Source organism: Geobacillus sp. CAMR5420 (genome assembly GCF_000691465.1).
Taxonomy (GTDB): Bacteria; Bacillota; Bacilli; order Bacillales; family Anoxybacillaceae; genus Geobacillus; species Geobacillus thermoleovorans.
This window is the reverse complement of record NZ_JHUS01000012.1, coordinates 1-57,671: the sequence shown is the minus strand read 5'-3', so window position 1 is coordinate 57,671 and position 57,671 is coordinate 1. Positions and strand designations below refer to the sequence as shown.

The window sequence follows — 57,671 nt, the reverse complement described above, 5'->3', positions numbered from 1 at the left end:
GAATATGCTGAACGAACGAACGGTCGATCTTCAGCCGATCGATCGGCAAATCCGTCAAGTAGCTGAGCGAACTGTAGCCGGTGCCGAAATCATCCATGCTGATCGTCACACCAAGCCCCTTCAGTTTCGAGAGAATATCAAGCGCACGTTCTGTATCCATGGTCATCCGCTCCGTAATTTCCAGATCTAAATGGTGCGGCGGCAGCCCGGCGTCGGCGAGCAGGCGGGCGAGTTTATCCACAAATCGGCGGCTTTCAAATTCATATGGCGATAAGTTGATGGAAACGGACAAGTCAGGAAAACGATCAAGCAGTTGCTTCGTCTGTTCACAAGCCGTGCGGATGACCCATTCGTTGATCGGGATGATCATGCCGGTCTGTTCGGCAACAGGGATAAACAATGACGGCGAAACCATCCCTTTTTCCGGATGGCGCCAGCGAATCAACGCCTCCATGCCGATCACTTGCTGGTCGTGAAGCCGAATTTGCGGCTGATAGTATAATTCAAATTCCTCATTTTCAAGCGCACGCCGCAAGTCGCGTTCCATCGCCATCTTTTCATGGAGACGAATCGCCATCGGCTCAGTGAAAAAGAGAAAATCGCTCGCCGCTTTTTTTCGCACCTCGTAGCGAGCAATATCCGCCTTGCGAATCAACGTTTTTGCATCCTCCCCATCTTTTGGGTAGACGCTGATGCCGATGTTCACGGTCACATACAATTCCATCCCATTGACGACAATCGGTTCGTCGGCCACCTCAATGAGCTGTTTCGCCATTTCTTCAGCCTTTTGATGTGTGCTGTTTGACACTACTGCGATGAACTCATTCCCGCTCCAGCGCCCGATGGCCATTCCTTGCTTTTCTTTCCATTCTTGCGCCAAATGGAGGAGCACTTCGTCCCCGACAGCGTAGCCATAAAAATCGTTGATCGTTTTAATCCCACTCACTTCTAAAAATATGACTGCCATTTCATGACGATGCTGTTTCGCCTCAGCAAGGCAACGCTCCACCGCTTTATACATCGCCTCCTTGTTCGGCAGCCCGGTCAGTTCGTCATGGTTGGCGATATAACGAATCCGCTCTTCGTTTTGTTTTTGTTCTGTCAAATCGCGGACAGCGGCCACCGTCACTTTTTCCCCTTCATAATCGTAGCGGCGCCGGACGATTTCCGCCGGAAATGCGGTGCCGTCTTTTCGGCGCAGCTCGATTTCAAAGCGCTCCGGTTCCTCATGCGGACGATTCAGTTTCATTGACCCGTCAACGACTAAATCCCCGATCGGCAAATGAATCAGCTCGCTTTCCGAATAGCCGAGCAGGCGGCACGCCGCTTCATTGACCTCAACGACTTTCCCGTGCGCATAGACGATCAGCCCTTCCATCGTCATTTCCGCCAGCCGCCGCAGCCGATGCTCGTTGGATGCGAGCGTTTTTTTATAGACAGCCAACGCCTTCCGTTCCATTTGTTGATGCAAAGCGAGCAAATAGGCAACCGCTGACGCCAAAAACATGGCCATCATCGTCCACATCGCCTGTTGCCGCCCTCGCTGCAAATGTTGCTCATACGTTTTGGCATCAAAATCGATGCCAACAACCGCATCCACCGTCCCGTCCGGTTGACGGATCGGCATAAACGCGCTGATGCTTCTTCCCCATTCGTCTGTTGTCGGGTGCTGTTCCATCGCAAACCGGCCGCGGAACGCCTCTTCGATCTCTGGAAAATGGCGGCGGTAAACCGTCCCAGGCGGAACAGCTTGTTCCTTTTGGCCGTCGATGCGGCCGTTCCGATTGTAGTCAGTCGCTGGCGCTGCAACGAAATATAGCTCACCGCGCTCATTCTTTTTTAACGTATACACGCTCAACACGCGGCCGTAATGTTGCCAACGCTCCAGCACCGCCATCACCACGTGATACGCAGGCAGATGTTCCGCCCTTTCATCGAGCCGTTCGTGCCCCATGGCGACCAAATCGCCGGCGATCATGCCGGCGATTTGCTTTGCGGCTTCCTCATATTCACGATGTTCTTGTTTTTCAGCATAATTGATATAGATCATCCCTGCCCCCAAAAAAAGCAGGGAAACGGTGGCAAACACAACAGTCAGTCTCGGCGCCGCCAGCCATGGGATGCCTCCCCAATGCCGTTTTGCCATCCAATGGCCGTATACATAGACACCGCCGACCGTCAAAAAAAGGCCCAAGATATACAAGATATATTCAAGTTGATTCGACATCATCCATCACCGTCATCGATTCTTCGACGCTTTGCTTTCATTATAAGACGGCCATTCTTCGCGCTGCCTCCCTCCACCGTTCCTATTTGTTCGACAGCTTACGACATTCATCTGTCGGTCATAGGACTTGGGTATGAGACACCGTTTCCACGCTTGCGGCCATAAATCCAGGTCGGCCGAAACGAAAATATCTATCTATTGGTATAAGCCTTTAGGACGAGGTGCTATATTTGTAACGGCGCTGTAACATTATTTAATCCAACTGTAAAAAACAAGTCTAGTTTCCTCTGCTATACTCTAGTTAAAAGACGTCGAATCGGAAAAGATTTTGTCGGGGGTTAGGGAAAATGAAAAAATGGTGTTCTCTCCTGTTCGTATCCATGATCGTTCTATTTTCCTCCTTCTTTGTAAGCACTTCCAATTCAGATGCAGCCGCCAACAAAGCACGGCTCATTACCGAAGCGAAAAAGCTGATCGGCACTCCTTACCGATATGGCGGCACGACGCCAAAAGGATTTGACTGCTCCGGATTTGTCTACTATGCCCATAAAAAAGTTGGCGTCACCTTGCCTCGCACCTCTCGAGAAATGTACAAAAAAGGTACATACGTACATAAGTCCCAATTACAGCCGGGGGATTTAGTGTTTTTCGACACTTCTAAACAGACGAAAGGCGTCTCCCACGTAGCTATTTACATCGGCAACAATCAAGTCATCCATGCCGTTTCCCGCGGTGTGAAAATCGACAGCTTAAACAGCAGCTACTGGAAAACGAAATATGTCGGAGCCAAACGGCTGTAACAGCTCCGTCGGAAAAGCTCTCTGTCATATTAAGTCCGCTTAATAGACAGGGGGTTTTTATTATGCAAAAAAAAGCGGCCCTCCCAAACCGGAGAGCCCAATGCTATATTTCATAGGGGATCGGGGGAATACTTGGAAAACGTTACGCTATTATTCATTTCCTCCCTTTTCGTTTTTTATACATGAGATCAAAAAATTTTTATGCACAGCGAATGATTCTAGCAGACTTGACACTCCACACGCCTAAAAGTGGACGATTTGACGGCTGATTTTATGGTTCATATCCTTCATCCAGCGGGACTCTTTATGGCCGATTTTGCGAATCATATGGAGCTTCTTGGCTTTGCCCAATGTTCGCCGCAGAGCCGCATATCGCCTGCGAATGAAGGCGCATTGATTTCCTTTGAAAAACAGCGATTTCGTCCCGACACTAGCCACCGCGATATATCGCAGCCCTAGGTCAACCCCCATCACGTTTGTTTCTTCCCGTTGTTTGGTTTCAAACGTGATGGCGACAGCGAAGTACCATTTCTTTTTCTTTTTGTAGAGCTTGGCTGCCCCTTGTTTGGCGGTTCCATCCAGCAGTCGATTCAGCCATGCTTCTTGATAGGGGCGCGTGACCACAGGCACGCCGATTCGCTTCTCTAATGTTGGGAATGAAACAGTGTAGAACTCTCCCTTTCGTTTGACTTTCCAATTTTGATTGTTGAAGCAACACCACTGTTTGCGAAATTTCTTTGACTTCTGATGTTTCTTTTGAGACTTTACGTCTCGAATGGTCTGGCAGGCAATGGCGGAAGGAAACCGTTGTGACGAAAACTCTTTAAAAATTTTACTCGTCGCTTTATTCAGCTCGGGATGATCCAACAGCCAATTCGCAAATTGGGTGTTGATATCGGACATCCGCTCATACATCTCTTGCTTGGCTTTGGTTGGCTTGTGGAGTTCCAATTTCAAGGTGATGGTGGGCATCATTTCACCTCCTCCCTTTTATAATACTCCAATGCTCGCTTTCATCCCAACTTGAAAGAGCTGGGTTTTCCCGCTCGCATTTTATAATGGAAAAGGTGTCCCACTGCTTTCGGGACACCTTCTTTTTTGCTTCAAACAACCGACATTCGGCGAAAACGCCAGACTGCCGCGTTATGACGTTTTCCGAATTCGCTCTTCCTCCTTCGCCGCCTGTGCTCCTTCGACCGCTTCGAGCAACAAATCGACAATATGGACCGCACGGACTTTTCCTGTCCATCCCACCCTCTCGATGCCAAGCTTCATTTGCAGCAAACATCCCGGATTGGCAGTGACGATCGTCGTTGCATTCGTTTGTTTCGCCATTTCCATCTTATAGTCCAAAATTTGCATCGACATCTCCGGCTCGACGAGATTGTAAATGCCGGCTGAGCCGCAACAGCGGTCGGCGTCTTTCATTTCGCGGAACTCGATCCCTTCAATCGCCCGCAACAGCCGGCGCGGAGCGGACACCGTTTTCATCACGTTGCGCAAATGACACGAATCTTGATACGTAACCGTTTGCGGAGCGACGCGAAGCGGCCGTTGATCGAAGCCAAGTTCCACGAGCACTTCCGAGATGTCTTTGATCTTCGCCGCAAACGCCGCGGCCCGTTCACACCATTGCGGATCATTCTTGAGCAGGTGGCCGTATTCAAGCAAAAATGCCCCGCAACCGCCGGCGTTCGTCACAATGTAATCGACGTCCAACTGTTCAAACGCGGCGATATTCCGTTTCGCCAGCTCTTTCGCCATCGCTTTTTCCCCGCCATGCCCGTGCAGCGCCCCGCAGCACCCTTGCGACGGCGGGATGATGACTTCACAGCCCGCCAGCTGCAACAGGCGAAGCGTCGCATCGTTTGTCGCCATAAACATCGTATCCATCAAGCAACCGGCAAAAAAGGCAACCCGTTTTTTCACCGTGCCGTCCGGGCCGAGACGGTGCGGGCGCTCTTTCATTTCTTTCGCCGTCGGCACGTCCGGCAAAACGCGCTCCATTTGTCGGAACGATGCCGGCAACAGACGGAGTAAACCAATTTTGCGGACAAACGTCCGCAGCCCGGAGCGCTGGTACCATCCAAGCAGCGCCGTAGCTTTGCGCATCCGCTCTTGATGCGGAAACAATCCGGCAAAGACAAGCTTGCGGATCAGGCGGACCGGAAGCGGCATTTTTTTATGCTGGGCAATAATATCGCGCGCCTCTTCCAAAAGATGGCCGTAGCGGACGCCGGACGGACAGACTGGTTCGCACGCCCGGCAGCCTAAACATAAGTTGAGCGCCCGTTCCACTTCCTCGTCCGGTTCAATCAAGCCGTCCACGACCGCTTTCATCAACGCAATCCGCCCGCGCGGCGATTGGGCTTCCTGCCGCCCAGATTCGATATACGTCGGGCAGGATGGCAAGCAAAAGCCACAGCGCATGCAGTTCATCAGCTCATCTTCATCCATCCGCTCTTGAAACGCTTTTTGAATGAGCGCTTGTTCGGTCTTCGATGTCATCGTGTCACCACCACCCGTTTTCTCGTGCTTTTGGCGAACACTTTGCCCGGATTCATAATGTTGTTTGGGTCGAGCGCCTGTTTGATCGCTTTCATAGCGGCAATGCCGGCCGGGCCGAGCTTCCATTCCAAATACGGCGCTTTCATCGCCCCGACGCCGTGCTCGCCGGTAATCGTGCCGCCGAGTTCAATCGCTTTGGAAAAAATTTCTTCAAACGCTTTTTCCACGCGCTCCATCTCATCACGATCGCGAGCATCTGTCGGACACGTCGGATGCAAGTTGCCGTCGCCGGCATGGCCGAACGTGCAAATTTTCACTTGATACTTCGCGGCAATCTCATTGATGGCTTTTACCATCTTGGCAATTTCCGAACGCGGCACGGTTGCATCTTCCAAAATCGTTGTCGGCTTCAAGCGCGCCAACGCCGACAGCGCGGATCGTCTGGCCGTCCGCAGCGCTTCCGCCTCTTCTTCTGAGCGAGCGAGCTGGACAGACACAGCCTGTTCTGAACGGCAAATATCGGCCATCTTTTTCATGTCGCGCTCGACAACTTCCTTCGGTCCGTCCTGCTCAATCAGCAAAACCGCTTTCACATCGGTCGGCAAGCCGATGCGGGCGTAGTCTTCAACCACCTCCAACGTTGGTTGATCCAAAAACTCCAGCGTCGCCGGAATGATTTTGTTCGCGATGATTTTCGACACCGAACGGGCGGCAGCCTCCAAATCTTGATAAAGAGCAAGCATCGTCTGCTTTGTCTCCGGCATTGGGATGAGCTTTAGCGTCGCTTCGGTGATGATGCCGAGCGTCCCTTCCGATCCGACAAACAGGCGGGTCAAATCGTAGCCGGCGACGTCTTTCGCCAGCTTGCCGCCAGTGCGGATCACATCACCGTTCGCTAGGACGACCTCAAGCCCAAGCACATAATCGCGCGTCACACCATATTTCAATCCGCGCAAGCCACCAGAATTTTCATTAATGTTGCCGCCAATCGTCGAAATTTTCATCGAGCTCGGATCCGGCGGATAAAACAGCCCTTTTTCCTCAACAGCTTTCATCAAGTCAAGCGTCACAACCCCCGGCTGAACGGTCGCAGTCAAGTTTTCCTCATCAATTTCTAAAATGCGGTTCATATGTTTAAACAGAAGGACAACGCCGCCCTCAACCGGACAGGTGCCGGCGCAAAGATTCGTCCCTGAGCCGCGCGGCACGATCGGGATCCGGTATTCATTGCAAATTTTCGCGATCTCCGCCACCTCTTGCGTATTTCGCGGCGCGATGACCGCGTCAGGCAGCGATTGAAACTGCGGCGTCGCGTCATACGAATAAACGAGACGCCCGGCCTTCGTGTCATCGTAGTTCTCCGCTCCGACCACTTCGATCAGCCGTTTCTTTGCCTCATTTGGAATCAATCGTCTCACCCTTTCTGAAATTGTTTGCCTCCGCGCAGAGCGGAAAAGGGGCCGGGCTTGGCGCCTTGTTTCCACCCGCACCAAGCCTCGTCCCCCTTTGTGGCCGTTATGGAATCATCCACGACAATACCGTCGATTGCAAGTAAACGAGAATGCCAATCAAGATGATTAAGAACACGCTATGTTTGACCGTGAAGCGGAACAAGTCGGATTCTTTGCCGGTCAAACCGACGGCCGCACAGGCGACGGCGATCGATTGCGGCGAAATCATTTTCCCGACAACGCCGCCTGATGAGTTGGCTGCCAACGCCAGCACCGGATCCATGCCAATCGATGTCGCCGTCACTTTTTGCAAGTTGCCAAACAACAAGTTCGACGACGTGTCGGAACCGGTGATAAACACGCCAAGCCAGCCTAAAATCGGCGAGAAGAACGGGAACAACGGGCCTGTTTTGGCCAACGCCATCCCAAGCGTCGTGCTCATGCCCGACGAGTTGGCGATATAGGCAAAGCCGACAACCGAAGCGATCGTGATGATCGGGAATTTCAATTCGTTAAGCGTTTCTACAAACGTACGCGCCCAATCTTTCCACGAGATGCCGATGATGAACTTTGTGACGACCGCCGCCAGCAAAATCGCCGTCCCAGCCGCGCCGAGCAGCTCAAGCTTATACACCGCAGCGATTGGCTGGCCGCTTGGGTTCAAAATTTGGTTGTTGAGCCCCGGCACAGGCGGCATAAACGTCAAGTGGACGCCGATAGCGTTGACCAACTTCAACAAGCCGTTTGTCCCTTCATAATGGCCGGTGAGCGCCGCCTTCACTTGCGGGATGCCCCACAGCGAGATCAACGCCGTCAGCACGAGAAACGGCGACCAAGCGCGGAATACTTCCCCGCCGCGTTGTGTCGCGCGAGCAACTTGCACAGCGGCCGCCACTTCCGACTCTGTTGCAAAGCGGAATGTGCTTTTCGGCTTCCAATATTTCAAAAAGACAGCCAACGCGACGATCGAAACGAGCGAGGACAAAATGTCCGGCAGCTCCGGCCCTAAAAAGTTCGAGGTCAAATATTGCGTCAGCGCGAACGAAACACCGGAAACGATAATGGCCGGCAACACTTCCACCGTCTTTTTCCACCCGGCCATAATGAGCACGAGATAGAACGGGATGAACACTGATAAAAACGGCAGTTGCCGCCCGACCATTTTTGAGATTTCCATCGCCGGCACGCCAGTCGGCCCTTCCATCGAGATGATCGGAATCCCGACCGCCCCGAACGCCACCGGCGCTGTGTTGGCGATCAAGCAAATGCCCGCGGCATACAGCGGGTTAAACCCCAACCCGGCAAGAAGCGCCGCTGAAATCGCCACCGGCGCGCCAAACCCAGCTGCCCCTTCCAAAAAGGCGCCAAACGAAAAGGCAATCAGCAACGCTTGCAGCCGGCGGTCTTCGGTGAGCGAGACGACCGAATTGCGGATAATGTCAAAGTGGCCTGTTTTCACCGTCAGCTTGTATAAAAAGACAGAGGTGATGATGATCCAGCCGATCGGCAACAATCCGTACACCGCGCCTTGCGTCACCGACATAACCGCTTTTCCAGCAGGCATTCTGTAAGCGATTACAGCCAACACAACAGCAAGCAATAACGTCGTCAACCCAGCGATGTGCCCTTTCATCCGCTTGACAGCCAGCGCCCAAAAGAAATACAAAATCGGAATGAGTGCAACAATGGCCGATAACCAAAGCTGGTCGGCTACTGGCGTAAAGTCCTGCTTCCACATGCAGTTTTCTCCTCCCCTTTGTGCCTGACTTAGCGGCGTTTGCGAGATCGTCCGCCCATCCTTTTCATTCTAGTCTTCTAGTCATCAGATGACCGGATAAGAAACGCCGTCTGTCTCACATTATAAAAGTACTCAACAAAAAAGACAATAGTATTTTTTCATTTTTCTAACTTTTTCTCTTATCCCCTTCTCCTTTCCGTCCGCAAAAAAGCGCTTGTCCTTCCCCTTTATGCTGTATCATAATAGACAGTGCGGATGCATTGCTTTTGAAAACGGGAAATCCATTCTTCCGAACATTGAGGTGGAACCATTGGCATTTAAACGAATCAAAACGAAAAAAATCTATGAAGAAGTGGCCGAAGCGATTTTTGATATGATCAAAAACGGCGAGCTGAAACCCGGTGACAAACTTGATTCCGTCCAGCAGCTCGCTGAGCAATTTCAAGTTGGGCGCGCCGCCATTCGCGAGGCGCTCACTGCCTTGAAAGCAATGGGGTTGATCGAACTGCGGCAAGGAGAGGGGACGTACGTCCGTGAGTTCGATCCGACGATGATGACGTTTCCGTTATCCATGGCGGTCTTAATGAACAAAGAAGATATTTGGCATTTGCTTGAAGTGCGCAAGCTGCTTGAGGCAGGAGCCGCCTCGCTCGCCGCCTCCAAACGGACAGAGCGCGACCTTGAGGCGATGGCACAAGCGCTTCGGCAAATGAAAGAAGGCATCGGCAGCGGTGAGCTTGGGGAGAAGGCCGATTGGGCGTTTCATATGGCCATCGCCGAGGCGTCGCAAAATCCGATGCTCACAAGCATCATGAACAGCGTCTCCGGCATGATCGTTGAAACGATGCGGGAAACGCGCCGCATTTGGCTGTTTTCGAAACAAACGACGACCGAAAAGCTGCTTGCCGAACACCAAGCGATTTTCGAAGCCATTCGCGACCAAAATCCGGACGCCGCCCGGGCGCGCATGCTTGAACATTTGACCAATGTCGAAAACGTATTGCGCCGCTACATTCGCACTCAGCAGCCAAACTGAGTGCGTTTTTTACAAAAAAGAGCTACGAATCTGAAAAAATGGTTTATAATAGACATATAGTCATCAGATGACCTGCTCACCCATCCCCAAAAAACAGGAGGGAGAAGAAGTGAAAGTATCGTTGTTTGTCACTTGCCTCATCGACCTCTTTTACACGAATGCCGGCAAAGCGACCGTCGAACTGCTCGAGCGGCTCGGCTGCGAGGTTGATTTTCCGGAGGCGCAAACGTGCTGCGGCCAGCCCGCGTATAACAGCGGTTACGTCAAAGAGTCGAAAGAAGCCATGAAACAGATGATGCGCGCGTTCGCCCACGCTGATTACGTCGTCACCCCATCCGGCTCGTGCGCGGCGATGTTAAAAGAATATCCGCATATTTTCCACGGCGACCTGGAATGGGAAGCAGAAGCGAAACGGCTCGCAGCGAAAACGTACGAGCTGACGCAATTTCTCGTTGATGTCCTGAAAGTCGAAGATGTCGGCGCCTCGCTTCGCGGGCGGGTGACGTACCATACGTCTTGCCATATGACCCGCCTTCTTGGCGTGAAAGACGCACCGCTCCGCCTATTGGAACATGTCAAAGGGCTTGAGCTCGTTCCGCTGCCGAACGCCCACCAGTGCTGTGGATTCGGCGGCACATTTTCTGTCAAAATGGGGCCGATTTCCGAACAAATGGTCGATGAAAAAATCGCGCATATCGAAGAAGTGGAAGCAGACTATTTAATCGGCGCCGACTGCGGCTGTTTAATGAACATCGGCGGCCGCATCGGGCGGCTTGGCAAACCGATTCGCGTCATGCATATCGCCGAAGTGCTCAATCAACAAAAGTAAGAGAGGGGGACTCGGACATGCCGATGAAAATTGAAAACGGTCCGTTTTGGAAGCGGGTCGAGGAAAACTTGCAAAATGATTTTATGCGCGGGGCGGTCGCCGGCATGCAAGACCGCGGCTATGTGCGGCGGCTTGGCGTCATCGAAGAGCTCGGCCATTGGGAGGAGTGGCGCTCGCTCGCCGAACAAATCCGAAAGCATACGCTGGAAAACTTGGACTATTATTTAATGCAGCTCAGTGAAAACGTTGCCAAACGAGGCGGCCACGTTTTTTTCGCCCAGACGGCCGAAGAAGCGAACGACTACATCCGCCGCATCGCCTTGGAAAAACAGGCGAAAAAAATCGTCAAATCGAAATCGATGGTGACCGAAGAAATCAACTTAAACCCGGTGCTTGAGGCCATCGGCTGTGAAGTGGTCGAAACGGACCTTGGCGAATACATTTTGCAAATCGATGACCATGACCCGCCGTCGCATATCGTCGGTCCGGCGCTCCATAAAAACAAAGAGCAAATCCGCGATGTCTTTCAACGGAAGCTGGGCTATACGAAATCGTCCGACCCCGTTGAGCTTGCGCGCCACGCCCGTGAAATGCTGCGGCGCGACTATTTGACGGCTGACATCGGCATCACCGGCTGCAATTTCGCCATCGCTGAATCGGGATCGATCACGCTTGTGACGAACGAAGGCAACGCCGATTTGGTGACCGCATTGCCGAAAACGCAAATTACCGTCATGGGGATGGAGCGGATCGTTCCGACGTTTGAGGAGATGGAAGTGCTTGTGAGCATGTTGACACGCAGCGCCGTCGGGCAAAAACTGACGAGCTACATCACCGTTCTCACCGGTCCGCGCGACGAAGGAGACGCTGACGGTCCGGAAGAATTCCATCTCGTCATCGTTGACAACGGACGCTCCTCGATTTTAGGGACGGAATTCCAGCCCATATTGCAATGCATCCGCTGCGCGGCTTGCGTCAACGTTTGTCCAGTATATCGCCATATCGGCGGCCATTCGTACGGCTCGATTTACTCCGGCCCAATCGGAGCGGTCTTGTCGCCGCTGTTGGGCGGTTACGACGACTACAAGGAGCTTCCGTACGCGTCTTCCCTTTGCGCGGCCTGTACGGAGGCATGCCCGGTGAAAATCCCGCTTCACGAGCTTCTCATCAAACATCGCCAAATCATCGTCGAGCGGGAAGGAAAAGCGCCGGTCGCAGAAAAACTGGCGATGAAAGCGTTCCGCCTCGGGACAGCCTCATCGTCGCTGTACCGCTTCGGCACGAAATTCGCACCGAGCGCCTTCGCACCGTTTGTGGAGGACGGGCGCATTACGAAAGGACCCGGGCCGCTCAAAGCGTGGACGGAAAGCCGCGAATTTCCGGCGCCAAGCAAAGAGCGGTTCCGCGACTGGTTCCGCGACCGCCAAAAAGGAGGAAACCCGTCATGACGCGTGGTGCTATTCACAACCGTGACGCGTTTTTAGAAAACATCGCCCATCGCCTCGGGAGAGCTCCCCGCCTATCCGGCGTCTCCCGGCCGCAATGGGACTGTGCGCCGCAATGGACAGTGTTTGCCGGCTATAGCCAAGACGACTTGTTGGCAGTGCTTCGCGAACAATGTAAACTGATTCATACTGATTACATCGAGACGACAAGCGCCGGACTTGCTGGGGTGCTCAAGCAACAAGTCACGGCTTATGGCGGCGGCCCGGTCATCGTGCCGGATGACCCGCGCTTTGCCGAGTATGGGCTGTCCGCTCTGCTTCAAGACGAATGGCCGGCCGAGCAAATCGCCGTCCATACGTGGAACCCGGCGCTTGGACGCCAAAACATTGACGCCGCCGAACAGGCGAACATCGGCATCGCCTTCAGCGACATCACGCTCGCGGAATCAGGGACAATCGTCTTGTTTTCCCGCAATGAACAAGGGCGGGTCATTCACTTTTTGCCGAAAACGTATATCGCCATCGTTCCGAAAAGCACCGTTGTGCCGCGCATGACGCAAGCGGCGGCGATCATTCACGAGCAAATCGAAAAGGGCGGCCTCGTCCCGTCGTGCATCAACTTCATCACCGGGCCGAGCAACTCGGCCGACATTGAAATGAACTTGGTCGTCGGCGTCCACGGCCCGATGAAAGCGGCGTATATCGTCGTCACCGACCGTTGACCAAAACGAAACGGTGTCCCTTCTCGATCATGGGGCACCGTTTTTTCTTCAATATTGCCGGCTGACATCGACCGCATTGGCAAGCGGTTCGCCGGTTTCGATGCAGCGAAAGTGGTTGTTCGCAACGGTTTGACGTCTTGATCAATTCGGGCGGAACGGACTGACAGACACTTTCGCGTGATTTTTCACATCCGTAACGACCAGCAAAATCTGCCTTCCCTTCTTCTCATACACGAAAGCTGACCCCCACCTGTCAACTTGAGTCCATTGACGTTTCTTCAATTTCTCAAGATAGTAGTCAGCCACTTCCTCCGCGGAAGAAGACGCAACAACAAACTCCACCCGCTCATCCACCGAACGAATGTCACTCGCCTTTGGGTGCAGGGGAATATCGTCATACCCTAGGACTGTTTGTTGCTGCTGACACCCTGAAAAGAAAATCATGACAAGGAGCAAAACTAGCGGGATGCCTATACGCACTTCATCCCCTCCCATAGGATACTAGCTTTGGAATTAGCCCGTTTGACGGCTAAATGGATTGATCATCCATCGCGAGTAGAACGACTGAGACACGAAATTAGCGCAGTCATTCGAAAAAGATCGGTATTTCGGGTTACGCCCATTCCACCATCGATTCGCGTAGTTGACAGCTCCTTGGCGAGAGTAGTAGGTGTAAAAACCTTGAATGACAACATCGCCTCCAGCGATTGAGATAGGTGGAGTCTCTGAACCCGATGCCCCAACCTTCCGCACGTTTTCCTGTCCTCTTTTCGAATACGTATCTTGGTAGTTCATCCCAACAATCAGCCAATCTCCATCACGTTTGATCAATGTAGCCGAACAAGGAATGTTAGCCTCTTTGGTGATCACAGATTCATTCGATCCCGGAAACACGGACTCATACTCAACAGAAACCAGGGCCCGGACCTTAGCCATTTTACCATTGATCTCAACACTTTCGAAAACAGGGTGAACCTCCACATTTGAATATCGAAATCCAGCGCGATAAGCAGGTTCCAAGTAGTGCCTTCTTACGTAAGCACGCTCACGGCTTTCCTCTTGTTCGGAAACACTCGGATCATAAAACCGTTTCACGTTCACCTGTGGATCAACCATCAACTGCCATCGAGCCTCTAAAGCATGGGCAACCTTCTGCTTCACAGCAGCAAGATCACTATCATTTGAAGGATTTACCACTAAGTTAGAAGCTCCAGCCAAGCTGCCTCCTGAAATGAACAGACTCGTTAGCCCTCCTACGAACACAATCAGTGAAATGACCAATCGTTTCAAGTGTAATGGGTGAAACATAACATTCACTCTCCCCTGCTACACCATTTTCCATCACCATATCAACACCAAGTCAGTTTATGAAAAAGACATCTCGAAGTCATCCTAATTTATCGATCACCCCCTTCTTTCAATGACAACTGTATATTAGTCAGATAAATGACAATGATCACTTTAAACCTGTTGGGGGTTCCTGGTTAAGAAGTTGAGTTCCATGGTCGTTTCGGAGTCGCAAAAGGGATGTAGAAACAAGTTGTGTTGTCAGCAGATCATCGCAATCGATTGATATAAGAAAGTTGAGCTCAAATCGCAATGTAAACTCGAGATTAACTAACGTTCAGCGCTTAGGACGGACAGGATGACGGAAGAAGTGAAACTCTCCAGGTTGTAGGGACAACTATTGCAAACGCAAGTCATTTCCCTTGTTTTTCGTCTTACCTACTTTTCAATCCATGGCCTCTTTATAACAAAATTGAATTCACCAAATCATTCGTATTTTCCGCAATGAGTCAGTCTTTACTTCAATTATATCTCCACCCCCTTTTCTTTTCACCGCCAACATAACGTCGGAACCCCGCCATTTTTTTGGCGGAATACCGACACGAGATGGCGGACTTCGAAAAGAAAACGCCCTCACCGACCGATGAAGGCGTTCGCAACACATGAAACTCTGGAATGAGCCCTAATTGTTTGGCTTTTTCCACGGCTTCCACCCTCGAAGATACATACAGATTTTAGTAACGCACGGTAGATGCCACTCTACACTTCGCTGGCTCGCGTGATGTTTTTTTGCAATGTCTTTATTGCATGAACAAATTTAGCAACTTTCGTTAGGTTGTGCCGCTCCAGCCTGAGTGTGATCGTGGGCATGGCTTCGCCCCCTTTTCTTTTGAGATTCCACACCGAAAGAGAAAAATGGCGGCTCGAAGCCATCCTCTTGAGGGATTGCCGAGCAATGCCGGCTTTCATCCCTCGATTGAAACCGTAGGCTTTCAGATAGCTTTTTCTGTAAATTTCAACAGGATTTCTAACATTCCTTCCTTCACAATGATGCCATAGAAAAAAGGCGTCCCATGTGTTTTTGAGACACCTTTTTCTTCAATATTGCCGGCTGACATCGACCGCATTTTCAAGCGGCGCTCCTGTTTCGATGCAACGGAGCGTGTCTAAAATGCTATGGGCGGCGTCTTCGGCTGACGTGAGCGCCGCGATATGCGGAGTGATGATGACATTCGGATGGGCCCATAGCGGCGAGGGCGGCGGAAGCGGCTCTTCTTCAAACACATCAAGCACGGCGAGGCGCACATTTCGGTTTTCCAGTGCGCCGACAAGCGCCGTCTCCTCGACCGTGGCACCGCGGCCAACATTGATAAAGCCCGCGTTGTGCAAACAGGCAAAAAACGTCTCGTCAAAGAGATGATGCGTTTCCTCGGTGAGCGGAAGGGCCGCGATCACCCAATCAGCGCAAGCAAGCGCTTCCCCCGCCTCTTCATGGCGGCAAACAGCCGAAAACGGCGGCGTGTCTCGGCCGCTTCGCGATACGCCGATCGGCGAAACGCCGAACAGACGAAGCGTTTCCGCGATGCGCCGGCCGATCTCACCCGTCCCATAAATGACAATCCGCTGTTCACCAAGCCGTTTCGGAGCCAGCGGCTTCCACTGCCGCTGTTCTTGATACCATGCATAAACGTCATGACATTGGGCGTCGCGCAATAAGTAGCTGAGGCAATATTCGGCGATCTGCTCGCCAAATGACCCGATCGTCCGCGTCAGCAGCACGTCCTTCTTCCATTCCCGCTTCCATAAAAACGCGTCAACGCCCGCGCCAAGTGAATGCACCCAGCGCAAGTTGGCAAGCAAAAATGGCCCGGCCGGCCGAAAGCCGACGTACGCATCCGCCCAGACGAAATCATCGTCCGTCAGTTCTTCCTCCGCCACAAAGCGAAACGCTTTATCGGGCCGCTTGTCCGGAAGAAGGGCGGCGAGCTCGGCATAAAGCCTTCCCGTCACGAGAATGCGTTGGATGTTCATGGCATCACATCACCCCCAACCGCTCAAATCAGCGTCCCTTCTTCACGCTCGGCCTTTTTATTCGTGATGTAGCCGGCAGACACGACCAAAATCGTCACGCCAGCGGCCACCGCGTAGACGAACGGGCCGTAAGAAAGGTGAAACCAATGCAATACCCCTTCATCCCCCGCCATCATCTTTCCGGCCGTCCACGCCAAAATGCCCGAGCCGACGTATGCGATCCAGCGGTGTTTTTCCATCACATGGACGATCGCTTTGGAGCCGAAAATCATGATCGGGATGCTGATGGCCACCCCAAGCGCCAGCATGCCCAGGTGCCCTTCCGCCGCCCCGGCGACGGCGACGACATTGTCCAAACTCATGACCGCATCGGCGATGATAATCGTCATGATGGCTTTCAGCAAACGGTCCGCCGCTTGCACATTGGCCTCCTCCTCCCGCTCAACGAGCACTTTATAGGCGATCCAGACAAGCAGCAAACCGCCCACAAAGTGAACGAACGGGATGTTGAGCAAAAAGACGATGACCGTCGCAAACAAAATGCGGAGCAGCACCGCCCCCGCTGTTCCCCACACGATCGCTTTGTTCCGCTGGTCGTTCGGCAGCCGGCGCGTCGCCATCGCAATGACGACCGCATTATCCCCCGACAAAATGATATCAATTGCAATAATCTTCCATAACGCCAACAGCGCCGCGGCAGAAATGGTCAACAAAAGCCCCCCTCCCCTTTGCCTTTCTTCTTCATCATACTGCAAATTCGACTGGGGGACAACTGTCGAATAGTCTGTCCGTGCTCTCGCCCTAACCAATATGGGAAAGGCTCTCTGCATCGTCCGAACTTCGCAGAAAAAGTAAAGGAGGCAAACCGTCTTCACTGATGACTGCTTCCCTATCTCTAGCGGAAAAGGTCTATATCACTGCCATTTTTTCAAACACCTATCCTTGAACGCTCTCACGCCTCTACGCCCACTATGCTTTGCCCTTCTTGAAAAAGCTGGTGATTCAAGGGGAAATGCTGTCCCCCAACAGTATTTCTCAAGTTGAAAAACCTTGCAACCCCACAACTTCCTGGCTCTTTCTCACTAGACTTCTAAGCTTTCGCTTCATCGCGGAGGGAGTGATGTTTTGCCCTTTCGCTCAACCACGCAGCCACCGCTTCAATGTCATCGGAAAAGACGCGGTCAGCTGTAATGGAGGAAACCATGCGGCGCGCCTCATGGTAAAACCGCCGCGTTGACGGGGCCATGCGCTCGATGCCGCGTTCCTCCACCGCCTGCAAAGCGCAAATGAGCTCAATCGCCAACACTTTTCGAGCGTTTTGCACGATCATGTACGCATGGCGGGCGGCGGTCGTTCCCATGCTGACATGGTCTTCCTGGTTGGCCGATGACGGAATCGAATCGACGCTGGCCGGATGGGCGAGCGTCTTGTTTTCCGATACGAGCGAAGCGGCGACATATTGCATAATCATCGCTCCCGACTGCAAGCCAGGCTGTGGGCTTAAAAACGGCGGCAAGCCTTCGCTAAGCTGCGGATTGACGAGCCGTTCGATGCGGCGTTCGCTGATGTTGGCCAGCTCCGCCACCGCGATTTTCAACAAATCCATGGCGATCGCAACGGGCTGGCCGTGAAAGTTGCCGCCAGAGAGCACCGTCCCGTCCGCAAAAATAAGCGGATTGTCCGTCGCCGCATTCATTTCGATTTCGAGCGTTTCTTTTACATAGCGAAGCGCCCTAAGCGACGCTCCGTGCACTTGCGGGAGGCAGCGGATGGAGTACGCATCTTGCACGCGCCGCTCCCCTTGCCTTGTTGTGAGTTGGCTGCCAGCTAAATAGCGGCGCAGCCGTTCCGCCACCTCCGCCTGCTCCGAAAATCCGCGCGCTTCGTGGATGCGGGCGTCAAACGCGTCCACAATGCCATAAAGCGCCTCAATCGTCAGCGCCGCGATCCATTCACTGTCATACGCAAGCTGCTCCGCCTCCAAGCAGGCTAACGCCCCGACCGCTGTCATGGCCTGCGTGCCGTTAATAAGCGCCAGCCCTTCCTTCGCTTGCAAAGAAAGCGGCGAAATCCCTGCTTTTGAGAGCGCCTGATGAGCAGACATCCGCCGCCCTTCGTACATCACGTCACCCTCGCCGACCAGCGCCAGCGCCAAATGGGCGAGCGGCGCTAAATCGCCGCTGGCGCCGAGGGAACCTTGCTGCGGCACGATCGGATGGATGCCGGCGTTCAAAAACGCGAGCAGCTGCTCAATGACCGCCGGACGCACGCCGGAATACCCTTTCAACAACGCATTCGCCCGCAAAAGAAGCATCGCCCTCACGACATCTTCGGCAAATGGCTCGCCGACCGCGCAGGCGTGCGAGCGAAGAAGATTGATTTGCAGCTGTTCAAGGTCGCTTCCTTCAATGCGCACATCGGCGAGTTTGCCAAAACCCGTATTCACGCCATAGATCGTCCGTCCATTGGAGATCGCTTGTTCCACTGCCGCGCGGCTTTTCTCGACAGCCCTCATGCTTTCCTCCGCAGCCGCCACCCGCTCCCGCTCATAGACAACACGTCTTACCTCATCGATTGTCAATGTATGTCCGGTCAATACGATCATCATTCCATCCCCTTCGTTTGTTTTCCTAATCGAACGCCTGGGCAAATAAAAAGGAGGCGCCTGCCATATGGCAACATTCGCCTCCTCATGACTCATCGCTCTAGGCATGGATCGCTCCTATATATGATTGATTCCGAGCCCGGCCGCCTCGTGCTCGAGCCCGCGCACCGGGGCGCCGATCGTCCCGTACAACGCAACGGCGATCCATTCCCCTTCGTTCGGTTGTTCATACGACATACCGCGCACTACGGCGAAACGAAGGCCAGCGGTTCTCAACAAATCTCCCAGCTCTACCTGCCCTCTCGTCACGCCATGCACTGCCTCTAAAATCGCATGGTATAAGGCGTGCATCTCGCGGTACACGCCGCCGTCCACCACTCCATGCCGCTTTGCCGCCGTCTCAATCGCCGCGACGATTTTTTGCGGCTCCATCGCCCCGACCCGCCCTTGGCAATAGCGCCAAGCGAGCGCCTCAAGCTGGTTGAGGATCAGGTCTTCCTCTCCCTCGTCCAGCATCGCCAGCAGCAATGCCAGCCGGCCGATGCGCGCTTGTCGTGTTTCCATTGCTTCTACACACCTATTGGTCTTTTTTTCTATTGTATGATGACAATGAAAGCGATGTCAATGATGAATTTCCATTTTTTAGCACATTAAAACATTAACAGGCTGAACGATCGCCTTTATGCTTCTGGATGGAAAATAGTTAGAAACATCTGCCTCGTGGCGAGCTATGGGCGAATCCCTCTTCTCGTCTTACCATGATCAATTCTGGTTTCCATTTTTTTGATTATATGATATCATATAAATATCAAATCGACACTATTAGGGGGATAGGTATGAGAGAACAAGAAGCATGGCGCATGGATGGATTTATCGGCATCGGATGCATCGCTCTTTTCGTTCTGGCTGGTTTTGTCAGCCTCATTCAAGCGCAGCTCTTATTGGCCGTTTTCTGCTTCGCCCTTGCCGCCTTCTTGGCGACTGGCATCACGATCGTTCAGCCGAATCAAGCAAAAGTGATCATTTTTTTCGGCCGCTACTTTGGCACGATTCGCGACAGCGGGCTGTTTTTCACCGTGCCGCTCACCGTTCGAAAGAAAGTATCGCTGCGCGTGCGCAACTTCACGAGCAACAAGTTGAAAGTGAACGATGTTCAAGGCAATCCAATTGAAATTGCCGCCGTCGTCGTCTTCCGCGTCATTGATTCAGCCAAGGCGGTGTTTGACGTTGATGATTATGAACAATTCGTCGAGATTCAAAGTGAAGCCGCTATCCGCCATGTGGCGACAAAATATCCGTACGACACGTTTGAAGACGATAACGACATTACGCTGCGCGGCAATGCGGATGTCATTTCCGATGAGCTTGCCCAAGAATTGCAAGAACGGCTGCGCATTGCCGGAGTTGACGTGATGGAAGCGCGCCTCACCCACTTGGCCTATTCGCCGGAAATCGCGGGCGCCATGCTCCAACGCCAGCAAGCCGCCGCCATTTTGGCCGCCCGGAGAAAAATCGTCGAAGGCGCCGTCTCGATGGCGCGCATGGCGATCGAACAGCTTGACAAAGAAAACGTTTTAGAGTTAGATGATGAACGAAAAGCGGCGATGGTGAACAACTTAATGGTGGCGATCGTCTCCGAGCGCGCCGCCCAGCCGGTGATCAATACCGGCAGTCTATACTAATGGTTGTGGAGTGCAATGACAAAGAAAAAACAATTCCCTTTGCGCATTGATTATGACCTGTACGCCATACTAGAGCAATGGGCGCAAGACGAGTTTCGCAGCGTCAACGCCCAAATCGAGTATTTGCTGCGGGAGGCGGCAAAGCGCGCTGGACGGCTCGGAAAAGGAAAAAACGATCCAAAACAAGGAAGCTAGCCGATGACGGCTGGCTTCTTTCCTTTTTCAGTCATGGTCATTTGTTACAGAAATATAATGATAGCAGAGCTCTTTTTCGAAAGAGGGACGACCTAATGGCCCACCTGCTGTCGCCGCTTACAGCCATTACGAAATTTTATGGATCGTCCCGCCGCGCTTTCAACAACTTAGCCGCCTTTGGCGCCATGCGGAAGGAGGATGAGCATGGAAAGCTACTATGCTGTGCTCGAAGCGGTCGCCGGCGCGCCGGGCAATGGCGTGTTAGCCATCATCATCGACGTTGAGGGCTCAGCTTATCAAAAAGAAGGAACATGCATGTGGATTGGCGCAAACGGGGAAACGGTCGGGCTGCTGAGCGGTGGATGCCTCGAAGAAGCGGTGGCGGCCTACGCGCGTGAGGTATTGGGGAACCGCCAGGCAGCCGCTGTTTCGTTTGACTTGCGGACTGAGGATGATTGGTCGTGGGGGCAGGGCGCCGGCTGCAACGGCCTCATCCGTGTTTGGTTTGAGCCGGTGACGGGGGACACAAAACCGGTCTGGCTGGCGCTCAAGCGCTGCCTTGACCGCGGCGAACATGTACTGATGGTCCGAAGCATCGTGTATCCAGACGAGCGGCCGTTTTTCCAAAGCGAAACAGGCGAACAATTCGGCGGTTGCCGCCGAACGCCGCAGCCCAAATGGCGCGAATGGCTTCAAAAAACGCCGTTTTATCAAGGGCGAAGCGGTTTGTACGAAGCGGACGGGGAAACGTTTTACGTCCAGCACTTTTGGCCAAAGCCGCGCCTTGTCATCTTCGGCGCCGGACCGGACGCGCCGCCGCTCGTCTCAGCAGCCAAAGCCGCCGGGTTTTCCGTCACCGTAAGCGATTGGCGCCCAGCGTTTTGCCATCCATCCCACGTGCCGGACGCCGATGCCTTCGTCATGGGCTTTCCCCATGAAACCGTTCCGCGGCTTCGCCTAAACGAGCGCGACTTTGTTGTCATCATGACCCACCAGTTTGAACGCGACCGCGAACTCGTTTCCTTGTTAGCCGACATGCCACTCGCTTATCTCGGTGTGCTCGGTCCGCGGCGGCGCACGGACCGCCTCTTTCCTTCCGGCTCGACGCCTCCATTTGTCCGTTCGCCGGCAGGGCTTTCCATCGGCGCACGCGGTCCATATGAGATCGCCGTCAGCATCACTGCCGAATTGATCAGCGTCCTTCGCAGGCGGTCAACGGAGAGAGTATGATGAGTCGCCCAACCATCGCTGGCATTTATTTGGCGGCTGGAGAAAGCCGGCGGATGGGAACGGATAAACGCGCTTTGCCCTGGGGGGAAAGCACGCTGGGCGCTGCCGGCCTTCAGGCTGCACTTCATTCTTGCCTTGCGCCCGTCATCGTCGTCGTCCCTCCAGACGATGCGCTCGCGTGGCTTCCGGCTGAACTTCGGAATCATGAAAAGTGCCGCTTCGTCCGTTGCGCAGCCCATCATGGCGGTCAAGCGCATTCACTTGCCTGCGGCCTGCAAGAAGCAATCGCTAGCGGGGCCGACGCCGCCGCTGTGCTGCTCGCCGATCAGCCGTTTGTCACGTCTGAAACGATCGAGGTGCTGGCCGGCCTTTATCGCCGCCACCGTCCTGATTACGTCGCCTTCACCCGCTTCGGCACGCCGATGCCCCCAGTCATTTTTGGGAAACAAATGTTTCCTGCCTTGCTTTCTCTAAGGGGCGATGCGGGCGGGCGCACACTGTTTCACCATCCGCGTTGGGGCGGTCTCTTGTATGAAGGCGATGAAACGATCGGCGTCGACATTGACACGAAAGATGATTATAAGCGTGCCATCATGGATCGAGGAGAAAAGGAGGGACGCTACCGTGGCCGTCGGTAAAAGCATTATCCGCAAAGAAGCGTGGGATAAAGTGACCGGCCGGGCGAAATATACGAACGATTTCAAAGAACAGGGGATGCTTCATGCTGCTCTGGTGACAAGCCCATACGCCCACGCGCGCATCCTCTCGCTGGATGCACGCCGCGCGCTCGCCGCCCCCGGCGTCCATGCTGTTGTGGTCGGTGAAGGGCTTCCGCTCACCGGTGAAGACATGCGCGATCGTCCGCCGATCGCCGTCGACAAAGTGCGCTACTATGGCGAAGTCGTCGCCGTCGTCGTCGCCGATACGCTCATGCAAGCCGAACAAGCGGCCCACCTCGTCCGCGTCGTTTACGAACCTCTTCCAGCCGTCGGCTCGCCGCGCGAGGCGTTGAAAAAGGGCGCTCCATTATTGCATGAACACCTCGACCGTTATGAAAAAAACAAAACGACTCATCCTGAGCCGGGGACAAACGTCGCCCACCGGACGAAAATCCGAAAGGGCAACATTGAACAAGGGTTTGCGGAAAGCGACGTCATCGTCGAAACGAGCGTATCGTTCGCCCCTTCCGATCATATCGCGATGGAAACACGCTGCGCCACGGCAGAAATTTGGCCGGACGGCACGATCCATATTTCCGCCTCCTCCCAGTCACCGTTTATGATCAAGAAGTTGCTTCATACGTATTTTGGCGAAGAAACCGGCAAAGTCATCGTTCATACGCCTCTTGTCGGCGGCGCCTACGGAGGAAAAGCGCCCGTTCAGCTTGAGCTGCTCGCCTACCTTGCCTCCAAAGCGGTCGGCGGCCGAAAAGTGAGCGTCTGGAACAGCCGCGAGCATGACATGGTCACTTCGCCCGTCCATATCGGTTTGGAGGCAACCGTCAAAATCGGCGCAACAAAAGATGGCTTGTTCAAGGCCATGGAAATCTTATTTCTATTTGACGGCGGGGCTTATTCCGACAAGGCGATCGATGTCAGCCGCGCCGCAGCCGTCGATTGCACCGGCCCGTATCATGTCGAAAACGTTTTTTGTGATTCATTGTGCGTCTATACGAATCGCCCGTACGCGACGCCGTTTCGCAGTTTTGGCCATTGTGAACAGGCCTTTGCCATCGAGCGGGCCATCGATGAGCTGGCCCAGGAACTGCAGCTTGACCCATGGGAAGTGCGGCGCAAAAACGCCATCCGCCCAGGCCACACGACGCCCACGCAAGTGCGGCTCACCAAAAGCAACGTCGGCAACATGCCAGCCTGCCTCGACCGATTGCGCGAGCTGATGCGCTGGGACGAATGGCAGCGCGTGGAATTGGACGCCTATACGGTAAGAGCAAAAGGAATCAGCGCCGGCTGGAAAACATCGACGATCGACACCGACGCGAGCTCGGGCGTCATCTTAACGTTCAACTCCGACGGCAGCGTCAACGTCATCTCCGGTGTCGTCGAAATCGGAACGGGCACGAAAACGGTGCTCGCGCAAATCGTCGCCGAACGGCTGAAGATGGATGTCGATCGTGTCCATGTCAAAATGGATATCGATACACAAACGACGCCCGAACATTGGAAAACGGTCGCCAGCCGCGGAACATTTATGGCCGGACGCGCGGCGCTTGCCGCTGCCGATGACGCCATCCGTCAGTTAAAAGACATCGCCGCCTGCGTCTTGCGGACCTCACCGGACGATTTGGAAGTCGGGTTCGGACGCGTCTTTTTGCGCGATGACCCGGCCATCTTTCTTCCGATCAAAGACATCGCCTATGGCTACAAGTTTCCGAACGGCAACGCCATCGGCGGGCAAGTGATCGGGCGCGGCCACTACATTTTGCGCCGCTTGACCCCGCTTGATCCGGAGACTGGCGCCGGCCAACCGGGACCGGAATGGGGCGTATGCGCCGAAGGAGTGGAAGTTGAGTTCAACCGTCGCGACTACACGTATCGCATTGTCAAAGCGTATGCGGTCATTGATGCCGGCAAAGTGCTCAACCCAAAGGCAGCGCTTGGCCAGGCCATGGGAGCGATGAGCATGGGGCTGAGTTTTGCCAGCCGTGAAGGGTTTCTTTTTGACAACGAACAGCGCGTGTTAAACCCGCAGCTGCGCACATACCGGCCGATTCGCTTCGGCGAACATCCGGAATACATCGTTGAGTTTGTCGAAACGCCGCAAATCGATGCCCCATACGGCGCTCGCGGCATCGGCGAACATGGCCTGATCGCCATGCCCGCCGCCTTGGCAAACGCCTTGTCGCTCGCTGCCGGCGTGCCGCTCAATGAACTGCCGCTTGTGCCTGAACTCATTTGGCGGAAACAGAAAGGGGACTCCTATGGTTCCGTTTGACTTTGCCTACTACCGGCCGCAGTCGATCGCCGAAGCGACAGCGCTGTTTGCGGCGCTCGAGCGGGACGGAAAACGACCGCTCTACTACGGCGGCGGCACGGAGATCATCACGTTGTCTCGTTTGAACCTTGTCCGCACCGCGGCCGTCATTGACATAAAATCGATCCCTGAGTGCCGGGCGCTTGAGGCGAGCGCCGATCCTCTCGTGCTTGGAGCGGCGCTCTCCCTCGCCGAGCTCGAAGAAGCAAATCCGTTCCCGTTATTGACAAAAGCGGCGCGAGAAGTCGCCGACCGGACAGCGCGCAACCAAATTACGCTCGGCGGCAACATTTGCGGGCAAATTTTTTACCGTGAGACCGCACTGCCGCTATTCGTCGCCGAGGCGGATGTCATCATCGCCGGACCATACGGCATCAGGCAATGCCGCTTCCTTGACTTGTTTCATCAACAGCTGCAGCTTGGCCGCGGTGAATTTGTCGTCCAGTTCAAAGTTGACCGTGCCACCGCCACCCTGCCCCATTTCCACCGCAAGCGCCGCAAGCAAGGGGAAGTCGGCTACCCGCTTGTGACGATTGCAGCGCTGAAAAAAGACGGGACGGTTCGCGCTGCTCTAAGCGGCGTCTGTCCGTTCCCGTTCCGCTCCGCTGAAGTTGAGGCGCATGTAAACGACCGGAGCCGCCCAGTTGGTGAACGAATCCAAGCAGCGGTTGACGCCTTCCCGCGCCCGATTTTGCACGATATTGAAGGCTCGACAGACTACCGGCTGTTCGTGGCCGCCCAGCTGCTTGAAGATATGCTTCGTGAGCTCGGAGATGAGGAAACCGTCTAAACAGGAGGTGAGCATGCGGACATGGAGGAAACGACAAAGCGGGAGCTTGTGCTGCACGTTAATGGAGAACGAAGATCGATCGTCGCTCGCCAAGCCGAAACGCTGCTGTTTGTTTTGCGTGATGGGCTGGGGCTGACCGGGGCCAAGCCAGGCTGTTTGAACGGCGACTGCGGCGCCTGCACCGTCTTAGTCGACGGCACGCCGATCAAATCATGCATGATGCTGGCTATCGAAACGGTCGGCAAAGAGATCACCTCGATCGAAGGGCTTGATGATGCCCCCATTCAGCACGCCTTCGTCCGCCACTTCGCCTTTCAGTGCGGCTATTGCACTCCTGGATTCATTATGAACGCCCACGCGCTCATCGAGCGGCACCCAAACGCCGATGAGGCGACGATTCAAGAATGGCTGGAGTCGAATATTTGCCGCTGCACAAGCTATCAAGAAATTGAAGCGGCGGTCAAAGAAGTGCTCGAAGCCAAAAAAGCAAAACCAACAGATCCTTGACGAGCAATGGATATCCCGCACCCAATCGGGATATTCTTTTTTGATGCGGTATACATCTCATCGAAAAGGCTGGTGATTTACTAGGGCAACAGCTTCCCGGAATCGCTTCTCAAGTAGAAAATCCTTGTAGCATCAGCCCCTATTTTCACACGTTCACCCATCGATCAAGGAAAACAGCGGTTTTTCACCGGCCTTCTAAATAGCTATTGACAAAAATATAACGTTAACGTTAATGTTATGTTTGTAAAACAGATCGTTCACTGTGATCACGGGAAAGCGAGGGGCCCCGAATGGAGCGATTCAAAATCGATGACGTCGCCAAAGCAACCGGCCTAACAAAACGGACGATTCGCTATTATGAGGAGATTGGCTTGATCAAGCCGCCGGCGCGCAGCGAAGGCGGCACACGCCTTTATACAGCTGAGGACATCGAACGGCTGAAAAACATCGTTGCCGCGCGCGAAGTGCTCGGCTTTTCGCTGCAGGAGCTGCAGCATTTTTTGGCGCTGAAAGAAACGATGGAGACGCATCGGGCGGAATATCGACATGAGGCCGCTGGGAGCGAAAAACGGCGTGAACTGGAACAAATCAGCGCTGGATTGCGTCGGCAAATCGCCATGCTGGAAGAGAAAATGAAGAAGATGGCCATGCTGAAGCAAGAGCTGGAACAAATGGCAGAGCGGGTAGACGCCCTCTTGCAAGAAAGGAGAGAAGAATAGTGGAGGAAGGGAGAAAAACAAAGGCGCGATGGATTACCGTCGCCGCCGCCTTTTTAGCGTTTATGGGCATCGGGATCGTCGACCCGATTTTGCCGGTCATCGCCGAAAGCATCGGCGCCACCCATTGGCAAGTCGAAATGTTGTTTACCGCCTACATTTTGACGATGGCGGTCATGATGATCCCGGTCGGTCTTGTTGTCAACCGTATCGGCGATAAACAAATGATGGTGATCGGGCTTGGCCTCGTTACGATTTTTTCGTTGTTGTGCGGCTTTGCTTCTACTATCCCGCAGCTGTCGCTCTTTCGCGCCGGCTGGGGATTGGGCAATGCGACGTTTTTCGCCACAGCCATGACGTTGTTGATCGCGTTGACGCCGCAGGCAAGCACCGCGGTCGGCCTGTATGAAGCGGCGATCGGCCTCGGCATGGCCGGCGGTCCGCTCGTCGGCGGACTGCTTGGCCAACATTCATGGCGCTATCCGTTTATCGGCACGAGCGTCTTGATTTTCATTGCCTTTTTACTCGTCACCTTTTTCGTCTATGATCCGAACAAAGGAAAGCCGAAAAAAGCGGTCGGCCTGCAAGAAATGCGGCGGTTGCTTTCGTTCCCGCCATTTTTAAAAGGGGCGGTCGGCGGCATGCTTTACTATTACGGCTTTTTCGTCGTATTGGCGTATTCGCCTTTGATCATTGGACTGTCGGCCATCCAAATCGGCCTCGTTTTCTTCGGCTGGGGGCTCTGCCTTGCTTATGGCTCAGCGGTGCTCGCCCATCAGCTTGAGAAACAATATGAACCAAGGGAAATTTTGCCATACGGTTTGCTGATGTTCGCAGCCTTATTGCTGCTTCTTGTAGTCGCCAAGCCGACATGGCTTATGGTAACGCTCATCATTTTGTCTGGGCTCGTCTCCGGACTCAACAACGCTTTGTTTACAAGCTATGTGATGGAAACATCGCCATACGAGCGGGGAGTGACGTCCGGCACGTACAACTTCGTCCGCTGGCTCGGAGCGGCCATCGCTCCGGTGCTGTCCGGCATCATCGGCCACACCATTTCCTCAAAAGCACCGTTTATGGTCGCCATGGCGCTGGCGCTCATCGCCTTTCTGTTCCTTTCCTGGCGCAAGCGCAAGACTTCGGCACCCAAAACGGCATAGCCGTAAAAAAAACAGGCGATCACAATCATTTCGCGTCTAAAATCAGAAAACGCCCGTTCCAGACGGGAACGGGCGTTGTTCACAATTCGCTTCCCGGCCGCAGCCATTTTGTCATCGTGTTCGCGGCGGCGAAGCATTGCCCTTTTTCACGAAACTGCTTCCATCCTCCTGCTTATGGCGCTCGCTGTTCAGCTATGAACCGTCCGCTTCTCGCTGATAAGAACGCCTCGTTTTTTCATCTCGTCCATATACACATCCCCCGGAACGATTTGCTCCGGCGGATAGACGCCGCGCTTTGTGATCACCCCGCGGCCGATGAGCTGAGCGACAGCAGAAATCGTGTAGGCCGTCGTACGCGCCATCGCCGTCACTTTATTTTCGCGGTCATTGAACGTGACGGTTTCGTATTCAAGCACCGTTTCTTTTCCATCTTTCCGACCGCCGACGATGACCCGAAGCAACACCACATCATCTTTTCCTTTCAAATCAAGCAGCGGCTTCAGGACGGAAAGCAGCACATCGCGCGGCTTGACTCTGCATCCATTGATCTCCACTTCCACATCGTGGCGCGTCAAATTCAAATCGACAAGCAGCTTGCATTTTTCCGCATGGCCGCGGTAGCGGATCGTTTTGTACTCGAGCCGCTTCAAGTTTGGAAACGAGCGCGAGAGCGTCGACGTCCCGCCTGAGGTGTGAAACGCTTCAAGCGGCCCGAACCGGTCGAAATAAATCGGCTCGACTTCCGAAAGGGACGGCACTTCCTGCTTTTGGCCGTTGCGGATGATCAAGGCCGGATCGGTGTAATGGTCAAGCAGCCCCTCGAGCGAAAACACATGGTTGTACTCGAGCGGCGGCTCGGGGCGGACAGGAATGCCGCCGACATACAGCAAGATGGATTCCACCTCATCGAGTTGACTCGCCCCATAGCCGGATAAAATGTTGATCATTCCGGGTGCGACGCCAAGATCGGGGATGATGGTCACCCCAGCGGCTTGGGCTTGTTCATGCAGCTCAAGCACCCGGTCGGTGATATGGCCGATATGGCCGCCTAAATCGACCGAATGGACGCCTGTTTCGATCGCTGTTTTTGCCACTGTTTCATTAAATTGGTAAAACAAGGCATTGACGACGACATCATGCCCTTTCATGGCCGCCGCCAGTTGTTGCGGATCGCCGGCATCCACCCGCACAGCGGCAAGCTTTTCGGAATGAAGCTGCCGCACCGTCTGCTCCGCCTTGGCCAAATCGACATCCGCCAACGTCACCGCCTCAACATCTTGGCTTTGCACTAAATCGCGCGCCGCTTCTTTGCCCATCAGCCCCGCTCCAAGCACGAGCACTTTCATCGTTCTTTCCCCCTCTGTCACCGATTCTTTGCCATACGCTCACATGACAGCCGCTTTTTTCACATCTTTGCCGCGACCGCTGCTTCGATTCACGATATAGGTTCCACGTTGATCTTCGCTTCTCTTTTGCCGGCCATGTTGCAAGCGACAGCCCGGTTCAATCATCGGTATCGATTTGCGCCCGTTGCAGCTTGCCGCTGAAATCGACATAAATGCTCCGCCATTCGGTGAATACGTCAAGCGCAGCGACGCCGGAGTCGCGGTGGCCGTTGCCCGTCCCTTTCGTGCCGCCAAACGGCAAATGAATTTCCGCTCCCGTTGTGCCGGCGTTGACATACACGATGCCGGTGTCCAAATCGCGCATCGCTCGGAATACATGGTTGACATCGCGTGTGAAAATGGCGCTTGACAGCCCATAATCGACGCTGTTGTTGACGGCGATCGCCTCGTCCAAACTGCGGACGGAAATGATCGATACAACCGGGCCGAAAATTTCTTCGCGGGCGATGCGCATATTCGGCGTGACATCGGTGAAAATCGTCGGCGCGTAATAAAAGCCGCGCGCATAGTCGCCCTCGCGCAATATATAGCCACCCACAAGCAGTTTCGCCCCTTCTTCTACGCCAATGCGCACGTAGCGGTCGATTTTTTGCAGCGCCTCTTCATGGATGACCGGGCCGACTTTGACTGTTTCATCCAACCCGTTGCCGATTTTCAATGCTTTCACGGCTTCAAGCAGACGCCGCTCAAGCTCCTGTTTCACCCGCTCATGGACGATGACCCGGCTGCACGCCGTGCACCGCTGGCCTGATGTGCCGAACGCACTCCAGATGATGCCGTCAACCGCCAATGTCAAATCGGCATCATCCATGACGATCACCGCGTTTTTCCCACCCATTTCGAGCGACACTTTTTTCAACAGCCGTCCGCATTTTTCCGCAATCATCCGCCCGACTTCATTCGATCCGGTAAATGAGATGACCTTGACATCAGGATGCTCGACGAGCGCATTGCCGACTGTCGGCCCGTCACCGTGGACCACATGAAACACTCCCGGCGGCAAGCCCGCTTCTTCAAAAATGCGAGCTAATTCCTGCGCCATGATCGGTGTCTCGGGCGCTGGCTTCCATACGACCGCATTGCCGGCAACAATGGCCGGAAACGACTTCCAAGTGGCGATGGCAATGGGAAAATTCCATGGCGTGATGATGCCGACCACTCCAACCGGCGTGCGGACGCTCATGGCAAATTTGTCTTTCAGTTCAGACGGCGTCGTATCGCCGAACAACCGCCGTCCTTCTCCCGCCATGTAAAACGCCATATCAATGCCTTCCTGCACTTCGCCGCGCGCTTCCTCGATCACCTTGCCCATTTCCATCGTCAACAGCCGTGCCAATTGTTCTTTCCGCTCCTTTAGCAGCATGCCGACTCGATATAAAACTTCCGCGCGTTTCGGCGCCGGCACGAGCGCCCACTGTCTTTGCGCTTCTTTGGCTGCCTGAACGGCCTCATCAATATCGTTTGGCCCGGACATCGCCACCTCGGCAATCGTTTCCCCCGTCGCCGGATTGATCACCGGCGCAAATTGCCCGGTGCTTGGCTCCTTCCATTCTCCATTGATATAGTTTTGGATTTTCACTGTATACTCCCCCCATTTTTCCAGATGATTTATTGAGATAATTTATACATTGAACGCCGAGCGATGATCGTCAGGACTTCCTCTTGGCCCGCAAGTCCTGGATCGTGGCGGCCACCGAAATGTGGTCCGGATCGGCCAATACTTCAATCACCGTCGGCTTCTTGGCCTCAAGCGCCAACAGAAGCGCTTCCGTGAACTGTTGTTCCGTCTGTACTTGGAACCCGCGGCCGTTTAGGCATTCTGCCAAACGGGCAAACGACACGCGGCCTAAATCGGTGCCGATGACCCGCCCCGGAAACTGCAATTCTTGATGCATGCGGATGGTGCCGTACATATGATTGTTAAACACAATGCTGATGATCGGAATATCGTATCGAGCGGCCGTTTCCAACTCCTGCACCGTCATCATAAAGCCGCCATCCCCGGATAAAGAAACGACGGTCCGGTCGGGAAAGGCCAGTTTCGCGCCAATGGCGGCCGGCATGCCATATCCCATCGCTCCTGACGTCGGGCCGATGTACGTGTGCCCATCCCCAAACGGGAAAAAAGCATGGAGCCAACCGGCGAAATTCCCGGCATCGTTCGTAATGACCGCATTTTTTGGCAAATGGCGCGCCAAACTTGCCATCACAGCTTCATAGAGATTGCGATGTTCCACCGGCAGCCTGGCTGTTTGTTCGTACCGTTTCCTCCGTTCAGCCGCCCATTCTTGCCAAGACGGCCGCACCGCGAGATCGAGCAAACGGGACAGCACTTCCTGACAGTCAGCCCAAACCGCGAGATCCGGTGCATACACTTTTCCGAATCCATCGCTGTCAATATCGATGTGAATCAGCGTCTGATTGGGAGAGAGCAAACGGTAATCTTGTGTCGTTACTTCCGATAGCCGCGTTCCCAATGCCATCACCACATCCGCCTGCTCGGCCGTTTCGATGACCGCTTTGGGCGACCCTAGACCTAGGTGTCCGACATAGCACGGATGGTTGTGGGGAAACACGTCATGCCGCCGGAACGCCGCCATGACCGGAAGTGCATACTTTTCCGCCCATAAGCGCAGCAACTGCTCCGCTCCCGACCATTTGACGCCGCCGCCGGCAATCACGAGCGGCCGTTTGGCGCGCTTCAGAATCTCTTCAATGTGCTGTATATCTTCTTGCCTTGGTGCCGGCTTCGGCACATCGGTCTCGGCTATCACTGCTTCCGCTATCGTTTTGGAAAAGACATCTTCTGGCAGTGAAACGACGACGGGGCCGGGCCGCCCTGTTTTCGCGGTGCGAAACGCCCGTTGCACCAGCTCTGGCACCCGCTCGGCTTCGCGAATTTCGACCGCCCATTTGGCGATCGGACGAAAAAACGCTTCCATATCGACTTCCTGAAATCCTTCACGCCCTAGGAAGCGGCTGTTCACTTGCCCCAAAAACACGACCATCGGAGTGGAATCTTGCCTCGCGGTATGGACGCCAATCGCCAAATTCGCTCCGCCGACCGCCCTTGTAGCCAGCACGACGCCGCACTTTTGCGACGCTTTCGCATACCCTTCCGCCATAAAGGAAGCACCCCCTTCATGGCGGGCGGAGATGAACTCGATGGATGGCTCATCATAGATGGCATCAAGGAGGGGCAAATAACTTTCCCCCGGCACACCAAACACATAACGGATTTGTTCCTGTTTGAAACATTCGACGATGGCTTGAGCCACCGTGATGTGACGCATCGTTCGCTTCATGGCGCCGATTCCTCCCAATTCACTTGCTTCCATCGTTCAACGGCTTGCTCTAGACGCTCGAGCGGCGCTGACAGCGATACGCGGACATATCCTTCCCCTGCGGATCCAAACGCTGTTCCCGGTGTTACGATGACTCCCGCTTCTTCCAGCAGTTTGGCGGCAAATCGTTCGGACGAGTATCCGTCATAGACCGGGATCCACAAGAAAAAGGTCGCTTTCGGCCGCTGCACGTCGATGCCCAGTTCTCGAAGTCTCTCGACCATCATATTCATGCGTTGTTCATAAATGCGGCTATTTTCTCGAATAAACGTCCGTCCGTTCGTCAAAGCGGCCACCGCCGCCTTCTGGATCGGAATAAACTGGCACGTATCCGTGTTGCTCTTGATCACCGAAAGCGCTCGAATCATGTCCCGGTTTCCGACTACGTATCCGATGCGGCAGCCGGCCATGTTATAGCTTTTGGACAACGATCCAAATTCCACCGCCACTTCCTTTGCCCCGTCCACCTGCAAAATGCTCGGCGCTTGAAAACCGGCAAACGTCACGAACGAGTAGGCCGCATCATGAGCAATGAACATCTGGTGCTGACGGGCAAGTGAAACGGCTTCGGCAAATACATCCAAATCGACAGCGGCGGCCGTCGGATTGCTCGGATAATTGAGAAACATGATTTTCGCTTGGTCATAAACGGACGAGGGAAGCGCATCAAACCGAGGAATATAACCATGTTGCGCATCGAGCGGCAGCGATAGGCTCTGGCCGCGGGCAAAATGGACGGCCGTCCGGTAGACAGGATAGCCCGGATCAGGCACTAAGGCGAGCTCGCCGGGATTGAGAACGGCTTGCAGCAAATGGACGATTCCTTCTTTCGAGCCGATTAACGCCAACACCTCGGTCTCCGGATCGAGCTTGACGCCATATTCCCGTTCATAAAAACGCGCGACCGCTTCCCGATACTCCCTGCAGCCGCCATACGGCGAATACGTATAGTGTTCTGGCGCATCGAGCGCTTCTTTCAACGCTTCGATGACAAAGGAAGGGGGCGGCAAATCGGGGGCGCCGATCCCTAAATCAATGACATCGACCCCGAGCTTTAGCAATTCTTCTTTTTTCTTCTGAAATCGGGAGAACAAATATGGCGGCATCGTCTGCACAATATCGGAAAATGTGTTCAATCCCATCCCTCCTCATGGCCCTTCGTTTCAGTTTATGCGCACGCCCATCACCCTCATGCCCGTCTCACGTTCAAGAAGCAGCCTATCATACCAATGGCTTTCTCACATCAAGACATCATCAAAATCTTTTTTCTCGAAAAGCGGTCGATGCAGGAGAAGTGGTTATTTTTTCACTAAGCTGCTAGAAAAACGCGATCAACCTTCTGAAACCCGGCCCTTTCGCCATAAAAAGAAGCGGCCGGCATCATCCACGGTTCGATGACGCAACTGGCCGCTGTCTATGGAAGCGAAGCGCCGGCGAAGGCGCCGCGATAGACTGCGCAGTTTTCCCCGCATGATCATTCTATGACTAGAAATTTGCACCTTATGCCATTATCATAATCAATCCGAAACGATTTGTAAATATATTTTTTAAAAATTATATATTTTTAAAATAATAAGGAACCGCACCAATTTGCACAACAAACAAGAGGGGCGGTCAACTACCCCCACTTAGCTAACGCTTGAAGTGGGGGCTTGCAACTCCCCAGAAGTGCGAGCGGACTTCGTCCTCCTTCCTTGACTTGGGGTTGCATCAGGGGGCAGGTTGACAACTACCCAACGACGCAGGTCATGCCTGTGTCGTTCCTTCAACGATGTACTCTATTCCTTTTCGTTGAAGGTTCATAGCACCAATGCGGTCATCGTTTGAGGTATATCCGCATGTTCGACAACAAAAGGTGTGTGTACGTTTCTTTCGATTGGCTTTTTCCGTATGACCACACTTTGGACATGTCAAAGAGGTGTAATGCGGAGCAACCACAATCACTTTTGACCCATGCAAACGTGCCTTATACTCTAACATTTGACGGAACTGATAGAAAGCCCACGATACGGTTTCATATCGGTCATGGATACGTACACGTTCTGTTTTTTCACGAATGCCTGTTAAATCTTCTAATACAAAAAGGGTACGTTCTCCATATTGACGAACGAGTGCCTTCGTGACAGCATGGTTCACATCCGTCATCCAACGGTTTTCTCGTTGTCCGATTGTTTTCAACTTCCGACGCGCAGAAGCCGTCCCTTTTTGCTGGAGGGTTTTTCGCATTCGTTTGTACTTGGCACGCATATGCTTGATTTTTCGTCCGTTAAAAAAGATAGTTTTCCCTTGCGAATCATAAGCTACTGCAAGAAAGTTAACCCCTACATCGACACCGACCACTTGGCGAATGTTGTGTTCATCTACGGTTGGAATTGTTTTGGTCATGGGGATGTGCAAAAAGAATTTGTTATGCTTGTAGACGAGTTTGGCTGTGCCAAACGTCCATGAGCCATCAAAATATGGTTCCATGCCTTTTGGTTCGAATGGCACTTTGATTCGTCCTTCTAGCGTATTGACAGAAAATAACCCTTGAACAATGGAGTAATCTCGATTCCAAACGAGATCATATTCAGGCTTTTTAAAGCGAACCAATGTCCATTCATGACCATTGCTTTTTAGGGAGCGGTATCTAGCGATCACCGTTTTAATCACAGATTGCGCCATTTGCGAACGCAAAGCGTAGTTTGATCGAAGTAGACGATAGGTCATGTCGTGTAACTTGGCTTGTGCAAGCACTTTTGTGTCAAAAATCACAACAGACACAGCGTTGCACGCTTGTCGATAAGCGGAAAGGGTGGCTTTCAATACTTCTGCTTGTTCCGCTGTTGGGTAAATTTTTATTTTGGCTGTTAACGTCATGTCCATTTGTCTCACCTCTCTTTCACTAAAAGTGATACAAAAACACAAAAAAAGCGATTCCTCCCCCACTTACTCCCTTTGGTCGTTGAAGTGGGGGTCTCCTCGCCAAAGACGATGAACGTTCGCCCCCCTCCGCTGCTTCGATCAGCACCGAGCGTTTTCCAGCTCATGCTTTTTCCGTTGATCGAACTTCCATATCCTCTCCACCATGCCGAGCATCGCAGCCCGCTTCTTGTCATTGATACAGCGACGACCCTTGCCGAATAAATTGTTGCGCTTTTTCTTTCATCCCCTCCTCTTTGATTTTCCGTTGCAGTTCATGTGAAATGTTCATGGAACAAAATTTCGGCCCGCACATCGAACAAAAATGAGCCGTTTTCGCCGCCTCAGCCGGCAATGTTTCATCATGGTATTCGCGGGCCCGTTCCGGATCGAGGGATAAATTGAACTGATCGTTCCAACGAAATTCAAAGCGCGCTTTCGAGAGCGCGTCGTCACGCTGCTGAGCGGCTGGATGCCCTTTTGCCAGATCAGCCGCATGGGCGGCGATTTTATAGGCCACGACCCCGGCGCGTACGTCCTCTTTATTCGGCAACCCTAAATGTTCTTTGGGCGTTACGTAACAAAGCATCGCCGTTCCATAAGCGCCAATGATGGCGGCGCCAATCGCTGACGTAATATGGTCATACCCGGGCGCGATGTCGGTGACAAGCGGCCCTAACGTATAAAACGGCGCTCCATGACAAATTTCCTGTTCCCGCTCGACATTTTCGCGAATTTTATGCATCGGAATGTGCCCCGGCCCTTCGATCATCACCTGCACATCATGCTTCCAGGCGATTTTCGTCAGCTCGCCGAGCGTCTTGAGTTCCGCAAACTGCGCCTCATCGTTCGCATCGGCGATGGAGCCGGGGCGCAAGCCGTCGCCAAGGGAGATCGCGACATCGTATTGTTTCAAAATCTCGCAGATTTCTTCAAAATGCGTATACAAAAAGTTTTCTTCATGGTGGGCCAAACACCATTGGGCGATGATCGAGCCGCCGCGCGAGACAATTCCGGTCGTCCGGTTGGCGGTGAGCGGAATGTAATGAAGCCGCACACCGGCGTGGATCGTCATGTAGTCGACTCCTTGTTCAGCCTGCTCGATGAGCGTCTCGCGGTACACGTCCCATGTCAGCTTCTCCGGCACCCCTCCTACCTTTTCGAGCGCCTGATAAATCGGCACCGTTCCCACGGGGACCGGCGAATTGCGGATGATGTACTCGCGCGTTTCATGAATGTGTTTGCCGGTCGATAAATCCATGACCGTATCGGCGCCCCAACGCACTGCCCAAAGCAATTTTTCCACTTCGTCTTCAATCGATGAAGAAACAGCCGAGTTGCCGATATTGGCATTAATTTTCACATGGAAACGACGTCCGATGATCATCGGTTCGCTCTCTGGATGGTTAATATTGGCCGGAATAATGGCCCGACCAGCGGCGACTTCTTGGCGGACAATTTCTGGATCGATTTGTTCACGAATCGCGACAAACTCCATTTCTGGCGTAATGATCCCCCGTTTGGCGTAATGCATTTGTGTCACTGTTTTTCCGGGCTTTGCCCTCAATGGACGGCGCACAAACGGAAGCGAACGTTGGATCGCAACAGAAGACCGCTCCATTTCCTCCACATCGCCGCGCTCGACAATCCAGCGGCGACGAAGAGGAGGCAAGCCTTTCTCCACGTCCGGTTCAAAATCGGGATCCGTATACGGGCCCGTCGTATCGTAGACACGCACCGGTTTGTTTTCCACCATTCCTTGCGGCGTTTTCGTTGGCGATAAAGCAATTTCTCTCATCGGCACGCGCACATCCGGGCGCGACCCTTCGATGTACACCTTGCGGCTTTCCGGAAACGACATAAACGAGCGGATGTTTTCCATGCGTGGCTTCCCCTTTCAACATAAAATGATGAAAAATCAGATCTGAAGCCACACCGTCTGAAGCGGGGCAAACACGAGAATAGGCGATGGCGGCCGATTCAAAATAAAAACAGGTTCCGACACCGGAACCTGATCGAAGGCAAAAGGCCAAATGAACAAGACACGTCCATCTGTTCCCGCTGCCTGCTTCCCTACGCTGGCATGACCCAGATCAGGTTCAAAGGGTCAAAGAACTTCATCGCGTTCTTTTCTCAGCCCGGCTCTCGGACTCCCCTAGCAGATAAGCGTATCACAATGATGACTGACTTTTTTTATTTTATCAGGCAATTGGCAAAGATGCAAACCATTTTATTCCAAACGTTGACTCCCACACGTCGTTTGAAAGCCCCTCTTTCTCGAAGAAAGCGTCCTTTTCCTCACTCACACAGAAAATTTCTTCAGCATTGCCCGCATCTCGTCCGCCATCTGACCGAGCGATGTCGACGAAGAGGCGATTTCCTCGACGGAAGCCATTTGTTCCTGGGTCGCTGCCGATACGTTGGCCGCACCAGACGCTGACTGTTCGACAATATTGGTCATCTGTTGGAGTGCGTCGTTCACTTGACGAGCATGCTCCGTCATTTGCTCGATGGCGGACGATACTTGTCCAATTTGTTTGCTCACTTGGCCGACCTCCTCGCGGATATGGGCAAATGATTGGCCGCATGCCGCCGCAACGTTCAATCCTTTCGCCACTTCGGCGATCACCTGTTCGGCAGACGCAACTGCCCGCTTCGTTTCTTCTTGAATGTAACCGATCAGCTCGGAAATTTGTTGCGCTGAGCGCGCTGATTGTTCTGCGAGCTTCCTCACTTCGTCCGCGACAACCGCAAACCCTTTCCCTTGCTCGCCGGCGCGCGCCGCTTCGATCGCCGCATTGAGCGCCAACAAATTCGTCTGCGACGCAATGCCGGTGATCGCTTCCGTAATCTGTCCAATCTCGTTGGAGCGCTCCCCAAGCCCTTTCACCACCTGGCCGAGCGTTTGCACATGATCGTAAATGAACTGCATTTGCTCGGACATTTGTCCGATTGACTGCTTGCCGTCCTCTGCTTTCGCCGACGTTTTCTCGGCGCGGTGCGCCACATCTTTCGTATGGCAAGCGACGTCGCTCAATGTTTGGGAAATATCATGCACGGACGCGGCGGTGGTGCGGACAGCATCGGCCTGTTCCTCCGCACTTGCCGCAAGCGTTTCCATCGTTGTCGCAATTTGCTCTGTCGCTTTCGTCGTCTGTTCGGCGACAGCGGCAAGCTGCTGAGAATATTGCGCTACTTCTTCGGCATGATGTTGGATTTGCCCCATCACACTTTGCCAAGCGTCTGCCATATCGTTTAACGACGCCGCAATCGGCCGCAGCTGCTGCACGCGATCAAGCGGTATGCGCACCGTCAAATCTCCGCCTGTCATCTTGCCTAAATGTTCGTTAATAACGGCAATCGGGGCAACAAACCGTCGATAGTTGAGCGTTGCCGAAACGAAGCCGAGCATCGCGCCAAACAGCACCGTAGCAACAAGCGTCCACCAAAATGCCGCCCCGCGAATGCCGTTGACCAGGCATGTGGCCATGCCGATCGCCGCTGTGCCAGGAATGACAACGAACATTGTGCGGATAATATAACTGGATAAAGACAAAGTCGTTCTCCTCCTTTTCCATTATGCAATCGTCTTTTCTTTATCTTCACCGCTTAAATAGATTCGTGAATGATCATTCATTTTCCTTCCTGGCCATAATCATGAATGTGTGGATTTGCAAAGATTTTCTAGTCTAAAAGGCTGGTGAAAAACAACGGATTCGCTCGGTTTGGGAGAAATCGCAAGGAATTAAGTTGTGGCGCCGCAAGACTTTTCAATTTGAACAACAGTGTTGAAGAGCAATATTCCCTCTTAAATCGCCAGCCTTCTAAAAGGCTGGTGATTTAGTGAAAAGCCGCGGAAAACGGAATCTCTTCTCAAATTGAGAAGTCCTGTAAAATCAACGCTTCTCTTTCAGCCGAAAGCAACGGGTTCGGCGAAATCGGTCGTTTTTCACCAGCCCTCTAAAGGGCTGATGATTTAGTGAAAAACGCGGCTGATCCCGGTCGTTTTTTCATTTGAGAAACATTGAGAAATCAACTTTCATTTTTTGGAGAAATGCCGCTGATTGGCGTGCGACAGCCTTTTTTCACCGGCCTTCTAAAAAACAACAAGGCCCCACTCAAAAGCGTCATTCTTTTGATCGTTGATGATCCGTCACGAAAGATAAGAAAAGGCGTCCCGACCCTCTTGGGACACCCCCTGCTGTTTTCTGCTTTACACCGTCGGTTTTTCCGTTGTCACATACGTCCCAGCGATAAAATCGTGAATCGACCGTTTGTCTTCTCTTGCAGCGACCATAATCGCACTAATAATGAGACCAATGCCAAACGTGATAAAGTATACGAGTCCGCCAACGAACGAGCGCAAAAACATCGTGCCGACCCCAACTTTTCCGCCGTTGACTTTCGCAATCCGGATGCCAAGCATCCGCTTGCCGACCGTATATCCGTACCAAACAGCCGGAACGATTAACGCGTAAAGGATGTTCGCTAATGACGTAAACCAGTTCGTTTCCCAACTGCCAGTGATGAAATAGCCGATGATCGAAATCGGAATGCCAACGACAATCGCATCCAACAAGTTAGCCAACAGCCGCTTCCAAAATCCAGCCGGATTCGTCACCGCCATATGTCTTCCCTCCTGTTGCCTTTTCTATATTGTATTCGCAATCAACAGCGTAATTGTCTTTATTTTAACCTGAATTGTGGAAAGGAATCTATACTATAGTTTGGTGTTTGCCGCCATTATTGGGCGGCAGGAGTGAATGCGTCTTTTCACGATCCGTAAAAAAGATAGCCCAAAAGGCCATTTTTGCAACCGAGACACAGTTGGCTGCCGTGCCGTTTCATACATAAAGAAAAAGCAGCTTGTGAAGCGGATCGATCATCCGAATACAGGCGGCTTTTCCCCTCGTTTAGCCAAGCTTGGCCACCACCGCCGAAAAATCGTCCGGAAGCGGCCCTTTTTGCGCAAAATGGCGGCGCAGATGGTCCAAAAGCACCTGCTCGTCCAATAAAATATGCGGCGTTAGCGCATCGCGGAACGCTTCAATCTTTTGCCGAACGGATCCCGCCCCCCCTTCAATCGCCCCGTCGGAATACAACACAAGCGTCGCCCCCGGCTCGTAGCGCAACCGGCCGCTGTCGACAAAAAGGCGCGGAAGCAGCCCGATCGGCGCGCAGCCGCGGTCCAACTCCGCCACCGTTCCGTCCGGTTGGAACAAAAACCCCGGCGGATGGCCGGCTGATGCATATTCAATCATCCGTTCCTTGACATCCACAAGAACATACACGGCGGTGAAATAATACGTCATCCGCCCGTTTTCATGGTACAACTGGCGCATATGGCGGTTCAACTCGCGAAACACTTCCGTCGGAACGATCCCTTTGCGGATGACGCCGTTTAAGAGCGAGCGGACCGACATGCAAATGAGTGAAGCCGCTGCCCCATGACCCATCACATCCATTAAAAAAATGCCGTACCGCTGTTTGTCGATCGGATACCAGGCGTACATATCGCCCCCCAGCTCCCGTGATGGGATGTACGTTCCGGCAATCTGGATTCCTTTGGCCGACAACGGCTTGCTCAACACGCGCTTTTGCACCTCGCGGGCCAGCCGCAAGTCATCTTTCATCGCTGCGATGTATGGGTTCTCATAAGTTGGACCGGCAAATAAAAACAAGTAAAAAGCGATTCCTCCATCATGGCCAGGCACAGCCCGCACTGTCGTCTGCCTGACATAGACCGAACCGTTTTTCCGCCGCCAGCGCACCCACCCCCTCCATTCTCCACTTTCCCCAGTTCCCGCTTGAATCACCTCATAAAGCCAGGCCTCGTAATAACCCGCGTAAAGCGTATGCAGCGGCTGACCGACAATCTCTACACCATGGCCAGTGATTTTTGTGAACGCCGGATTGACAAACTGAACGACAAACTGGCCATCGGTTACGAGCATCGCCTGTTCCATCGCTTTGTACACTTGTTCAGCGAGCTGCCGTTCATTCTCGTTTCGCTTTGCTTCTGTCAGATCAGCGACAACTCCGCTGACGAGCCTCACTTCCCCGAATTGGCCAAGCACAGGAAACGTCCGTTCAAGCACCCAGCGGACGGAGCCATCCCGCTGATTGATGATGCGATACGTTTGGGCACCCGCATCCGCCCCCGAAAGAAGCGACCATTTTCTTTCCGCCTTGGCGCGGTCATCCGGGTAGGACACTTTTGCCCATATGTCTTGATCGCGGTAAAAGTCGTCCGGAGGCAGGCCGTACAGCTGCTCGCATGATGACGAAATGAACAAGAGCCGCCTTTGTTCCGGCGCTGCGAGCCAATACACATAATCGCCCGGCCCAACGAATACATTCATTTTTTCCAAGCCGAGAAGCAACTCTCGCCACGCGAGGTGGTCATAACGTTGAACATGTTCCCAAAACCCATCCACCATAGAACGTCATTCTCCACTGAAATAATCCATGGCTTCCTTCTCTGTGGCAAATAGTTTGATAAACGAAGAAAATTTGACGATATGGAAAATTTCTGCAAGCGACCCTTCCACTCCGGCAATGACCAACTCTTTTTGTCGGGCTCTCGCCGCCATGACGCTGTCAGCGATGACCCCGAGTCCGGCGCTGTTAATGTATTTGACCCCCTCCATGTTGACGATCAATTGATCCGCCTGTTTGTCCAGCAACTTTTCCAGCGCTTGACGGAACGATTCGACATTGTTTAAGGTAATATCTTCTGCCCATGTCAGCGTGCAAATTGCCCCTTGTTTTGTCTCCATCTTGTTTCCTCCAATAGTCACTCTTTTTTTTTGCATTTGCACATGCAAAACAAGACGTTGTTTCCCGCTTGCTTCACGTATACATCGTCGACGATATGGGTGATCAGCTGCAGCCCCCTGCCGCGCGGCCCAGTGTTGACGACATCAGTTTGGGCTACGGAGAAGCATCCTCCTCGCTGTTTGACAATGATCATAAACTGTCTCGCATCAATTTTCCAAAATATCCTAAATGGCAGTTTTCTCGTTTTTTGACAATATTCATACGCATTCGTGCACGCTTCCTCTGTCGCGAGCCGAAGAAAAAGGCAATCGCGCGGCAAAAACCCCATTCTCTTCGCCAGTTCCTCGGTAATGTCCATCGCTTTTAAAATGTCCGCCGTTTTCACGATCGCCATCGTTCGGATCATGGCCTTGGGCTTCATCGGCATTCCCCTATCCTTGTTATGCTTATGCGCCGGCCAAAGCAACATGGCAGCTTTTCCACTATCCCACGTTCCAGCGCTGGGGAAAACGGATTCGAATGCTATTTTTCTCCTTTATTGTTCCATCTATCGAAAAATAGTTCTTATTTACTACAACTCATTATAATACAAAATGGGGTTCATTCCAATTTCCTACATCCAAAAAAAAAAGACATCATGGCACCCATCGTCCAATGATGTCCCCTTAGCAGCGCTGCCGGCGGTGGTTTAGTTGATACACAAGGGCGATCAACTGCGACCGGTCATTGACGCCAATTTTTTGAAAAATGTTCGTAATATGATTTTTCACGGTATGGACGCTAATGAACAACCGTTCTGAAATTTCGCGGTTGCTGCAGCCTTGAATGAGCAGCTCCAATACATCCATCTCCCGGGCTGTCAACTGCTCGGACAGCATGTCGATATTGACCGTCCCATCATTCCCACCGTGGGCCTTGCCGCTAATCATCATCGCACCAATCGCGGCCAGCGCCGTCATATACACTTCCGCCTCTTTCGCTTCCCTTCCTTTCTTTATATGAACGGCGAGAACGCCATAGCGGCCATCGCCGACGAAAAACGGCACTTCCATCACCGATTTGCCCTCGACATCAAGCAACGCCGGCACCTCGCTTTTCGCCTTCTCGCCGTGACAGCCATAGCGACGGCAGACATCATCCCGATAACGAACGGCCATTTCTACGTCCATCGCTCCTTCGTGGACAACGGCTGTTTGGCCATCGCTAGACCATACCACACAGACGAAATCCCCGTAAGCAAACTCCGCGGCGAATTCGGCCATCATCCGGATGATTTCTTCCTCATTCTGCACCATACGCATGGCCCGTCCAATTTCCATCAACATCGAAAGGCGCATCAAATGGCGGTCCATTTTCATATCGGCCTCTGTACATTTAGCCAGAAGCAGCCAATGTTGAACGAGGGCGGAGCCGACCGAACGAAGCGCCGCTGGCAGTGAAGAGGCCGCCTCGCTGCCGATCATGACCCATCCTTCCATTGTTTTCCCGTACATCGCCGGATACGCAATCATCGCTTTCGGGCGGATGCCATGGCGGACAAAAAAGGAAAAGCGTGGATCCAAAGCGGCATCTTGAACGTAAACCGAACGAAGCGGCGGCTTCGAAGACGAAAGCGGCGGAAACAACGCATCGATCATCTTGCCGCGCAGCTTTCCGGCCTTTTCCCCGCTTGCCGCCGCCACCATCCATCCTTGCGGACACTTGGCGATATACAACGCCATATCGACGCGTTCATCGAACGCCCGCAACTCAAAAAGCAGCTTATCCACGTCCGCTAGGGCGGAGCTGTCCGTGACCACTGCTTCGAGCCGTTTTCCGTATTCACAGCATTGCTGCTTGCGGCGCTCGCCGCTGATTAATTCCCCGCATATGACCGCCATCTTTTCTATATCTTTTAACTTCGCTTCGACTGCCCGCGCCGGCAGCGCCACCGATCGTTCGATGGCTGACACCCACTTTCCGCCGGCTGCCAGCGGCTGTTCGCAAATGAGCCATTTCGTCTCTTCCTCGATAAACACGCCCGCCCAAATCCAATATTCCGCCTTCTCATCGACAAACACGGGAGCGACGATGCTTTTCATGCCAAAACGCCCGACCGGTACGACCGATGGACGCTGCCATCCGTCAATAACAAGTTCTCGCGGGCAGAAAAACGATGGCGCTTCCCTTTCAGCTGCAAACAAAACGAGCTCCGCCAGCTCGGTCATATTCGATACTTTCGTCACGGGAGCGCCGTGATCATCGACGATAAGCATGCTCAACTCCGTCAATGCCGCGTATGCATCTTGAATATATTGCAACGATTCACGGATCACCACGCCTTCAACTCTCCTACAACTCGTTTTTACCCCTATCTATTATGGACAAATAACTGGCAAGAAATCAAGCTTTAACCCCCTGCGACAGCAAAAACAAACCGGCGCCGGCGGCCCGCACGAGATAGCGGGCGCCGCGCCGGAAAAGAGTTTTTGCGCCAAACAGAGCGCACCATCAAGAACAGGCCCAAGCATTTCGAGCAGCTTGGAAATGAACATCACCAATCGATGCACAATTCAAGAGCATGGAGACAATCAGACAGTTGCCGCTTAATCTCCGCCAGCGCTTCCTCCGTCTTCGCTTCTGCGCGTAAGACGAGAATCGGCTGCGTGTTCGACGGCCGCACCAACCCCCAGCCTTCCGGGAACTGGATGCGGGCGCCATCGACGTCAACAACCGGATAGCGGCCAGCGAACCGGTTTTTCACCGCAGCAATGGCAGCTGGTTTTTTCTCTTCCGGACAAGCAACTCGCGTCTCCGGCGTCGCCGCGTACCGCGGCACATCGGCAAACCACTCGGACAGCGGGCGCTCATCGTGCGACAGTAATCGAAGCAGGCGCCCAGCGGCGTACAGTGCATCGTCATAGCCGTAAAACTCATCATTGAAGAACAAATGGCCAGACATTTCACCAGCAAACGGGATCTCCGGACGACGGCGCAACGTCGCTTTGACGTGCGAATGGCCGGTGCGATGGAAGAACGGTTTCCCGCCGAGCCGCTCAATTTCCTCAACAAGCGCTTGCGAACATTTCACTTCAACGGGCGCGTCGGCTCCCGGATAGCGCTTAAGAATCTCGCGCCAGAACAGCACCATCAGTTGGTCGCCCCAACGGATCGCACCCGTTTCATCCACAACACCGATCCGATCACCGTCGCCGTCAAACGCGATGCCAAGATCAGCCTGCTCCTTGCGCACCATCTCAATCAAGGCCGTTAAGTTCTCCGGCACGACCGGGTCCGGATGATGGTTCGGAAACGTTGGATCGGATTCACAGTAAAGCGGGACGACATCGCATCCCCACTCTTTGAGCACTTGTGGCGCAATGATCGATGGGGTGCCGTTGCCGCAGTCGACGACGACCTTCAGCTTGCGCGGACCGAGTTGGATTTTCTCCTTCAACATCTTGATATATGCCGGAGCAAGGTCCAACGTTTCCTCGCGCCCGCGCGCTGTTTCAGGCCGCGGCTGTTCCTGGCTGAGCCGCTCCATCGCCCGCCGCAACGCTTGGATGCGCTCGCCATAAATTGTCGTTTTTCCCATGGCGATTTTAAATCCGTTCTCATCCCCTGGGTTATGGCTGGCGGTGATGATCATGCCGCATGGAATGTTCGTGTAGTATAAGCTGTAGTAAAACATCGGCGTCGTCGAAAGCCCAATATCGACGACATCGCAGCCGCCATCGAGCAGCCCATCTTTGAGCGCCCGATGCAAGCCAGGCGATGATAGACGATTGTCATGACCGACAACCGCCCTCTTCTCGCCTTCCTTTTGCATCATGTCGGCAAAGGCCCGTCCGAGCCAATACGCGAACGACTCATCGAGCTCCTCTCCGGCTCGTCCGCGGATGTCGTATTCTTTAAACACGTGTGCCGGCCATGCGAACGGTTTCGTTGTTGACGTATTCATCGACAACCACCTCCACCGAAATCGATTGAGCGATTGCTGCTGTTAACAAGTACGACAATGTTGACTCCGCCCCCCGATTCGGGTTCGGGCCGTTCGGGCCAAGCCCGTCGCAGCAACTGCCGTCGCTTGGGTCGGCAAGCGGCGCGTTGCCGTCGTTTTGTCCGTAAAACCAAGCGAGGCAGCGGCGGACGACGCCGCGATAACGCTCGTCGTCCGTTGCCCAATACGCTTCGCGCGCCGCCAAAGCGAGCTTCATCACATCAAGCGGCTGTTGATCCCAATCGGCGCGGTAGCGGCGGCTGCACCAGCCGCGGTTGCCGACCGGACGGATGACACCTCCCGGTCCGCTCATTTTTTCAATAAGGAAAGCAAGGCTTTTTTCCGCCACTTCCTTCACCTCATCCCGAGGCGCGCGCCGATATGCCGTCCAAAGCGCCCACGGCAGCACCCCGTTGGCGTACGTCAACTCCGGCTCATACCAATACCAATCGTCGCCAGCATGCTCCCAATACGCCGCAAGCAGCCGCTGCTCAAGCCGTGCAGCCAAAGCTGCCACTTCCTCTTGATCGACGCCAAGCGGGCGTCCTTCTGTCAATAAGACGCCGCAAGTGGCCACCCCCCAGGCGACGCCGCGCAGCGAACGAAGCTCCCAAGCCGCCGGCATGGCCCGCCGCAACATATCTGCTGCCGCCTCGCGCCGCGCCGGATCGCTGAGGCGAACGTAAGCCAACGCCGTCGCCCAAAACGACCGCCCGAAGCAGTCGTCTGACGGCGTTTCCTCTTCTTTTGTCCGATCGAAGAAAAAGTTGTTATGGAACGTGCCATCATCGTTTTGCGCCCAAAGCAAAAACGCCAAATACCGGTCAAGCAAACGGTGCAGCCGCTCTTTCTCTCCTTTGTCTTCACATAGCGCCATCCATTCCAGGCACGCCCAGATGGCGCGGGCGTTGTCATCGGTCGAATAACCCTCGCGACGGCGCGGGATGCGGCCAAGGCTATGCTCAAGCAATCCGGTGTCGTCAGTCATGCGCTCGAGATGGTCGAACTTAATGACTGACGGTGCCAATGGTCTTCACCTCCCCACGTTTCGCGTCGCACATGCGCGCAAACAAGGCGACATGCTGTTCGCCGACGCGCGGCCAATGCGTGTTTGCCCCGATTTGGCGCACCTTTTCCTCCCATCGCTTCAGCGCCGCCTCGTCGGCCAACAGCTGCCCGAGCCGCTCTTCCCAGGCGGTCGTATCGCCATACGGCAACAACAGCTCTTCACAACCTTGCAACAAATCGCGCGCATGCTCATACGGCGTCGAAACGACCGGACGGCCGACGCCGACCGCATAGGCAAGCGTGCCGCTTGTGATTTGCTGCATGCCCGGGTACGGGGTGACGTATAGATCGCACGCCGTCAAATAATCGATCAATTCCTCTTCGCTGAAATACCGATCTTCCATGTAGACATGGAGCTCAAGCCCTAAACGGTGAATGAGCGATTTCAACTCCTCGCGATATGCTTCTCCTTCCCTCTTTTTCACTTCTGGGTGCGTCTGTCCGGCGATGACATACAGCGCTTCCGGCACCTTGCGCACAACGCCCGGCAATGCGGCCAAGACCGATTCAATCCCTTTGCCGCGGCTGAGCAGCCCAAACGTCAACATCACTTTGCGGCCGCTGAATCCGAGGCGTCGGCGAAGCGAATCGCGATTTTCGCTGCTTGGGCCTGGAGCACCGTGCGGAATGTAGACAATTTTTTCTTCCGGCAGGCCAAACGCTTTGACCAAATACGGAATCGCCTGCCGGTTCATGACGATGATCGCATCGCTTGCCGCCGCGATTTTCTCTTGAATCGGGCGATACGGCAACGGCGGGTCGGCAAACACCGTATGGAACGTCGTTACGAGCGGCTTGTTGAGCGCGGCGATGAAATCAAGAATGTATTCGCCCGCCTCGCCGCCGAAAATGCCGAACTCATGCTGCAATAAAACGACGTCGATGTCGCTTTCATTCACCCTTTTGGCCATCTCGGCATACGCCGCGCGGTTTTGCGCCGGAAGCGGCCAATACGCCGGGTTGTGGCGATAGGCGTCATCGCCGTCGCTTTCGTTGTACAACACGATGACGCGGTCGCCGTCGGACGGGCCCCGGACGCCGTCAATGCTTTGTCGCAAATGTTCCGTAAACGTCGCCAGCCCGCACCGCCGCGGCGGGTACGTGCTGACGTAGGCAATTCGAATCATGCTTGCACCGCCTCCTTGAACTGATTAATAATCGAATCTTCGAACACTTCTCCCGCCGGCGTCACCGTCCGATAGCCGAAAATGCTGTTTTGCAAACGGCTGCGGTCACGAATGACAGAGCGGTCCCAAACGATTGTCTGCGCGCAATGGACGCGGGCGCCAATTTGGCAGCGGTCGCCGATGACCGCATTTGGGCCAATGACAGCCTGCGGACCGATTTTCACGTGGTCGCCGATGAGCACAGGCGGCACAAACAAGACGCCAGACCCAATCTCCACGTTTTCACCGACAAACACGCCCGGTTGAATTTCACGTCCTTTGAGCGGAATCGGAAACTCCCGACGCAACGCATCCCAATGCACTTGGCGGTAGCGGGCCGGCGTCCCCATATCACGCCAGTATCCGGTGCTGACGATGCCATATACACCGACATTCTTCTCGATCAGCAGCGGGAATGTTTCGCGTTCAATCGATACTTCCCGCTCAGCCGGAATATAGCGCATCACGTCCGGCTCGAAAATATACATGCCGGCATTGATGCGGTTCGATGGCGCTTCTTCGCGGCGCGGCTTTTCGACAAAGCGTAAAATTTGCCCACGATCGTCTTGTTCGACCACCCCATAGGAAGAAGGATCGTCTACTTCCGTTAAAACAATGGTCGCCAAACCGCCATGTTGACGATGGAAATCAAGCAGCGGGATCAATTGCGGCAAATGCACAATGTCGGCGTTAAACACGAGAAACCGTTCCTTCAGCCAGCGCTCGGCGTTTTTGATCGCCCCAGCCGTTCCGAGCGGGAACGGTTCGAGCGCGTATGTAATCTTGACGTTCCAGCGCTTCCCATCTTCGAAATAGCGACGGATCACTTCTGAACAATGATGTGCGGCGATGACAAATTCGTTGACTCCTTGGTCGCGAAGATGAACGATGAGGTGTTCAAGCCATGGCCGGTTCGCAATCGGGGCCATCGGTTTGGGGATGTTTTCGGTCAATGGACGAAGACGCGTACCTAATCCTCCTGCCAGCAACAATGCTTTCATTTCGTCATCCCTCCATATCTTTTTTTCACAAAAATAGACACCTTTTTTGACGGATGAACGAGAAAATGAAAGTAGTTCATAGATTGCTAGCACTCGGCTGCGATGGTTGCTAATAATAATATACATAATATTCCTCCTTCTATGCAAGCGAAATAATTGTCGGATGGTGTCGATGAGGAATGATTGATGCTTGCAAATTTCAAAACTTTCATTTTCTCGTTCTTCTTTTTCTTTGCGGTATAATGAGTATCGTTAATGCTATATATATGTGAGGGAGGAGGAGAATACGCCATGATTTCTTCATCATCTTTCCGTTACCATGTTGGCATTGCCGGTGCCGGCGCATTCGCTGAATTTCTCGCCGGCGCGCTCGCCCCGCTTCCTTCCTTCCATCTCGCCGCTGTCGCCGGGCGGACGGACGAAAAACGCCAGCGCGTCATCGACGCCTATCGCCGCCGTCAGCCGCAGGCGGGCGACGTGCGCGAATACCGCGAAGTTGAAGAATTGATCGTTGACCCGCATGTTGACATCGTCATTCTCACCACCCCGCCGCATTTGCACGCCCCGCTTGCCGAGCGGGCGCTTGAGGAAGGAAAACATGTGTTGCTTGAAAAGCCAGGCGGCCTCACCGCCGAGGCGCTGCGGGCGAATATCCAGCTCGCCGCCCGCCAAAACCGGGCGTTGGCGGTCAATCTCGTCCTTCGCTACCACCCGCTCGCAGAAGCCGTCAAGCAACTCATCCACCGCGCGTTTCTTGGCCCAGTGGACTACGCAAGCCTTCACAACGCGGTTCACCGTGTCGCGGAAGGCCATTGGTTTTGGGACGAGCGGCGAAGCGGCGGCATCCTGATCGAGCACGGCGTCCACTTTTTTGAAGTCGGACGCGACTGGTTTGGCGAAGCGGCTTCCGCACGCGGATTCGCGTTGCGAGAACCAGACGGCACACGGCCGCGCGTCGGCGCTACGGTGATTCATGAAAGCAACGGCTGGCGCATCCCCGTCCATTATTACCACGGCTTTACGATGGACCCCGCCGCTTCGGAATCGACGCACTGGGACATTCATACGGCACGCGGGCGCATCGTGCTTGAAGGCTGGATTCCGACGCAGCTATCCGTCTCCGGCCTCGTCTCAACCGATGAGGCGGCGCATATGGACGCTTTGCTTGATGCCATTCCGAAACAACCGTCCTCCCGCGCCATCGAACAAGTCAGGCAAGCGGCCAACCGCCTGTTGCCGTCGGTTCCACGGTCAGACGCCCCGCGCATCCCGTACGAGCGCACCGTGGTGCTCTCGGACCGCCACGGGTGGTACGAAGCGATTGCCCAAACGCGCTTTCTTGATTTTTGCCGTTTGATCGAGAACCCGAGCTGGCGCGTCCTCGTCACTGCCGAAGACGCCGCCGCCGACCTCGCTTTGGCGGAAGCGTGCACCGTTGCAGATGAAGAAACCGATCCGCTCGGCATCCGTTAACACAACGAAACAAAAAGGAAAGGTGTCCCAAAAAGATCGGGGCACCTTTTTTGATTGCCGTATATAATTGTTAAAAAGCAATATATTGCGTTTCGCTTCTTGAACATCGCCCTTTGGCGTCAGACTCTTGGCGGGACGGTATCGTTCCCACCTTTTTAATTAAGAAGGACGGAACCTTTTCACCAGGCGCTCCGTATTCTCAACTGAAATCGATGACAAGGAGGAGAACTTGTTGTTCAAAAAACTGTTAAGTTCTATCGGCATCGGAGCAGCCACTGTTGATACGAAATTAGCGAAAGCGCAATATGTCCAAGGCGAAACAGTCGAAGGGATTGTCGACATTCGCGGCGGCAGCATCGAGCAGCATATCGACGAAATTTACTTAGCGTTAGTGACGACCTACCTTCGAGAAATCGATGATAAGAAACACGAGGAAAAAGCGGTGCTGGCGCGGTACAAAGTAAGCGGCTCGCTGACGATTGGGCCGAACGAAACGAAAACGATCCCGTTTCAATTCGCCTTGCCGTACGACGTGCCCGTCACGCTCGGCTCTTCGCGGGTATGGCTGCAAACCGGCCTTGACATTAAAATGGCGCTCGACCCGCAAGACCGCGACCATCTCGCCATCGAACCGCACCCGCTCGTCGCCGCGTTTCTCGAGGCAGCCCGCCAATTAGGATTCCGCCTCCACCATGTGCAGTGCGAACAAGCGCCGCGCTATTGGCAACGGCGGTTGCCGTTTGTCCAAGAGTTTGAATTCAAGCCGGCAAGTGGACCGTTCAAAGGCTGTCTTGATGAATTGGAAGCGATCTTCTTTTTGTCTGAAAACAGCGTGGAAGTCTTGCTGGAAATCGACCGCAAGGCACGTGGACTTTCTGGGTTGTTCGCAGAGGCGCTCGATATGGACGAGACGTTTGTCCGGTTCACATACGGCACAGGCGACATCCCGGCATTGCCGCAATTACTGGCAGATGCGATCCAGAAGTACAGTTAGACGGAAAAAACGAAAAGGGCCGTCCGCCATCTTTTTCCTTCCGCTTCTGAAGTTTGTAGGTGGGGCATAGGTTGCACATCTATCCCTGTAAATGATTTCTATTTGTTTCAAAAAAGGATGGCAAAAGCAATAAATCCCGTTTCTCCCTATCCGAGAAACGGGATTCCTTCCATCATGATCCCCGAACAAGCAACGCACAGCACTCGACATGGGCCGTATGCGGAAACATGTCCACCGGCTGGACGGTTTTCAATGTATAGCCGAACGAGACTAGCTCCGTAATGTCTGACGCAAACGTCTCCGGATTGCACGAGACATACACAACCCGCTCCGGCCGCGCCCGGCCGATTTTGCGCATCACCTTCCCGCCCGCCCCCGAACGTGGAGGATCCAAAAGCAGCAGCTCCGGCCGCCCGAACTGTTCCAACACTTCATCAATCCCGCGTCTTGCATCCCGAGCCAAAAAGTACGTATTATCAATGCCGTTGTCCTTCGCATTTCGCTTCGCCGACTCAATCGACGTTTCAACAATTTCAATGCCAGCTAACGCTTTGACCCGTTTCGCAAATGGCAGGGAAAACGTCCCGACTCCGCAAAAGAGGTCGATCATGTTTTCATGAGGCTGCGGTTTGCCCATCTCCAACGCCAGTTCAACCAATTTGGCCGCCTGCACTGGGTTTGTTTGAAAAAACGTATCAAACCAAAGGCGGTAGCGGAAGCCGCACAATTCATCGTAAATGAAATCACGTCCGGCCAACACATGGGTTTGTTCCGCTTGGGTGCGGTCCGCCCACGCCCGATTCTCGAGCCAAAGCAAACTTTTCACTTGCGGGAGCATTTTGGTGATCCGCTCCGTCAAATCGGCCGCCGCTTCTTTCAGATCCCCTTCCGGCGCCTCGGTCGCAAAGAGCGCCACCATCACCTCTCCTGTCGCAAACGACTCGCGCACCATGAGGTGGCGAAGCAGCCCTTCGTGGGTATCTTTGTGATAACCAGGCAACCGGTGATCGCGCGCCCAACGCGCCACCTCCATGGCCGCTTTGACGATCTTCTCGCCGGCAATGAGGCATGTCTCCAACGAAATGACTTGCCGGAAGTTCCCTCGCTCGTGCAGTCCAAGCAACCCTTCCGGAGAAAACGTAAACTCCATTTTATTGCGGTAATGCCACGGATGTTCCATGCCAATCGTATCGCGGACAACGCCAGGGTCAAATCCGTGCTCTTTCAAGAGCGTCTTGACATGCTCCGTTTTATGGCGCAGCTGCCCTTCATAGCGCCAGTGCTGCCAGACACAGCCGCCACAGCGGTCAAAGTGCGGACACGAAGGCGCAAGCCGTTCCGGATGCGGCTCGATCACTTCTTCCACTCGGGCATGGGCCCTCCGGCGTTTCGGCCAATCGATCAAAACCCGCACCTTTTCACCAGGAAGCGTGGACGGAACAGTGAGTTTGAGCTTTTTTCTCCTCCCTTCTTCTTCCTGCCAAACGACCGCTTGTCCCGCTCCTTTTTTATCCAACTGATGAATGTCCGTAATGAACGATTGTTTTCCGCTGTCTGTCAATGGCTTTCCTCCTTCCGAGATGAACGATGTTGTCACCCTTTATGTATTGTACACGATCAGCGGGCGAATCCAAAGCACCTTTCCGTCACGGCGTCAACCCCTCTTCTCTCCGGCGCGGCCTTTGGCGGGGATTTATCCCTTTCCGACCGGAAGCACGATTGATCCAAAACGGCCAGCACCAAAGTTGACTTTTCCTGAAGATATAACTATAATGGTTACAACGGTGGTGTTTTACGTGAAACAAATTAGCACACGATTTTCGATGGCCGTGCACATCCTTTGCTTGCTTGCGACCAGCCCGGCCGATTGCACCGGAGATTTCATCGCGCAGAGCGTCAATACAAACCCTGTCATCATCCGTCGAATTATGGGCATGTTAAAAAAAGCGGGGTTGGTTGACGTCCGCCCCGGAGTCGGCGGCGCTTCGCTACGCAAACCTCCCGACCAAATCACGCTGTTAGACGTGTATCGGGCCGTCGGTGTCGTGGAAACGGATCAACTGTTTCGCATCCATGAACATCCGAACATTCAGTGCCCGGTCGGGCGGAATATCGAGGCGGTTCTGCAAGCCGAACTGAAAGCGGCGCAGGCGGCCATGGAAGAGCGGCTTTCGCAAACGACGATCAGCCGGCTGATCGCTCAATTTCAATAATAAAAGCTCTTAACAGGGCTTTTATTTATACATCGGTTGTAACCAAACTGGTTATAACAAAACAAATGAGGAGGTCTAGGCGTATGAACATATTAGTCACCGGGGCAACCGGAAAATTAGGAACGAAAGTCGTCGAAACGCTGTTGAAATCCGTGCCGGCTCACCAGCTGGCCGTCAGCGTCCGCCAGCCGGAAAAAGCCGAACATCTTCGGGCCCGCGGAGTCGACGTTCGCCATGGCGATTTTGACCGCCCCGAAACGTTGGAGACAGCCTTTCAAGGGATTGACCGGCTGTTGATCATCTCCACCGACGGAGACAACGAAACAAGAATCCGCCAGCACACAAATGCCGTCAACGCCGCCCAACGCGCCCAAGTCGGATTCATTGCGTACACAAGCCTGGCGAATGCGAATGAAAGCCGGCTCGCCTTGGCCGAAGTGCATCGGGTGACGGAAGAAGCCATCGCAAACACCGGCATTCCGTACTCCTTTTTGCGCAACAACTGGTATTTGGAAAACGAAATCGGAACCGTTCAAGCCGTCCTCGCCGGGGCGCCTTGGGTGACATCAGCCGGGACAGGCAAAGTCGGCTGGGCCCTTCGCCAAGACTACGCCGAAGCCGCCGCTGCCGTCCTCGCCGGAGATGGCCATGAAAACACAATTTACGAACTTTCCGGCCCCCTCATGACCCAAGAAGAACTCGCCGCCGCCCTCGGCGCCGTCTTAGGCAAAGACGTGCCGGTGCAACAAGTCAACGATGCTGCCTATGCTGATATCATGAAAAAGGCTGGTTTGCCCGATCCGCTCGTGTCGTTTCTCGTGGACATTCAACGCGGCATCCGCGAAGGCTCCTTAGAAATCGAAAGCAACGACTTTGAAAAACTGCTCGGCAGACCGGTGACGCCGATTCACGACGCGCTGGCCCAACTTGTTCGTGACCTAAAGGGAACAACCCATTAATTTCCACAAAAACCGGCCCTGCGGCCGGTTTTTTTACGAAACAAACTTCCTCCCCCTCTCCCCTTTTCCATCTTCCCGACCGCCATCCCCGTCAGCTCATCAACCGTTTCGTCATCATCTCCTGTTTCCAACTTTTTTTCAATATCTGCTTTGCCTAACAGGATTCCAAAGCGGCCATTCCCAGGATGCCGGACGCACAAAAACGGTGTCCCGAACGCAGCGGGACACCTCCAACTCTACAACGTATGATGGCTTATAACGCTTGTTCCTTCTTTTCGTCCACTCTCGTATACCCATTTTCCCAAAATGTCGCGTTCTTGATCCCGTATTTTGACGCATTGAATTCCGGATCCTTGCCTTGCTTCAGCTGCTCCTCATAATCTTTTAGCGCAATATAGGCCGGTTTAAACAACAACAAGATCGCGATCAAGTTGAGCCACACCATGATGCCAAGCCCGATGTCGCCCATCGCCCATGCCGTTGTCGCCGTTTTGACCGTTCCATAGAAAGTGGCGGCCAAAAAGATCACTTTGAGGGCAAAGAAGGCCGTTCCCCTCTTTTCACCGCGCACAAGATAGGCGAGGTTCGTCTCGGCAATATAGTAATAGGCGTACATCGTGGTAAAGGCGAAGAAGAACAGAGCGATCGCGATAAAGGCCGAGCCAAACCCCGGGAAGAGGGTGTCCACCGCCGCTTGCGTATACCCTGCGCCCGGTTCTACCCCTTCAAGGTTGACGACAATCGGCTCCTTGGTTTTTTCATTAATGACATTATACTGGTTAGTAAATAAAATCATCAGTGCCGTCGCCGTCACGACCAAGAACACGTCCAAATAGATCGAAAACGCCTGCACAAGCCCCTGCTTCGCCGGGTGGGACACTTCCGCCGCCGCTGCCGGGTGGGCGCCCGTCCCTTGCCCCGCTTCATTCGCATAAAGGCCGCGTTTGACCCCCCACATCACCGCCGAACCAAGAATGCCGCCAAACACTTGATCAGCGCCAAACGCGCTTTTGAAAATCAAACCAAACACATCCGGGACTTTCTCAATATTGGCCGCAATAATGGCAATCGCGACCAACAAATAGCCAACTGCCATAAACGGAACGACAATTTCCGCCGTTTTGGCGATCCGCTTCACTCCTCCAAAAATCGTAAAGCCAAGAACAGCGATCACGAAAATTCCCGTCACCAATTTCGGAATGCCAAACGCATTCGAAAACCCATCCGCGATCGAATTCGCTTGAATCCCCGGCATCAATACCGCCATGGAGAGAATGATCGCCCCGGCAATCACAACCGCAAACCATTTCCAGCCAAGGCCTTTTTCAATGTAGAACGCCGGACCGCCGCGGTATTGTCCGTCTTGTTCCTCTTTATAAATTTGCGCCAGCGTCGACTCGACATACGCCGTCGCCGCTCCGATAAAGGTGATCACCCACATCCAAAAGACCGCGCCCGGCCCCCCGTACGCAATCCCCGTCGCCGTCCCAGCGACGTTCCCAACGCCAATGCGGCCGGACAACGACATCGTCAACGCCTGGAAAGAAGACACCCCGGCCTCAGAGCCCTTCCCCGTCGTCACAAGCCGGATCATCTCTTTCACGTGGCGGATTTGCAGGAAGCGGGTGCGAATGCTAAAATACAAACCACAACAGACAATAAAAGCAATTAAGAAAGGGCTCCACAGCCACCCGTTCACCGTTTCCACGAGCTTTTCAATCAATCCAATCCCTCCTATGCCAGCTGATTACTTTTGTTGTATAACACATAACCAAATAATATTATAAATACTACACACTTCTGCTTCAATAATTTTTTTATATATCATTCTTTTCTGCATTTTCTTTATATTTCCTGCGCTTGTCCTCGTGTAGAAAAATGAACGACTTTCTTCGCTTTTTTAAAAATAACTTTGAAGCCCAAAAATGATAGATGAGGCAAGACAGAGAAATCCGCCTCGAACGATCCCCTAATGCCAGTCCTTGAGGCCTTTAAGCACGAGTCCCATCTTCTCCGAATGATTCCCTCCCGAAGCGCCGCAAACGCAAAGCCGAACACACAGAACAGCGTGTTCGGCTTTGGCTTTCCGTTACATATAACCGATGAGAAACACGACAAAACCCGCTAATCCGACCGATGCTATGAAGAGACCAAAGGCGATCCGTTTGGCGGCTTTGCTCTTTTGGACAACGCCATACACGAACAACACGATCGACATGATCAACAAAAGCAAAATGAGAGACGAAATGCTCACGTTCAGCGCTCCTTATCATGCACTGCCACTTGTGGTGAAGAGCCTATTCTTTAACTTTTAGCAATCGCATGCTGTTTAATGTTACGAGTAATGTTGCTCCCATATCGGCAAATATCGCTAACCATAGCGTTAACCAACCAGGCACAATTAACAGTAATGACAATGCCTTAATCCCTAAAG

The 57,671-nt window shown here is 53.7% G+C and carries 47 protein-coding genes, 1 pseudogene and 1 riboswitch (1 of these 49 running past the window's edge); of the genes and pseudogenes, 18 read left to right on the top strand and 30 right to left on the bottom strand.

The features are described 5' to 3' along the window. Positions 1-2,230, bottom strand: the 5' portion of a protein-coding gene (locus DI44_RS13940; protein ID WP_033024684.1) for a bifunctional diguanylate cyclase/phosphodiesterase. Its footprint begins 227 nt before the window's first position; the window shows 2,230 of its 2,457 coding nt (coding positions 1-2,230); it begins with the start codon at positions 2,228-2,230; the stop codon falls past the left edge of the window. 344 nt (positions 2,231-2,574) lie between these two features. On the opposite strand from DI44_RS13940, the gene DI44_RS13945 reads away from it, so the two are divergent. Next, on the top strand, positions 2,575-3,027 hold the full coding sequence (locus DI44_RS13945) for a C40 family peptidase (RefSeq protein ID WP_033024683.1): 453 nt from the start codon (positions 2,575-2,577) through the stop codon (positions 3,025-3,027). Between the two features lie 246 nt (positions 3,028-3,273). Here the strand turns inward: DI44_RS13945 and DI44_RS0116900 are convergent. From DI44_RS0116900 to DI44_RS13960, 4 genes and pseudogenes are all read right to left on the bottom strand, one after another. Further along, positions 3,274-3,999: pseudogene (locus DI44_RS0116900) on the bottom strand (transposase); the annotation flags it as partial. A gap of 171 nt (positions 4,000-4,170) precedes the next feature. Then, complete coding sequence (locus DI44_RS13950) at positions 4,171-5,535, bottom strand: (Fe-S)-binding protein (RefSeq protein WP_033024682.1); 1,365 nt, start codon at positions 5,533-5,535, stop codon at positions 4,171-4,173. After that, a complete protein-coding gene (gene glcD, locus DI44_RS13955) occupies positions 5,532-6,944 on the bottom strand; it encodes a glycolate oxidase subunit GlcD (protein ID WP_033024678.1) in 1,413 nt (470 codons plus the stop codon). The genes DI44_RS13950 and glcD overlap by 4 nt, the downstream gene beginning before the upstream one ends. A 106-nt stretch (positions 6,945-7,050) precedes the next feature. Further along, positions 7,051-8,724: an L-lactate permease gene (locus tag DI44_RS13960; protein ID WP_033024676.1), complete on the bottom strand. Its 1,674-nt coding sequence runs from the start codon at positions 8,722-8,724 to the stop codon at positions 7,051-7,053. A gap of 310 nt (positions 8,725-9,034) precedes the next feature. On the opposite strand from DI44_RS13960, the gene DI44_RS13965 reads away from it, so the two are divergent. The 4 genes from DI44_RS13965 (at position 9,035) to DI44_RS13980 (ending at position 12,756) form a co-directional block, all read left to right on the top strand. Further along, on the top strand, positions 9,035-9,760 hold the full coding sequence (locus DI44_RS13965) for a FadR/GntR family transcriptional regulator (protein WP_033024674.1): 726 nt from the start codon (positions 9,035-9,037) through the stop codon (positions 9,758-9,760). A gap of 109 nt (positions 9,761-9,869) precedes the next feature. Then, on the top strand, positions 9,870-10,589 hold the full coding sequence (locus DI44_RS13970; RefSeq protein WP_033024672.1) for a (Fe-S)-binding protein: 720 nt from the start codon (positions 9,870-9,872) through the stop codon (positions 10,587-10,589). Between the two features lie 17 nt (positions 10,590-10,606). Further along, positions 10,607-12,037: a LutB/LldF family L-lactate oxidation iron-sulfur protein gene (locus tag DI44_RS13975; protein ID WP_033024671.1), complete on the top strand. Its 1,431-nt coding sequence runs from the start codon at positions 10,607-10,609 to the stop codon at positions 12,035-12,037. Further along, the gene (locus tag DI44_RS13980) at positions 12,034-12,756 is read left to right on the top strand and encodes a lactate utilization protein C (protein ID WP_033024669.1); all 723 of its coding nucleotides are present in this window, start codon (positions 12,034-12,036) and stop codon (positions 12,754-12,756) included. Before DI44_RS13975 ends, DI44_RS13980 begins: the two co-directional genes overlap by 4 nt. A 141-nt stretch (positions 12,757-12,897) precedes the next feature. Here the strand turns inward: DI44_RS13980 and DI44_RS13985 are convergent, their stop codons facing one another. From DI44_RS13985 to hutP, 6 genes are all read right to left on the bottom strand, one after another. After that, positions 12,898-13,236, bottom strand: a complete 339-nt coding sequence (locus DI44_RS13985) for a hypothetical protein (protein WP_033024668.1) — start codon at positions 13,234-13,236, stop codon at positions 12,898-12,900. A 33-nt stretch (positions 13,237-13,269) separates the two neighbouring features. Continuing rightward, entirely contained in the window at positions 13,270-14,064 is a 795-nt protein-coding gene (locus tag DI44_RS0116895; RefSeq protein WP_241766362.1) for an amidase domain-containing protein, read from the bottom strand. A 1,077-nt stretch (positions 14,065-15,141) separates the two neighbouring features. Beyond that, a complete protein-coding gene (locus DI44_RS13990; protein ID WP_033024665.1) occupies positions 15,142-16,074 on the bottom strand; it encodes a D-2-hydroxyacid dehydrogenase in 933 nt (310 codons plus the stop codon). 23 nt (positions 16,075-16,097) lie between these two features. After that, positions 16,098-16,784, bottom strand: a complete 687-nt coding sequence (locus DI44_RS13995) for a TerC family protein (protein WP_033024739.1) — start codon at positions 16,782-16,784, stop codon at positions 16,098-16,100. 380 nt (positions 16,785-17,164) lie between these two features. Beyond that, positions 17,165-18,679, bottom strand: coding sequence for a histidine ammonia-lyase (hutH, locus tag DI44_RS14000; protein WP_033024664.1), 1,515 nt, complete (start codon positions 18,677-18,679; stop codon positions 17,165-17,167). Positions 18,680-18,796: 117 nt separating this feature from the next. Further along, positions 18,797-19,243, bottom strand: a complete 447-nt coding sequence (hutP, locus tag DI44_RS14005) for a hut operon transcriptional regulator HutP (RefSeq protein ID WP_033024662.1) — start codon at positions 19,241-19,243, stop codon at positions 18,797-18,799. A gap of 272 nt (positions 19,244-19,515) precedes the next feature. Here hutP and DI44_RS14010 point away from each other — a divergent pair, with 272 nt between their 5' ends. The 9 genes from DI44_RS14010 to DI44_RS14050 all read left to right on the top strand — a co-directional run bounded on the left by DI44_RS14010 (position 19,516) and on the right by DI44_RS14050 (position 27,950). Further along, positions 19,516-20,361 (top strand): SPFH domain-containing protein, encoded by an 846-nt coding sequence (locus DI44_RS14010; RefSeq protein ID WP_033024661.1) that lies wholly within the window; start codon positions 19,516-19,518, stop codon positions 20,359-20,361. 15 nt (positions 20,362-20,376) lie between these two features. Further along, the gene (locus DI44_RS14015) at positions 20,377-20,556 is read left to right on the top strand and encodes a hypothetical protein (protein WP_013522935.1); all 180 of its coding nucleotides are present in this window, start codon (positions 20,377-20,379) and stop codon (positions 20,554-20,556) included. A 204-nt stretch (positions 20,557-20,760) separates the two neighbouring features. Next, positions 20,761-21,786: an XdhC/CoxI family protein gene (locus DI44_RS14020; protein ID WP_033024660.1), complete on the top strand. Its 1,026-nt coding sequence runs from the start codon at positions 20,761-20,763 to the stop codon at positions 21,784-21,786. Beyond that, positions 21,786-22,424 carry a xanthine dehydrogenase accessory protein PucB gene (gene pucB, locus DI44_RS14025; RefSeq protein WP_033024659.1) on the top strand — a complete coding sequence of 213 codons (639 nt, stop codon included), beginning with the start codon at positions 21,786-21,788 and terminating at the stop codon, positions 22,422-22,424. The genes DI44_RS14020 and pucB overlap by 1 nt, the downstream gene beginning before the upstream one ends. Continuing rightward, positions 22,411-24,738 carry a xanthine dehydrogenase family protein molybdopterin-binding subunit gene (locus tag DI44_RS14030; RefSeq protein WP_033024657.1) on the top strand — a complete coding sequence of 776 codons (2,328 nt, stop codon included), beginning with the start codon at positions 22,411-22,413 and terminating at the stop codon, positions 24,736-24,738. Before pucB ends, DI44_RS14030 begins: the two co-directional genes overlap by 14 nt. Then, positions 24,725-25,567 (top strand): FAD binding domain-containing protein, encoded by an 843-nt coding sequence (locus DI44_RS14035; protein WP_033024655.1) that lies wholly within the window; start codon positions 24,725-24,727, stop codon positions 25,565-25,567. The genes DI44_RS14030 and DI44_RS14035 overlap by 14 nt, the downstream gene beginning before the upstream one ends. A gap of 21 nt (positions 25,568-25,588) precedes the next feature. Next, the gene (locus tag DI44_RS14040; protein WP_015373902.1) at positions 25,589-26,074 is read left to right on the top strand and encodes a (2Fe-2S)-binding protein; all 486 of its coding nucleotides are present in this window, start codon (positions 25,589-25,591) and stop codon (positions 26,072-26,074) included. A 290-nt stretch (positions 26,075-26,364) separates the two neighbouring features. Further along, on the top strand, positions 26,365-26,793 hold the full coding sequence (locus tag DI44_RS14045; RefSeq protein ID WP_013144239.1) for a MerR family transcriptional regulator: 429 nt from the start codon (positions 26,365-26,367) through the stop codon (positions 26,791-26,793). Next, complete coding sequence (locus DI44_RS14050; RefSeq protein WP_015373900.1) at positions 26,793-27,950, top strand: MFS transporter; 1,158 nt, start codon at positions 26,793-26,795, stop codon at positions 27,948-27,950. The genes DI44_RS14045 and DI44_RS14050 overlap by 1 nt, the downstream gene beginning before the upstream one ends. Positions 27,951-28,138: 188 nt before the next feature. Here the strand turns inward: DI44_RS14050 and DI44_RS14055 are convergent, their stop codons facing one another. From DI44_RS14055 to DI44_RS14130, 16 genes are all read right to left on the bottom strand, one after another. Then, the gene (locus tag DI44_RS14055) at positions 28,139-29,296 is read right to left on the bottom strand and encodes a saccharopine dehydrogenase C-terminal domain-containing protein (protein WP_033024654.1); all 1,158 of its coding nucleotides are present in this window, start codon (positions 29,294-29,296) and stop codon (positions 28,139-28,141) included. Positions 29,297-29,453: 157 nt separating this feature from the next. Then, positions 29,454-30,935 (bottom strand): aldehyde dehydrogenase family protein, encoded by a 1,482-nt coding sequence (locus DI44_RS14060; RefSeq protein WP_033024653.1) that lies wholly within the window; start codon positions 30,933-30,935, stop codon positions 29,454-29,456. 70 nt (positions 30,936-31,005) lie between these two features. Then, positions 31,006-32,661: a thiamine pyrophosphate-binding protein gene (locus DI44_RS14065; protein WP_033009540.1), complete on the bottom strand. Its 1,656-nt coding sequence runs from the start codon at positions 32,659-32,661 to the stop codon at positions 31,006-31,008. After that, positions 32,658-33,836: an aminotransferase class I/II-fold pyridoxal phosphate-dependent enzyme gene (locus tag DI44_RS14070; protein ID WP_128723146.1), complete on the bottom strand. Its 1,179-nt coding sequence runs from the start codon at positions 33,834-33,836 to the stop codon at positions 32,658-32,660. Before DI44_RS14070 ends, DI44_RS14065 begins: the two co-directional genes overlap by 4 nt. A 610-nt stretch (positions 33,837-34,446) precedes the next feature. After that, entirely contained in the window at positions 34,447-35,565 is a 1,119-nt protein-coding gene (locus DI44_RS14075; RefSeq protein ID WP_033024651.1) for an RNA-guided endonuclease TnpB family protein, read from the bottom strand. A gap of 229 nt (positions 35,566-35,794) precedes the next feature. Beyond that, complete coding sequence (thiC, locus tag DI44_RS14080; protein WP_011229874.1) at positions 35,795-37,483, bottom strand: phosphomethylpyrimidine synthase ThiC; 1,689 nt, start codon at positions 37,481-37,483, stop codon at positions 35,795-35,797. Positions 37,484-37,654: 171 nt separating this feature from the next. Further along, a riboswitch (TPP riboswitch) is annotated at positions 37,655-37,768 on the bottom strand. Positions 37,769-37,903: 135 nt separating this feature from the next. Beyond that, on the bottom strand, positions 37,904-39,157 hold the full coding sequence (locus tag DI44_RS14085) for a methyl-accepting chemotaxis protein (RefSeq protein ID WP_033024650.1): 1,254 nt from the start codon (positions 39,155-39,157) through the stop codon (positions 37,904-37,906). Positions 39,158-39,814: 657 nt separating this feature from the next. Further along, positions 39,815-40,228, bottom strand: coding sequence for an RDD family protein (locus tag DI44_RS14090; protein WP_011229872.1), 414 nt, complete (start codon positions 40,226-40,228; stop codon positions 39,815-39,817). A 286-nt stretch (positions 40,229-40,514) separates the two neighbouring features. Next, on the bottom strand, positions 40,515-42,041 hold the full coding sequence (locus DI44_RS14095; protein WP_014194852.1) for a SpoIIE family protein phosphatase: 1,527 nt from the start codon (positions 42,039-42,041) through the stop codon (positions 40,515-40,517). Between the two features lie 6 nt (positions 42,042-42,047). Beyond that, positions 42,048-42,380, bottom strand: coding sequence for an STAS domain-containing protein (locus DI44_RS14100; RefSeq protein WP_011229870.1), 333 nt, complete (start codon positions 42,378-42,380; stop codon positions 42,048-42,050). A 17-nt stretch (positions 42,381-42,397) separates the two neighbouring features. Then, positions 42,398-42,802, bottom strand: a complete 405-nt coding sequence (locus DI44_RS14105) for an ATP-binding protein (RefSeq protein WP_031212548.1) — start codon at positions 42,800-42,802, stop codon at positions 42,398-42,400. 244 nt (positions 42,803-43,046) lie between these two features. Then, complete coding sequence (locus DI44_RS14110) at positions 43,047-44,699, bottom strand: helix-turn-helix transcriptional regulator (RefSeq protein ID WP_033024649.1); 1,653 nt, start codon at positions 44,697-44,699, stop codon at positions 43,047-43,049. A 215-nt stretch (positions 44,700-44,914) separates the two neighbouring features. Beyond that, entirely contained in the window at positions 44,915-46,324 is a 1,410-nt protein-coding gene (locus tag DI44_RS14115; RefSeq protein WP_033024646.1) for a phosphomannomutase/phosphoglucomutase, read from the bottom strand. Next, the gene (locus DI44_RS14120; protein WP_011229866.1) at positions 46,275-47,390 is read right to left on the bottom strand and encodes a hypothetical protein; all 1,116 of its coding nucleotides are present in this window, start codon (positions 47,388-47,390) and stop codon (positions 46,275-46,277) included. Before DI44_RS14120 ends, DI44_RS14115 begins: the two co-directional genes overlap by 50 nt. Further along, entirely contained in the window at positions 47,371-48,558 is a 1,188-nt protein-coding gene (locus DI44_RS14125) for a glycosyltransferase family 4 protein (RefSeq protein WP_011229865.1), read from the bottom strand. Before DI44_RS14125 ends, DI44_RS14120 begins: the two co-directional genes overlap by 20 nt. Continuing rightward, on the bottom strand, positions 48,555-49,598 hold the full coding sequence (locus DI44_RS14130; protein WP_033024642.1) for an NDP-sugar synthase: 1,044 nt from the start codon (positions 49,596-49,598) through the stop codon (positions 48,555-48,557). The genes DI44_RS14125 and DI44_RS14130 overlap by 4 nt, the downstream gene beginning before the upstream one ends. 291 nt (positions 49,599-49,889) lie before the next feature. On the opposite strand from DI44_RS14130, the gene DI44_RS14135 reads away from it, so the two are divergent. Together DI44_RS14135 and DI44_RS14140 are read left to right on the top strand one after the other, a co-directional pair. Further along, on the top strand, positions 49,890-51,071 hold the full coding sequence (locus DI44_RS14135) for a Gfo/Idh/MocA family oxidoreductase (protein WP_033024641.1): 1,182 nt from the start codon (positions 49,890-49,892) through the stop codon (positions 51,069-51,071). Positions 51,072-51,300: 229 nt separating this feature from the next. Beyond that, complete coding sequence (locus DI44_RS14140; protein ID WP_014194845.1) at positions 51,301-52,065, top strand: sporulation protein; 765 nt, start codon at positions 51,301-51,303, stop codon at positions 52,063-52,065. A gap of 172 nt (positions 52,066-52,237) precedes the next feature. Here the strand turns inward: DI44_RS14140 and rlmD are convergent, their stop codons facing one another. After that, complete coding sequence (gene rlmD / locus DI44_RS14145) at positions 52,238-53,626, bottom strand: 23S rRNA (uracil(1939)-C(5))-methyltransferase RlmD (RefSeq protein WP_011229861.1); 1,389 nt, start codon at positions 53,624-53,626, stop codon at positions 52,238-52,240. A 211-nt stretch (positions 53,627-53,837) separates the two neighbouring features. On the opposite strand from rlmD, the gene DI44_RS14150 reads away from it, so the two are divergent. Together DI44_RS14150 and DI44_RS14155 are read left to right on the top strand one after the other, a co-directional pair. Next, on the top strand, positions 53,838-54,278 hold the full coding sequence (locus DI44_RS14150; protein ID WP_021322251.1) for an Rrf2 family transcriptional regulator: 441 nt from the start codon (positions 53,838-53,840) through the stop codon (positions 54,276-54,278). Between the two features lie 83 nt (positions 54,279-54,361). After that, on the top strand, positions 54,362-55,237 hold the full coding sequence (locus tag DI44_RS14155) for an SDR family oxidoreductase (RefSeq protein WP_011229859.1): 876 nt from the start codon (positions 54,362-54,364) through the stop codon (positions 55,235-55,237). A gap of 253 nt (positions 55,238-55,490) precedes the next feature. Here the strand turns inward: DI44_RS14155 and DI44_RS14160 are convergent, their stop codons facing one another. Together DI44_RS14160 and DI44_RS19075 are read right to left on the bottom strand one after the other, a co-directional pair. After that, positions 55,491-56,960 carry an alanine/glycine:cation symporter family protein gene (locus tag DI44_RS14160; protein ID WP_014194841.1) on the bottom strand — a complete coding sequence of 490 codons (1,470 nt, stop codon included), beginning with the start codon at positions 56,958-56,960 and terminating at the stop codon, positions 55,491-55,493. Between the two features lie 366 nt (positions 56,961-57,326). Then, positions 57,327-57,491, bottom strand: coding sequence for a hypothetical protein (locus DI44_RS19075; RefSeq protein WP_014194840.1), 165 nt, complete (start codon positions 57,489-57,491; stop codon positions 57,327-57,329). Positions 57,492-57,671: the final 180 nt, after the last annotated feature.

Bases quoted from the DNA above. Each gene is read 5' to 3' on its own strand.
- DI44_RS13945 (WP_033024683.1), top strand. From the start codon at position 2,575: ATGAAAAAATGGTGTTCTCTCCTGTTCGTATCCATGATCGTTCTATTT.
- DI44_RS13950 (WP_033024682.1), bottom strand. From the start codon at position 5,535: ATGACATCGAAGACCGAACAAGCGCTCATTCAAAAAGCGTTTCAAGAG.
- DI44_RS13960 (WP_033024676.1), bottom strand. From the start codon at position 8,724: ATGTGGAAGCAGGACTTTACGCCAGTAGCCGACCAGCTTTGGTTATCG.
- DI44_RS13975 (WP_033024671.1), top strand. From the start codon at position 10,607: ATGCCGATGAAAATTGAAAACGGTCCGTTTTGGAAGCGGGTCGAGGAA.
- DI44_RS13980 (WP_033024669.1), top strand. From the start codon at position 12,034: ATGACGCGTGGTGCTATTCACAACCGTGACGCGTTTTTAGAAAACATC.
- DI44_RS0116895 (WP_241766362.1), bottom strand. From the start codon at position 14,064: ATGTTTCACCCATTACACTTGAAACGATTGGTCATTTCACTGATTGTG.
- DI44_RS13990 (WP_033024665.1), bottom strand. From the start codon at position 16,074: ATGAACATCCAACGCATTCTCGTGACGGGAAGGCTTTATGCCGAGCTC.
- hutH (WP_033024664.1), bottom strand. From the start codon at position 18,679: ATGATCGTATTGACCGGACATACATTGACAATCGATGAGGTAAGACGT.
- hutP (WP_033024662.1), bottom strand. From the start codon at position 19,243: ATGGAAACACGACAAGCGCGCATCGGCCGGCTGGCATTGCTGCTGGCG.
- DI44_RS14010 (WP_033024661.1), top strand. From the start codon at position 19,516: ATGAGAGAACAAGAAGCATGGCGCATGGATGGATTTATCGGCATCGGA.
- DI44_RS14015 (WP_013522935.1), top strand. From the start codon at position 20,377: ATGACAAAGAAAAAACAATTCCCTTTGCGCATTGATTATGACCTGTAC.
- DI44_RS14020 (WP_033024660.1), top strand. From the start codon at position 20,761: ATGGAAAGCTACTATGCTGTGCTCGAAGCGGTCGCCGGCGCGCCGGGC.
- pucB (WP_033024659.1), top strand. From the start codon at position 21,786: ATGAGTCGCCCAACCATCGCTGGCATTTATTTGGCGGCTGGAGAAAGC.
- DI44_RS14035 (WP_033024655.1), top strand. From the start codon at position 24,725: ATGGTTCCGTTTGACTTTGCCTACTACCGGCCGCAGTCGATCGCCGAA.
- DI44_RS14040 (WP_015373902.1), top strand. From the start codon at position 25,589: ATGGAGGAAACGACAAAGCGGGAGCTTGTGCTGCACGTTAATGGAGAA.
- DI44_RS14045 (WP_013144239.1), top strand. From the start codon at position 26,365: ATGGAGCGATTCAAAATCGATGACGTCGCCAAAGCAACCGGCCTAACA.
- DI44_RS14055 (WP_033024654.1), bottom strand. From the start codon at position 29,296: ATGAAAGTGCTCGTGCTTGGAGCGGGGCTGATGGGCAAAGAAGCGGCG.
- DI44_RS14065 (WP_033009540.1), bottom strand. From the start codon at position 32,661: ATGAAGCGAACGATGCGTCACATCACGGTGGCTCAAGCCATCGTCGAA.
- DI44_RS14075 (WP_033024651.1), bottom strand. From the start codon at position 35,565: ATGGACATGACGTTAACAGCCAAAATAAAAATTTACCCAACAGCGGAA.
- thiC (WP_011229874.1), bottom strand. From the start codon at position 37,483: ATGGAAAACATCCGCTCGTTTATGTCGTTTCCGGAAAGCCGCAAGGTG.
- DI44_RS14090 (WP_011229872.1), bottom strand. From the start codon at position 40,228: ATGGCGGTGACGAATCCGGCTGGATTTTGGAAGCGGCTGTTGGCTAAC.
- DI44_RS14095 (WP_014194852.1), bottom strand. From the start codon at position 42,041: ATGGTGGATGGGTTTTGGGAACATGTTCAACGTTATGACCACCTCGCG.
- DI44_RS14100 (WP_011229870.1), bottom strand. From the start codon at position 42,380: ATGGAGACAAAACAAGGGGCAATTTGCACGCTGACATGGGCAGAAGAT.
- DI44_RS14105 (WP_031212548.1), bottom strand. From the start codon at position 42,802: ATGAAGCCCAAGGCCATGATCCGAACGATGGCGATCGTGAAAACGGCG.
- DI44_RS14115 (WP_033024646.1), bottom strand. From the start codon at position 46,324: ATGAATACGTCAACAACGAAACCGTTCGCATGGCCGGCACACGTGTTT.
- DI44_RS14125 (WP_011229865.1), bottom strand. From the start codon at position 48,558: ATGATTCGAATTGCCTACGTCAGCACGTACCCGCCGCGGCGGTGCGGG.
- DI44_RS14130 (WP_033024642.1), bottom strand. From the start codon at position 49,598: ATGAAAGCATTGTTGCTGGCAGGAGGATTAGGTACGCGTCTTCGTCCA.
- DI44_RS14135 (WP_033024641.1), top strand. From the start codon at position 49,890: ATGATTTCTTCATCATCTTTCCGTTACCATGTTGGCATTGCCGGTGCC.
- DI44_RS14150 (WP_021322251.1), top strand. From the start codon at position 53,838: ATGGTTACAACGGTGGTGTTTTACGTGAAACAAATTAGCACACGATTT.
- DI44_RS14155 (WP_011229859.1), top strand. From the start codon at position 54,362: ATGAACATATTAGTCACCGGGGCAACCGGAAAATTAGGAACGAAAGTC.